The sequence below is a fragment of the Clavibacter zhangzhiyongii genome, assembly GCF_014775655.1.
GTDB lineage: Bacteria > Actinomycetota > Actinomycetes > Actinomycetales > Microbacteriaceae > Clavibacter > Clavibacter zhangzhiyongii.
Genome location: NZ_CP061274.1, coordinates 1292088 through 1349243 on the forward strand (window position 1 = coordinate 1292088; position 57156 = coordinate 1349243).

A 57156-nucleotide genomic window follows, 5' to 3' on the forward strand; every position below is an offset into this window, starting at 1 on the left:
GCTGTGCGACCCGTGGTACGAGCGCTCGGCCACCACGCCGTCGAGCCGGACGCGTGCGGGGTCGGCGGGCACGGCGCCGCGCGGCTCGACGGACACCCGCTCGCGCCGCACGTAGGCCCGCGACGAGGCGTCGAGCCCGGAGGCCCCGGCGTCGCGGAGGCGCGCGACGGTGGCGGCGCCGAGCGCGTTGATCGCGCCCACGAAGGTCGCCACGAACTCGGTGGCCGACCGGTCGTAGATGTCCTCGGGGGTGCCGACCTGCTCGATCCGCCCCGCGTCGAAGACGGCGATGCGGTCGCTCATGGTGAGCGCCTCCTCCTGGTCGTGCGTGACGTAGACCGTGGTGATCCCGAGCCGGGACTGCAGGCCCTTCAGCTGCTCGCGGAGCTGCACGCGGAGCTTCGCGTCGAGGTTCGAGAGCGGCTCGTCGAGCAGGAGGATCCGCGGCTCGAGCACCAGGGCCCGCGCGATGGCCACGCGCTGCTGCTGTCCGCCGGAGAGCTCGGCCACGTTCTTGTCGAGCTGCGCGTCGCTCAGCTCGACCTGCTCGGCCATGGCGCGCACGAGCCGGTCGGTCTCCGCCTTGCCGGCCTTCCGCACGGTGAGGCCGAAGGCGATGTTCTGCCGCACCGACATGCTCGGGAACAGCGCGTAGTTCTGGAAGACCATCCCCACGCGGCGCTTCTCGCTGGGCAGCCGCGTGGCGACCTGCCCGTCGATGACGATCTCGCCGCGGCTCGGCTCCACGAAGCCGGCGAGCGTGCGCAGGGCCGTGGTCTTGCCGCACCCGGACGGCCCGAGGAGGGTGAAGAACTCGCCCTCGTGGATCTCGAGGTCGAGCCCGGGGATCGCCACGTGGTCGCCGAAGCGGACCTCGACGTCGTCGAAGCGGATCATCAGGGCAGGTACTCCAGCTCGGTCTTCTCGACCCAGTCGGCGATGTGCTCGCGCACGAAGCCGTAGTCGACGTCCTGCTTCTCGAGCGACTCGATGAGCTCCGTGACGGCCGGAAGCGCCTTCTCGCGCGCGGTCGTGTTGACGGGGTAGCTCGAGAACGCCTCCGCGAACGCGCCCTGGACGTCGGCGCCGCCGAACCAGTCGATGAAGGCGCGGGCGCGCTCCTCCTTCTTCGTGCCGGCGATCTCGGCGATCTGCTCGGTCACGAACGGCACGCCGGCCTTCGCGGGCACGACCTCCGTGGTGGTGCCGTACTGCGCGTCACGCGCGGCGATGCCGCTCGACGGCAGGGTGCCGAAGGACACCTCGCCACGGGAGAGGCGGGCGTAGAGGTCCGTGCCCTCGACCGCGGGGGATCCGTTCGCGAAGTAGTCCTGGACGACCTTCCATCCCTTGTCGCTGATGCCGAGGTCGCCGTCCGGGTCCGCGTACGGGGCGAGGAGCCCCGCGAGGATGAGCTGCGGGGTCGCCTCGCCGAGGCGCGTGTTCACCTCGTACTTCCCCTCGTAGTCGGAGGAGTAGAGGTCGGTGGCGTCCTTCGGCACGTCGCCGCCCGAGGTCTGCTTCGCGTCGTGCACGGTGACGATGGCCTGCTCCACGAGCGGCCAGTACGCGCCGTCCTCCGGGTCGCCGGAGGCCTGGTCGACCTCGCCCGACCACGCGGGCGTGTACGCCGTGATGGCGTCCTCCGCCTTGAGGTTCTCGAAGTACATGTTGTTGAGGCCGAACACCACGTCGCCCACGGGGTTGTTCTTCTCCGCGACGATGCGGTTGGCGAGGTCGGCGCCGCCGAGGCCCACGATCTGGATGTCGAAGCCGGCCTTCGCCGCCTCGGCCGTGACCCAGTCGCCGCGGCCGTCGCCGTTGGAGTTCGTGTAGACGATCAGCGTGTCGCCCGTGGCGGGGGAGACCGCGGGGTCCGCGGTGCCGCTGTCGGCCGACGAGCCGCATCCGGAGAGGGCGAGCCCGGCCGCGACGACGGCGGCGAGGGAGGCGGTGAGACGGCGGGCGCGGTTCTTCATGGTGTCCTCTCGGAGGGAGCACGTCGGTGTGCTCGCGGCGGTCGCGCCGGACCGGCACGAAGTCCCCACCCTATGAGCGGGGTCCCCGGCCACCCGACCCGGCGGTCGCTGCTGGCTCGGTGTTCAGCATAGGGACACCCGCGACGTTTCCCCAGGTGAGGAGCAGACTGGTCCTCGGGCATGTCCGCGACCCGTCCTCGCGGGAATGCATAGCCCATGAATGGGATTCGCATCATCATGACCGGAAGCACCGACCCGAGCACGACGACACCCGACCAGGACCGCACCCGCTGGCAGGCCTTCTGGGTCTGCGTCGGCGTCGCGGCCCTCACGATCCTCGACCTCTCGAAGGTCAACGTGGGCCTGCCATCCATCGAGGAGTCGCTCGGGGCCGGATCCACCGACCTCCAGCTCATCGTCGCGGGCTACGCGCTCGCCTTCGGCCTCGCGCTCGTCCCGGCCGGCCGGCTGGGCGACATCCGCAGCCGTCGGCTCATGTTCGTCGTGGGCCTCAGCGCGTTCACGCTCGCGAGCCTGCTGTGCGCGCTCGCGCCGGACGTGCGGACGCTCGTGGTGGCGCGGATCCTGCAGGGCGTCGCCGCGGGCATCCAGATGCCGCAGGTGCTCGGCCTCATCCAGCAGCTCTTCCAGGGCGAAGAGCGGGCGCGCGCCTTCGGGCTGTTCGGCGCCGTGGTCGGCGTCTCCACCGCGTTCGGGCCGACCGTAGGCGGCCTGCTCATCCAGCTCGGCGGTCCGGAGGACGGCTGGCGCCTGCTGTTCTGGATGAACATCCCGCTGGGCATCGCCGCCATCGTCTTCGCGCTCCGGCTGCTGCCGAGGCGGCAGGCCCGGCCCGCGGGGCACGTGGGGCTTGATCCCGTCGGCATCGTGATCCTCGCCGTCGCCACGTTCTCGCTCATGCTGCCCTTCGTGCTCACCACGGGCGGGCCCGACGACGACCCGCGCCGCTGGCTCGCGCTCGCGGTCGCGGCGGTGGCCGCCGGCGTCTTCGTCTGGTGGGAGCGCCGGTACGAGGCGCAGGGGAAGTCGCCCGTCGTGCACTTCGCGCTGTTCAAGCTCGGGTCGTACCGCAACGGGATCCTCATCGCGACCGCCTACTTCGCCGCGATCCCCGCGGTCTTCCTGCTCACCACGCTGTACCTGCAGCAGGGGCTCGGCCTCGCGCCGGTGTTCGCCGGCATGGTCGGCATCCCGTTCGCCCTGTCGTCGGCCGTGACCGCGTGGATCGGCGGGCGGCTCGTGTCCCGCCTCGGCCGTCAGCTCGTGGTGATCGGGCTCGCCGTCGTCGTGGTCGGCATCACCCTCCTCCTGCTGGCCGCCGTCCTGACGCCGCGCGAGGTCACGCCCTGGGCCATGGCGGCGGCGATGCTCGTCGCGGGCGTCGGCGCGGGGTTCGTCATCTCGCCGAACCAGACGCTCACGCTCGCGGAGATCCCCGTGACCGAGGGCGGGGTCGCCGGGTCCATGGCCCAGGTCGGCCAGCGCGTCGGCACCGCGGTCGGCGTCGCGGCCGCCTCGGCGACCTTCTTCAGCACGCTCTACGCGGAGGCCGCGGGCGGCGCCGACGCGAGCCTCGCGGTGTACCACGACGGGTTCCGCAACGGCTTCCTCGTCACCATCTCGCTGGTGGCCGTGGCGCTCGCGCTCGGGCTCGTGGACCTCGGCCAGCGGCGTCGGCGCCAGCGCGCGGCGACGGCCTGACCCGCGGCGGCGCGCCCGCGCGGGAGCGTCCGGTGACCGTCAGCGCGCGACGACGGCCAGCACGGCCTCGTGCAGGTGGCCGTTGGTCGCGAGCGCGGAGCCGTGCCATGGCCCGGCCTCGCCGTCGACCGACGTGAAGCGCCCGCCGGCCTCCTCGATGACGGGGATCAGCGCGGCCATGTCGTAGGGCTTCAGGTCGTGCTCGCCCGCGATGTCGAGGAGGCCCTCGGCGAGCAGCATGTAGGCCCACATGTCGCCGAAGTCGCGCGAGCGCTTCACTCGGGCGGACAGGTCGAGCAGCTCCTCGAGGCGGTCGGCGTCCCGCCAGCGCTGCACGCCGGCGACGCTCATCGAGGCGTCCTCGAGCCGGGCGACGTCGGACACGCGGATCCGCCGCTCCTGGGAGGTCGTGGCCTGGCCGAGCGTGTCGTCGACGTAGGCGCCGAGGCCCGTCGCGCCCCACCAGCGGCGGCCGAGGGCGGGCGCGCTGACGACGCCGACCACGGGGACGCCGTCGATCGCGAGCGCGATGAGGGTGCCCCACACGGGGACCCCGCGGGCGTAGTTCGAGGTGCCGTCGATGGGGTCGACGATCCACTGCCTCGACGACGAGCCGCTCGTGCCGTACTCCTCGCCGAGGACGCTGTCGTGCGGACGGCTCTCGGCGATGCCCGCGCGGATCGCCCGCTCGACGGACATGTCGGCGTCGGTCACCCAGCTGGAGTCGGCCTTCGTCTCGACGGCGAGGTCGGCGGAGCGGAAGCGGTCGAGCGAGATCGCGTCGGCCATGTCGGCCAGCTCCCGGGCGAGCCGCAGGTCGGACGACAGGGAGTGCAGGGGTTCGGAGGCCACGGCGTCGAGCCTAGCGATCGGCCGGGTCGCCCTTCGCCGCGTCGGAGCGGTTGGACACCAGGTGCTGCAGCGAGTGGAGGCGCTCGCGCCCCGCGTCGCCGAGCTCGCCGGCCTCGACCCGGTCGACGATCTCCCAGTCGTGCGCCTCGGTGAGGGGGATCCCGCCCGGCGGCTCGCCCTCGGGCAGGTGCGCGTAGCTGGCGAACGAGCGCAGGATGTTGGCGGGGTCCACGTGGCCGAGGCCGAACGAGCGGACGCCCGGGGTGTCGATGATCCAGCCGTGCCCGCCGTCGACCGTCTCGACGCGCATCGAGACGGTCGAGCTGGAGGTGTGGCGGCCGCGACCCGTGACCTGGTTGACGACGCCCGTGGCGCGCTTCGCGTCCGGCACGAGCGCGTTCACGAGCGTGGACTTGCCGACGCCCGAGTGGCCCACGGCGACGGTCGTCCGGTCGGCCAGGAGCGCCCGCAGCTCGTCGAGCGGCACGTCGTCCGAGCGGCTGAGCACGATCGGCACGTCGAGCACGCGGAAGTGCGCGGCGAACGGCGCGGGGTCGGCGACGTCGGACTTCGTGATGCAGAGGATCGGCTGGATCCCGGCGTCGAAGGCGGCGACGAGGTAGCGGTCGACGAGGCGGGCGCGCGGCTCGGGCTCGGCGGCCGCGACCACGATGAGCATCTGGTCGGCGTTCGCCACGATGACGCGCTCGACGGCGTCGGAGTCGTCGGCGCTGCGGCGCAGCAGCGTGCGGCGGGGCGCGATGCGGACGATGCGCGACAGGCTGCCCTCGTCACCCGACGTGTCGCCCACGATGTCGACGCGGTCGTTGGTGACCACGGCCTTCTTGCCGAGCTCGCGGGCGCGCGTCGCGGTGAGCGTGTGCTCCTCCGGGGTGCCCTCGCCGACGAGCACGCCGAAGCGGCCGCGGTCGACGGTGAGGACGCGGCCCTCGACGGCGTCGGTGTGGCCCGGCCGCTGCTTGCTCCGCGGCTTGTTGCCCTTGGGGTTCGGCCGCACGCGCACCGAGGACTCGTCGTAGGCGTCCCAGACGCCGTCGTCCTGCTCCGGATCCGCGAGCCAGCTCACAGGAGCCCGCCGAGTCCGCCCGGCGCAGCGGGCCCCGCGATGCCGCCGAGGGCGAGCGGGTCGACGACGGCGCGCGGCGCCCGGCCGAGGAGGGCGCCGATCCAGAGCTCCGGGAACTCGGGCAGCGTCTTGGCGGTGGTGCCGATGTCGTCGATCTCGACGCCCGGGACGGCGAGGCCGATGATCGCTCCCGCGGTCGCCATGCGGTGGTCCTCGTACGCGCGCCACGGGCCGCCGTTCAGCGGGGCGGGTTCGATCGCGAGGCCGTCCTCGAGCTCGGTGACGGATCCGCCGAGCCCGGTGATCTCCGCCGCCAGGGCCGCCAGGCGGTCGGTCTCGTGCCCGCGCAGGTGGCCGATCCCCGTGATGCGACTCGGCCCGTCGGCGAGAGCCGCGAGGGCCACGAGCGCCGGGGCGAGCTCGCCGCCCGTGCTGAGGTCGAGGTCGACGCCCGGGATGCGCCCGCCCGCGGCGAGCCCCGGGCCGCCGTCGACGACGAGCGCGCCGCCCTCGCGCGTGACGGCGGCGCCGAACAGCGGCAGCAGGTGCGCGAGGTCGGCGCCGACCTGGGTCGTCTCCTCCGGCCAGCCGGGCACGGCCACGCGGCCGCCCGCGACGATCGCGGCGCAGAGGAAGGGCGCGGCGTTGGAGAGGTCGGGCTCGATGCGGACCTCGCGGCCGGCGATGGGCGAGGAGGGCACGACCCAGACGCCGGGCTCCGGGCTCTCGACCACGACGCCGCGCTCCGCGAGCGTGCGGATCGTCATCTCGATGTGCGGCATGCTCGGCAGCGTCCGGCCCGTGTGCCGGAGCCGCAGCCCCGCGGTGAACCGCGGCGCGGCGAGCAGGAGGCCGGAGACGAACTGGCTGGACGCCGACGCGTCGATGGCGATCTCGCCGCCCGGCACCTCGCCGGTGCCGTAGAGGCTGAAGGGGAGGGCGCGGCGGCCGTCGTCGTTGACGTCCACGCCCAGCGCGCGGAGCGCCTCGATCGTGCCCGACATCGGGCGCCGACGCGCGCTCGGGTCGCCGTCGAAGGAGACCGGCCCGAGGGCGAGCGCGGCCACGGGCGGCAGGAAGCGCATCACGGTGCCGGCCAGCCCGCACTCGACGGTGACCCCGCCCGCGAGCTCCGCCGGCGTGATCCGGAGGTCCGGCCCGAAGGCGCCGTCGCCGTCGACCTCCTCGATGACGGTGCCGAGCGACCGCAGCGCCTCGACCATGAGGCGGGTGTCGCGCGAGCGGAGCGGGGTGCGCAGCGTCGACGGGGAGTCGGCGAGGGCGGAGAGGACGAGCTCGCGGTTCGTCAGGCTCTTGGATCCCGGCAGCGGCACGGTCGCGTCGAGCGGCCCCTCGGCGACCGGCGCGGCCCACGGCCCGTCGTCGTCGGGCACCGGCGCATGGGTCCGGTCGTCGTCGTACGGGCTGAAGGTCGGACCGGAATACCTGAAGATCTCCATGGGTTCACCAGAGTACCGGGCACGCGTCCGGCAGGCCCGGGAACCGGGCCGGGAAGGACACCCGTGATCACGAGGACAGCACCGGCGGCCCCGTCCGTCGAGCTCGTGCGCGCCGTAGAATCTGCCTTGATGGCCAATTCGAGGAACACCAGTCACGACGCGCCGGCCGACACCACCGGGGGCGACGCCCAGCCCGCGTCGGCCGCGCCCGCGGAGCTCGTGGAGGCCGTCGTGCACTCCACGGAGGAGGCCGCGGACCAGCAGGAGGCCGAGCGGGCCGAGGTCGAGGAGCCGCGCGCGGCCCAGCCCGGCGACAACCGCGAGCTCTTCGAGGAGCAGGCGCTCCCGTTCATCGACCAGCTCTACGCCGCCGGCCTGCGCATGACGCGCAACCCCGCCGACGCGCAGGACCTGGTGCAGGAGACGTTCGTGAAGGCCTACACGGCCTTCCACCAGTTCAAGCAGGGCACGAACCTCAAGGCCTGGCTGTACCGGATCCTCACGAACACCTTCATCAACAACTACCGCAAGAAGCAGCGGGATCCGTACAACGGCACCATCGACGAGCTCGAGGACTGGCAGCTCGGCGGCGCCACGTCCGCCACCGCGACCACCACGCGCTCCGCCGAGGCGGAGGCCATCGACCACCTGCCGGACAGCACCGTCAAGGACGCGCTGCAGTCCATCCCGGAGGACTTCCGCATGGCGGTCTACTTCGCGGACGTCGAGGGCTTCTCCTACCAGGAGATCGCCGACATCATGAAGACCCCCGTGGGCACCGTCATGAGCCGCCTCCACCGCGGCCGCCGGATGCTGCGGGGCCTCCTTTCCGACTACGCGCGCGAGCGGGGCATCTCCACCGCGCACCTCACTGGAGCGACCAAATGAGCGACTGCGGCTGCGACAAGGCCAAGAAGGATCTCGAGGAGTACCTGCACCACGAGCTCGACAAGGCGGACGCCGCCGACATCCGCGAGCACATGGCGAACTGCCCCGACTGCGCGCGCGAGCACCGCGTCGGCGTGGTCCTCCGCGACACCGTGCGCCGCGCCTGCACGGAGGCGGCCCCCGAGGACCTGCGCGCGCAGGTGATGGACAAGCTCCGCGCCATCCAGGCGACCCACTGACCGGACGGGTCGCGCGCGGCCGGTAATCTCGGCGTGTGAGCAACGCGATCCAGTCCCTCGGGACGCCGTCCCCGTCCGACCTGACCGTCATCGTCGAGCTGCTGCGGCTGCTCGACTACGAGGTCGACGAGGAGCGCGTCGCCGCGCGCCTCTCCCGCATGACGTCCGCCGCGGGCCACGGCACGTGGGTCGTGCGCGACGACGCGGGCGAGATCGCCGGCCTCGCGGGCGGCCACCTCATGTGGGGCCTCGCCGACGACGAGCCGATCGCGCAGCTGATCATCCTGGTCGTCCGCGAGGGGCGGCAGGCGGGCGGGATCGGCTCCGACCTCATCCGCCACTACGAGGCGTGGGCGCGCGAGCACGGCGCCACGCGGTTCCTGGCGACCTCCGCCGCCGCGCGCGACAACGTCACGCGCTTCTACGCGCGCCGCGGCTACCACGCGTCCGGCATCCGCTACTCGAAGCTGGGCTGATCCCCGCGGGCGGCGCGTCCGCACGGCCCGCCGCACGACGAGAGGCCCGATCCCCTGGGGGACCGGGCCTCTCGTCGTGCCGGGCGGCGCGCGCCCTACCGGGTCACTCCGCGGTCGCGCGCGCGATCAGGTCGGCCTGCTCGGTCGCGTGCCGCTTGCTGGACCCCGCGGCGGGCGACGCGGCGGCCGGCCGGGAGACGACGCGCACGGGGCGGTCGGGCAGGACCCGGCCGAGCTCCACGTGCACGAACGGCCAGGCGCCCTGGTTCTCCGGCTCGTCCTGGACCCACACGACCTCGGCATCCGGGTAGGACGCGACCACGCGGCGCACCTGCTCCTCGGGGAACGGGTAGAACTGCTCGAGGCGGACGAGCGCGACGGAGGCGTCCTGGCGCTTCTCCAGCTCGCCGAGCAGGTCGTAGTGCACCTTGCCCGAGTGCAGGAGCACGCGACGCACCGCGCTGCGGTCCTGGATGCGCACGTCGTCGATGACCGGCTCGAACCGGCCCGAGGTGAACGCCTGCACGTCGCTCGTCGCGCCGCGCAGCCGCAGCATCGCCTTCGGCGTGAAGACCACGAGCGGGCGGCGGGGCCGCGAGTACGCCTGGCGGCGCAGCAGGTGGAAGTACGACGCGGGCGTGGAGGGCCGCGCGACCGTCATGTTCTGCTCCGCGCACAGCTGCAGGAAGCGCTCGATGCGGGCCGACGAGTGGTCGGGACCCTGGCCCTCGTAGCCGTGCGGCAGCAGCAGCACGACGCTCGAGCGCTGGCCCCACTTCTGCTCGGCCGAGGAGATGAACTCGTCGATGATGGTCTGCGCGCCGTTGGCGAAGTCGCCGAACTGGGCCTCCCACAGCACGAGCGCGTCGGGCCGCTCGACGGAGTAGCCGTACTCGAAGCCCATCGCCGCGTACTCGCTGAGCAGCGTGTCGTAGATCCAGAACCGGGCCTGGCGGTCGCTCAGGTTCGCGAGGGGCAGCCACTCCTGGCCGTTGTCGCGGTCGTGCAGCACGGCGTGGCGCTGCACGAAGGTGCCGCGGCGCGAGTCCTGCCCGGCGAGGCGGACGGGCGTGTTCTCCAGCAGCAGCGAGCCGATGGCGAGGAGCTCGCCGAAGGCCCAGTCGATGGATCCGCTCCGGCTCATCTCCAGCCGCTTGCGCATGAGCGCCTGCAGCTTCGGATGCACGGAGAAGCCCTGCGGCGGGTTGTCATGCGCGTCGCCGATGGCGTGGACGACCGACTCGGACACGCCCGTGGTCTCGGGCTCGCCGTGGCCGTCGTCCTGCTGCGAGTCGGGGCGCTCGAGGTCGGAGACCGCTCCCGCGTCGTCGGTCTGGATGGGGATGGAGGAGGTCTGCGCGGCGTGCGTCTCCGCGAAGGCGCGCTCCAGGCGGTCCTGGAAGTCCTTCTGCGCGCCGTCGTACTCCTCCTGCGTGATGTCGCCGCGTCCGACGAGCGCCTCCGTGTACAGCTTCCGCACCGAGCGCTTGGCCTCGATGAGGTTGTACATGAGGGGCTGCGTCATCGACGGGTCGTCGCCCTCGTTGTGGCCGCGACGGCGGTAGCAGACGAGGTCGATGACGACGTCCTTCTTGAACTCCTGGCGGAACTCGAACGCGAGGTGCGCGACGCGGGCCACGGCCTCGGGGTCGTCGCCGTTCACGTGGAAGATCGGCGCCTGGATGCTCTTCGCGACGTCGGTGGAGTACACCGAGGAGCGGGACTCCGACGGCGGCGTCGTGAAGCCGACCTGGTTGTTGATGACGATGTGCACCGTGCCGCCCGTGCGGTACGCGCGCAGCTGCGAGAGCTGGAGCGTCTCGAAGACCACGCCCTGGCCGGCCATCGACGCGTCGCCGTGCACGAGGATCGGCAGGACCGAGAACGAGCCGATGGGCTTGCGGTCCTGCTTGGCGCGGACGATGCCCTCGAGCACGCCGTTGACGGCCTCGAGGTGCGACGGGTTCGCCGCGAGGTAGACCGGCATCTCCTCGCCGTGGACGCCCCGGAAGGTGCCCTCGGTGCCGAGGTGGTACTTGACGTCGCCGGACCCCTGCACGGTGCGCGGGTCCTGCGTGCCCTCGAACTCGCGGAAGATCTGGCCGTAGCTCTTGCCGGCGATGTTCGTGAGGACGTTGAGGCGTCCGCGGTGGGCCATGCCGATCGCGACCTCGTCGAGGCCGTGGTCGGCCGCGCCCTGGAGCAGCGTGTCGAGCAGCGAGATGGTGGACTCGCCGCCCTCGAGGCTGAAGCGCTTCTGCCCGACGTACTTGGTCTGCAGGAACGTCTCGAACGCCTCCGACTCGTTGAGCTTGGAGAGGATGCGCATCTGCTCGTCGTGCGTGGGCTTCGCGTAGGGCTGCTCGACCTTGCCCTGGATCCAGCGACGCTCGTCCGGCTGCTGGATGTGCATGTACTCGATGCCGATCGTGCGGCAGTACGAGTCGCGGAGGATCCCGAGCACGTCGCGCAGGAGCGCCTGGCGCCGCCCGCCGAAGCCGTCGGTGACGAACTCGCGGTCGAGGTCCCAGAACGTGAGCCCGTGGTTCGTGATCTCGAGGTCGGGGTGCGTGCGCTGCTGGTACTCGAGCGGGTCGATGTCGGCCATGAGGTGTCCGCGGACCCGGTACGCGTTGATGAGCTCCTGCACGCGGCTGGTCTTGGAGACCCGCTCGGAGAGGTCGACGTTGATGTCGGTGGCCCACTGGATGGGGTCGTACGGGATGCGGAGCGCCGCGAAGATGTCCTCGTAGAAGCCGTGCTGGCCGATGAGGCGCTCGTGCACGATCTTGAGGAACTCGCCGGAGCCGGCGCCCTGGATCACGCGGTGGTCGTACGTGCTCGTGAGCGTGATGGTCTTGCCGATGCCGAGCTCCACCAGCGTCTTGGGGGAGGAGCCCTGGAACTCGGCCGGGTACTCGAGGGCGCCGGCGCCGATGATGGCGCCCTGGCCCTTCATGAGGCGCGGCACGGAGTGCACGGTGCCGATGCCGCCCGGGTTCGTGAGCGAGATCGTGGTGCCGGCGAAGTCGCCCGCCGCGAGCTTGTTGGAGCGCGCCTTCTTCACCAGGTCCTCGTACGCGGAGAGGAACTCGCCGAAGGTCATGCCCTCGGCCTCCTTGATGCTCGGCACCAGGAGGGCGCGCGTGCCGTCCGGCTTCGGCATGTCGATCGCGATGCCGAGGTTGATGTGCGCGGGGGAGACGACGCTCGGCTTGCCGTCGACCTCGTCGTAGTGCACGTTCTGGCTCGGGAACTCCTTGAGCGCCTGGATGAGCGCCCAGCCGATGAGGTGGGTGAAGGAGACCTTGCCGCCGCGGGCGCGCTTGAGGTGGTTGTTGATGACGATGCGGTTGTCGATCATCAGCTTCGCCGGGATCGTCCGCACGCTCGTCGCGGTGGGGATGGAGAGCGAGGCGTCCATGTTGGTCGCGAGGCTCTTGGCCATGCCGCGGAGCGGGGAGACCTCGTCCTCGCCGACCGGCGTGGGCTCGGCGCCCTTCTTGGCCGGCGCCTTCGCCGGGGCCTGCGCGGGGATGGGCTGCTGCTTCGGCGCGATGCTCGTGGTGCGCGCCGCGGGCTGCGCCCCGGACGCGGGCTGCTGCGCCTGCGCGTCGGGCTGGCCGGGGGCGGCGGGGGACGGCGTCGCGGCCGGGCTCCCCGTGTTGGTCGCGGCGGGGGCGGACGTCTCGTCCGACTCCGGGATCTGCGGCTCGGCGGTGCGGTCGCCCGTGGCGGGCGTCGACTCGCGGCCCTCGATCACGGTCGCGTGGTAGTTCTCGAGGATCGGCCACCAGCTGCGGTCGACCGCGTCCTTGTCGACCACGTACCTCTCGTACATCTCGTCGACGAGCCACTCGTTGGCTCCGAAGTCGCCCGTGGAACCGTCATCGGTCCCCGTACCAGTCACCTGGCTCGACACAGTTGATCGCCCGCTCTCTTGCTGTTGGTCGTCTGCCTCGCGCGGCCCGTTCGCGTTCCGCGCGTCCACGATCCCCCAGCCTAAACCTTCCCCCGGTCGGGCTGGCGGGAGCGGCGCGTCGATGACGCGCCGGGCGCGGCGGCACGCGCGATGCGCGCGGGGGCGGCGGCCTGGCGCGCGCCGGGACGGCGGGGCTACCGTCGGGGCATGAGGTTCACCGGAGAGGCTCCCGCCCACGACCTGACCTACTCGGACGTGTTCCTGAGCCCCGGGAGGTCCGACGTCGCCAGCCGGATGGACGTCGACCTGGCGCCGGGCGACGGCACGCCCTGCACCATCCCGGTAGTGGCGAGCAACATGGGCTCGGTCACCGGACCCCGGCTCGCGGCCGTGCTCGCGCGGCGGGGCGGGATCGGGATCCTCCCGCAGGACCTCCGCCCGCAGGAGCTCGACGCCGCGATCCACCGGGTCAAGGACCAGCCCGTCGCCTACGACTCGCCGCTCGAGCTGTCGCCGGACGCCACGGCAGGCGAGGCGCGCGAGCTGCTCCCGCCGATCGCCGGGCACGGCATCGTGCTGCGCGACGCGGACGGGGAGATGGTCGGCTGCCTCGAGGGCACCCAGCTCGCCGGCGTCCCCGACGGCACCCGGCTCGGGGACCTGCCGCACGGCGCGCTGGCCTCGCTCGACGCCGACGACGTGCCCACGGGCCGCGCGGCCTTCGAGCTGATGCACGCGGCGGGCATCGACTTCGCGCCCGTCCTCGCGCACGGCCGGCTCGTCGGCACCCTCAGCCGCCGCAGCGCCCTGCGCTCCACCGTCTACGCGCCCGCCGCCGACGCGCACGGCCGGCTGGCGGTCGGCGCGGCGGTCGGCGTCAACGGGGATCCGGTCGGACGGGCCCGCGCGCTGCTCGCCGCGGGCGTCGACGTGCTCGTGCTCGACACGGCGCACGGGCACCAGGAGGCGATGCTCCGGGCCATCCGCGACGTCCGGGCGCTCGACCCGCGCGTGCCGCTGGTGGCGGGCAACGTCGTGACCGCGGAGGGCGCGCGTGACCTCGTCGAGGCGGGCGCCGACATCGTCAAGGTCGGCGTGGGACCCGGCGCCATGTGCACCACGCGCATGATGACCGCCGTCGGCCGCCCGCAGTTCTCCGCCGTGCTCGACACGGCCGCCGCCGCGCGGGAGGCGGGCGCGCTCGTCTGGGCCGACGGGGGAGTGCGGTACCCGCGCGACGTGGCGCTCGCGCTGGCCGCGGGGGCGGCGAGCGTGATGATCGGCTCGTGGTTCGCGGGCACGGTCGAGTCGCCCGGCCGGCTGCTCGTCGACGACGACGGCGGCATGGCGAAGGAGAGCTGGGGCATGGCGTCCACGCGCGCCGTGCAGGAGCGCTTCGGGCGGCGCGAGGCGTTCGAGCTGGCCCGGCGCACGCTCTTCGCGGAGGGGATATCGACCAGCCGCATCCGCATCGACCCGCTGCGCCCCGGCCTCGAGGACCTGCTCGACACCATCACGTCCGGCGTCCGCAGCGCGTTCACCTACGCGGGGGCGCGCACGCGGGCCGAGTTCGCGGACCGGGCGGCGGTCGGGATCCAGTCCGCCGCGGGCTACGAGGAGGGCAAGCCCCTGCCGGTCGGCTGGTGAGCCCCGGTATGCTCGACGGACGATGGACGACCCCCCTCCTGCTCATAGACCCCCGCCCCGCGCCGCCCTCGACCTGAAGCCGGCCGTGCGCCCGGCGCCCGGGAGCCGCTCCGGTGAGTGAATGGCTCCTCCTCGCCGTCGGCCTCCTCCTGACCCTCGGCACCGGCCTCTTCGTGGCCAGCGAGTTCGCGCTCGTCAACCTCGACCGCTCCGACCTCGAGAAGCGCCAGGAGCGCGGCGAGAAGCGGCTCGGCCCCTCCATCCGCGCCCTGCGCATCACCTCGACCCACCTCTCGAGCGCCCAGCTCGGGATCACGCTGACGACCCTGCTCACCGGATACACGATGGAGCCGGCGCTCAGCCGCCTCCTCGCCGGGCCCCTCACCTCCGCCGGACTCGCGGAGTCGCTCGTCTCCCCGGTCGCGACCGTGGTGGCGCTCGTCGTCGCGACGCTCCTGTCGATGATCATCGGCGAGCTCGTGCCGAAGAACTTCGCGCTGGCCCTGCCGCGCGAGACGGCGAAGCTCGTGATCCCGTTCCAGTCGCTGTTCACGACCGTGTTCAAGCCCGCTGTGCTGCTGCTCAACAACAGCGCGAACGGCATCCTCCGCCTCGTCGGCATCGAGCCGAAGGAGGAGCTGTCGGGTGCCCGCAGCGCCGAGGAGCTGTCCTCGCTCGTGCGGCGGTCCGCCCTCGCGGGCCTCCTCGAGGACGACACGGCGATGCTCCTCAGCCGCACGCTGCGCTTCGCCGACCTCACGGCGTCCGACGTCATGACCCCGAGGCTCCGCGTGAAGTCCGTGGAGCGCACCGACAGCGCGCAGACCGTGATCGAGCTCGCCATGACCACGGGCTACTCCCGCTTCCCGGTCACGGACGACGGCGTCGACGACGTCATCGGCCTGGTGCACGTGAAGCAGGCCGTCGCCGTGCCGCGCGAGAAGCGCGCGCAGGTGCCGGTCACCGCCCTGCAGTCGGAGGCGATCCGCGTCCCCGAGACGATGAAGCTCGACGACCTGCTCGGCGAGCTGCGCGGCCGCGGCTTCCAGATGGCCGTCGTGGTCGACGAGTACGGCGGCACCGCCGGCGTCGCGACCCTCGAGGACCTGGTCGAGGAGCTGGTCGGCGAGCTCGCCGACGAGCACGACCGCACGCGCGCGGGCGTCGTCCGCTCGCGCGACTCCCTCACCTTCCCCGGGATGCTGCGGCCCGACGAGCTCCTCGAGCGCACGGGTCTCCGCATCCCCGAGGAGGGCCCCTACGAGACGGCAGCCGGCTTCGTCATGAGCGAGCTCGGCCGCCTGCCCGTCGTGGGCGACGAGCTGGAGCTCGAGACGGGGACGCTGCGGGTCGAGCGGCTGGACGGCCGGCGCATCGACCGGATCCGCTTCACCCCCGTCCCCGAGCCCGTCGCCACCGCGGTGGGCACCACGCGCGCCGAGCGCCAGGCCGAGCGCCAGGCCGACCGCGAGGCCGGGCGCCAGGCCGGACGCCAGGCGGACGCGGAACGCGCCGCGAGCAGGAAGGAGCCGTCCCATGGGTGAGTACGCCGGGGGGATCATCGCGCTCGTCGTGCTGCTCGCCGTCAACGCCTTCTTCGTCGGCGCCGAGTTCGCGGTCATCTCCGCGAAGCGGTCGCAGATCGAGCCGCGCGCCGAGGAGGGCAGCCGCGCCGCGCGCGTCACGCTCTACGCCATGGAGCACGCCACGCTCATGCTCGCGACCACGCAGCTCGGCATCACCGTGTGCTCGCTGCTGATCCTCAACGTGTCCGAGCCGGCGATCCACCACCTGCTGGAGATCCCGCTCGCCGGGACCGGGCTGCCGGAGGAGGCGATCTCCACCATCGCCTTCGTCATCGCGCTGCTCATCGTCTCGTTCCTGCACGTGGTGCTCGGCGAGATGGTGCCGAAGAACATCTCGTTCTCGGTGCCGGACCGGGCGGCGCTGCTGCTCGCGCCGCCGCTCGTGGGCATCGCCCGCCTGGTCAAGCCGCTCATCGTGGCGCTCAACGCCGTCTCGAACGCCGTGCTGCGCGCGTTCAAGGTGGAGCCGAAGGACGAGGCCGCGAGCGCGTTCACGCTCGACGAGGTGCAGGGCATCGTCGACCAGTCCACCCGCGAGGGGGTGCTGGAGGACCGGACGGGCGCGCTCACCGCGGCGTTCGAGTTCACGGGCAAGAAGGTGCAGGACATCGCGATCCCCCTGGGCGCGCTGGTCAGCCTCCCCGAGACCGCGTCGCCGTCGGAGGTCGAGCGCGCCGTCGCCCGCCACGGCTTCTCGCGCTACGTGATCGTCGACGAGCAGGGCGAGCCGTCGGGCTACCTCCACCTCAAGGACGTCATCGACCTCGACGAGGCCGACGAGTTCGTGCGCCCCGTGCCGGCCAAGCGGATCCGGCAGCTCGTCTCGGTGTTCGAGGGCACCGAGCTCGAGGACGCGCTCGCCATGATGCGCCGCTCGGGCGCCCACCTCGCCCGCGCCTTCCGCGAGGACGGGGAGACGACGGGCGTGCTCTTCCTCGAGGACATCATCGAGGAGCTCGTCGGCGAGGTGCAGGACGCCACCCGGCGGATCTGACCCGCGTGCACGACGACGGCCCGGCTCCCCGAGGGGATGCCGGGCCGTCGTCGTGCGGGGCGGGTCAGGCCGCCCAGCGCGCCCGGTCGTACTGCTTGGGCCAGTAGTCGATCTCGACGCCCAGCTCGTGCGCGGCGCGGAGCGCGAAGTGCGGGTCGCGCAGCATCTCGCGGCCGAGCATCACGGCGTCCGCGCGGCCCTCGGCGACGACCGCCTCGGCCTGCGCGGGCTCGGTGATGAGGCCCACGGCGTTGAGCGCCACCTTCGCGTGCTCCTTCACGTACTCGGCGAAGGGCACCTGGTATCCGGGGGCGACGGGGATCGTGACGCCCGTCGTGTTGCCGCCCGTGGAGATGTCGAAGAAGTCGGCGCCGTGCTCGGCGGCCCAGCCGGCGACGGTCGCGGTCTGCGCCTCGTCCCAGCCGGCGTCGCCCGCCCAGTCGGTCGCGGAGAAGCGCACGAGGAGCGGCACGTCGGGGACCTCGGCGCGCACGGCGTCGATCACCTGGAGCAGCAGGCGCGCCCGGTTCTCGAGGCTGCCGCCGAACTCGTCGTGGCGGTGGTTGCTCAGGGGCGAGAGGAACTGGTGGAGGAGGTAGCCGTGCGCCGCGTGGAGCTCGAGCACGTCGAAGCCCGCGTCGACCGAGCGCCGGGCGGCGGCGGCGAAGTCGTCAACGACCTTCCGGATCCCGTCGGCGTCGAGCGCGAGCGGCGTGCCGTAGCCGGGGAACGGCTCGGCGGACGGCGCGACCGTCTCCCAGCCGCCCTCCGCGGCGGGCACGGTGCCACGGCCGGAGAACGAGTACGTGGACGCCTTGCGGCCGGCGTGCGCGAGCTGGATCGCGGCGACCGCGCCCATCTCGTGGATGAAGTCGACGATCGGCTTCCACGCGTCGCGCTGCGCGTCGTCCCAGATGCCGGTGTCCTCGGGCGTGATGCGCGCCTCGGGGCTGACGCCCGTGGCCTCCGCCATGACGAGGCCCGCGCCGCCTCGGGCGAACGAGCCGAGGTGCGCGAGGTGCCAGGCGCCCGGCACGCCGTCGCGTGCGTCGATGCTGTACTGGCACATCGGGGCGACCCAGATGCGGTTGCGGGCGGTGACGCCGCGGACGGTGATCGGCTCGAAGAGCGGGGACGTAGTCATGGGGATCCTTCCAGGCGGGCGGCGGCGCGGATCCTCGAGGGAGGCGCGGCGCGCGGGGACGGGCGGAGGGCGACGGCGGCCTCATGGTCCCAAGGCCCGGCGCGGTCGCCGCATTCCCGCGCGCCTATCGTGAGGGCATGAGCGACGCGCGCGACGACCAGGTGCCCGACGGCTGGATCCGGCAGGACGAGGAGCGGACGCGGGCGGCCGTCCGGCTCCCGCGGGACGACGACGACAAGTACACGCGCGGCGTGCTCGGGGTCCGCACGGGCTCGGACCGCTACCCGGGGGCGGCCGTGCTCGGCGTGGAGGCCGCGGCGCGCACGGGCGTCGGCATGATCCGCTACCTCGGTCCCGCGGGCGCCTCCGCGTCGGTGCTCGCCCGGCGCCCCGAGGTCGTGACGGCCGACGGCCGCGTGCAGGCGTGGCTGGTGGGATCCGGCATGGACGCCGCGCACCGCGACGCCGCCACGACGGACGCCGTCGCCGACGCGCTCGGGCAGGGCCTCCCGTCGGTCGTCGACGCGGGCGCGCTCGACCTCGTGGGCCGGGCGACCGGCCCCGTCGTCGTCACGCCGCACTTCCGGGAGCTGTCGCGGCTGCTCGCCGGCGTCGGCGTGGACGCGTCGGCGGAGGACATCGCGGCGGACGCCCCGGGCTGGGCGGAGCGCGCGGCGGGGGAGCTCGGCGCGTGCGTGCTGCTGAAGGGCGCGACCACCTACGTCGTCGGCGGGTCGGCGCGCATCGCGGTGCGGGCCGGGACGCCGTGGCTCGCGACCGCGGGCTCCGGGGACGTGCTGGGCGGCGTGCTCGGCGCGCTGCTGGCGGGGGCGTCCGTGCGCATCGCCGACGCGCGGGATCCGCTGGCCGAGGTCGCCGCCGTGGCCGCGGCCGCCGCGTGGCTGCACGGCCGGGCGGGGGACCGCGCGTCCGGCGGCGGACCGATCACGGCCCTCGACGTCGCCGAGGCGATGCCGAGGGCCGTCCGGGACCTCGTGGCGGGATCCGCTTCCTAGGCCTTCGGCGCGACGTCGAGCGAGAACTCGACGGAGCCGTGGTCCTCGACCGTGACGAAGCCGAGGCTCGGGGCCTCGACCCCGAAGTCCTGGAAGGTGATCGGGATCGAGCCCACGATCTGCCCCGCGCCCGGCGTGAAGGAGGCCTGCATCTGCGCGGTCACGCTCTTCGTGACGCCGTGCAGCGTGAGGTCGCCGGTCACGTCGTAGGTCGCCGGCACGCCCGCCTCGACGCCGTCCGTGCGGATCGGCTGCGTGAGGGTGAAGGTGGCGGTGGGGAACCGCTCGGTCTCCATCGCCTCGCCCTGGAAGTACGCGTCGCGCGGCGGCTGGTCGGTCGCCATCTTCGTCACGTCGACGGTCATGCTGCCGGCGGTCACCTGCGAGCCGTCCACCGTGATGTCGCCCGTGACGGCGTCGGTGCGGCCGTTCACGGTGACGGGCGTGCCGTTCAGCACCTCGTCGACGCGGTAGCCGGCGTAGGAGGATCCGCCGACGGCCCACGCGCCCGACAGGTCGCCGAGCGCGCCCGGGGCGGCCGGGGCGGCGGCCGCGAGGGACGGCGCCGCGTCGGGCGTGCCCGCGAGCTGCTTGTAGAGCGGACCGCCGAACGCCGCGAAGGCGCCCACGAGCACGATGACGCCGCCCGCCGCCCCGATGATGATCTTCGTCTTCTTGTCCATGGCCGTGCTCCTCCGGTGCGATGCGGGCCGGCGCTGTCGGGCCGGCCCGTCCTTTGAACTTTCAAGTACCGGACGAGGATCGCGGGACGGGCGTCCGGCCGTCGCCGGGCGTCCACAGGGGAGGGCGCGCGGTCGGTAGCCTGGGCGCACAGCCGGCCGCCGGCCGGGCGCCCGCCCGGATCCCGCCGCCCGTCGAACCCGGGGGTCCCCATGCTCGTCGCCTTCTCCGTCGCACCCAGCGGGGGCGACGCGCCCGACGCCTCCGTGCACGACGCCGTGGCCGCCGCGGTCGAGGTCGTCCGCGCCTCCGGGCTGCCGAACCGCACGGACGCCATGTTCACCACGATCGAGGGCGACTGGGACGCGTGCTTCGACGTCGTCCGCCGCGCGACGGAGGCGGTCGCGCCGTTCGGCACGCGCGTGTCGCTCGTGCTCAAGGCCGACATCCGCCCCGGCTACGAGGGCGAGCTGACGGGGAAGCTGGAGCGGCTCGAGCAGGCGCTGGAGGCCCGCGGCACCGACGCCTGACCCGGGGAGCGATGCCCGGACGGCCTCGGCGCCGCCGTTAGGCTCGACGGGTGATTCCCCCCTCCTCCGAGCGGGCGACCCTGTCGCCGGCCCGCGTCCGCGTCGCCCTGCTCGCCCTCGCGATGGGCGGGTTCGCCATCGGCACCACCGAGTTCGTCGCGATGGGCCTGCTGCCGCAGCTCGCCGCCGACCTGCTCCCCGAGGTGGCCGCGCGCTCCACGGAGGCGGCGAACGCGCAGGCCGGCACGCTCATCAGCGCGTACGCCCTCGGCGTCGTGGTCGGCGCCCCGACCATCGCGGCGGCGTCCGCCCGGGCGCCTCGCCGCAAGCTCCTGCTGTGGCTGCTGCTGGCCTTCACCCTCGGCACCGTGCTCAGCGCGATCCTCCCGAGCTTCGGCCTCGTCGTGTTCGCGCGCTTCCTCGCGGGCCTGCCGCACGGCGCGTACTTCGGCATCGCATCGCTCGTCGCCGCGCAGCTGATGGGGGAGGGCAAGCGCGCCCGCGGCGTCGCGTTCGTGCTCGCGGGGCTCACCATCGCCAACGTGATCGGCGTCCCGATCGTCACCTGGATCGGCCAGAACGCCGGCTGGCGCGTCGCGTACCTCGTGGTCGCCGCGATCTTCGCCGCCACCTTCCTCGCCGTCTTCCTCGCCGTCCCCGCCCAGGCGGGCAACCCCGAGGCCACGCTCCGCCGGGAGCTGCGCGCCTTCACGCGCCTCCAGGTGTGGCTCGCGCTGCTCATCGGGGCGATCGGCTTCGGCGGGTTCTTCGCGGTGTACACCTACGTCGCCCCCATGGTCACCGACGTGACCGGGCTGCCCGAGTGGTCGGTGCCCCTCGCGCTCGTGGTGGTAGGCCTCGGCATGACGACGGGCAACCTCGTCGGCGGCTGGTGGGCGGACCGCGACGTGCGCACCTCGCTGCTGTCGCTGTTCGGCCTGCTGATCGTGTCGCTCGTGGGCCTCGTGCTCACGGCCGCGAACCCGGTGGGGCTCTTCGCGTTCCTCTTCCTCATCGGCGGGTCGGCCGCGGCGCTGTCGCCGGGGATCCAGATCCGCCTCATGGACGTCGCGCACGACTCGCAGTCCATCGCCGCGGCGCTCAACCACTCGGCGCTCAACACGGGCAACGCGGTGGGGGCGGCGCTCGGCGGCGTGACCGTCGCGGCGGGCCTCGGCTACACGTCGCCGGCGCTCGTGGGCGTGGGGCTCAGCATCGCGGGCCTGGTGATCGCGCTCGCGAGCTTCGGCCTCGACCGGCACCGCCGCGCATCCCGCCGGGCGGTGGACGGCGCCCGGCCCACCACCCAGCCCATCGGCATCGGCGGCTGAGCCGGGTCGGCGGCTCGGGCCGCCGGACCTCGGGCGGCCGGGCTACTCGCCCTGGAGCAGGATGCCGTCCTGGATCGCGCGCTTCCGCAGCGCCACCTTCGTGCCCACGTCGAAGCCCGCGACGCGGTACTTCTCGCGGATCCGCTTGAGGTACGACTTCGCCGTCTCCTCGGAGATGCCGAGGCTGTATGCCACCGACTTCACGGGCTCGCCGCCGCCGTACAGCGCCATCACGCGGCGCTCCTGCGCGCTGAGCTTCGGCACCCCGCCGACGTCCGTGCTGTTGATGGCGAGGTCGAGCTCGCTGGAGATGTACGACTGGCCGTCGGCCGCGAGGCGGATGGCGTCGACGATCATGCTGGCGTCCTCGCTCTTCACGAGGTAGCCGAGCGCGCCGGAGGCGAGGGCCTCGCGCACGACGTTGGGCTCCGAGTACGTGCTCATCAGGACCGTCTTGACGCCCGTGGTCTTCAGCGTCGCGAGCTTGAGCGAGATCGGCAGGTTGTCCTTCAGGTCGAGGTCGAGCAGGACGACGTCGACGGGGAAGCGCGGGTGCGTCAGCAGGTCCGGCCACGTGGACACGGCGGCGACCATCTCGATGTCGGACGCGGCGTTGCGGATCCACTCGGTCAGGGCCCCGAGCAGCATCTTGTGGTCGTCCACGATGGCGAGGGTGATCGGTCGGTTCTCAGCTGACACGTGCTCTCCGGTTCTCATGCGGGCCCTCACCGGTCGGCGGGGTTGTCCACGACGCAGTCGATCGTGATCAGGAGGCTCGCACCGCGGGTGCTCTCGGTGTGCGCGCCGACCTTGTCGATAGCATCCCACGTCGAGGGATCCAGTCGGGTGCGGGGCAGGCCCGTCGTCGTGATGGCGATGGGCACGATCACCCGGCGGAGCGGCACGGGCTGGTCGCCCGCCGGCCGTCCCCGCTGGGGTCCGAGGGTGAGCTGCACCGAGACGCCGGGCGCGCCGTTGCGCCGCTCGGTCGAGGTCAGCAGGAGCCACACGGCGGAGAGCAGGCCGTCGCGCTGGCGGCGGTCCAGCAGGCCCGCGAGCGCGTTCGGGTCGCTGAGCGTCACGTCGGGGCCGAGGAACTCCGACTCCGTCACGGCGTGGTGCAGCCAGGTCTCGCGGCGGCCCTCGATGAGGTGCAGCCGCAGCTCGGTCGCGAGCGACGCCGCGGTCGACGCGGCCGCGGGCGACAGGGGCAGCGGTTCCCGCCCGTTCGCGACGTCGTCGAGCAGCTGCTCGGCCGCGAGGTCGAGCCGCGCGAGCTCCTCGGACGCGAGCATCCCCACGGCGTAGCGCGGCGCGGAGACGGTGCTCTGCACGAGGACGCGGTCGAGCTCCATCTCGGTCACGCGACGGAACCCGCGCACGACGGCGACGCCGAAGGCGGCGGGCACGACGGCGCGGGCGATGGCGGAGATCTCCGGGGCGAGGTCCCCGGGGCGCACGGGATCCGCGAAGAGGAACACGGCGAGGAGCACCGCGCCGAGCGCCGCGTCGACCGCGAGCACCTCCCGGGCGGGGCGGTACGTGACGGTGGTGAGGAGGGCGGCGCCCGCGGCGACCCCGGCGGTGGCGTGCTGCATCGCGTCGCCGAGGGGCCAGACCGCCACGAGGTCGAGGGCCACGACGATGCCGAGGCCGCCGACGAAGACCGCCATGAGCGGCCCGGGCATGCGGTCGCGGAGGGCGCGGACGGCCACCACGGCGGTCACGAGGAGGGCGACGAGCAGGATCCAGGCGGTCGCGGTGAGCCCGGGCGACGGCATGATGCGGTAGTCGAGGGCGAAGCGGACGAGGCCGTATCCCATGGCGATGGCGCACACGACGGCGGATCCCGCGCCGAGGTAGCCGAGGCCGATGGAGGTCGGCTGCGCGGGCGTCCCCGCGGGCAGGCGGATGCGGCGGCTGGTGCGCGGCGGGGCGACCTCGGGGCGGCTCACTTCGGCACCTCGAGCACGACGGTGGTGCCCGACCCGGGCGAGGAGAACAGGCGCGCGTTGCCGCCGACGTCCGCGAGGCGCGCGACGACCGACTCCTTGAAGCCGAGCTTGGCCTGGTCGACATGCGCGAGGTCGAAGCCGACGCCCGCGTCGGTGACCATCGCGCGCACCGTCGTGTCGTCGTCGGTGATGGTGACGTGCGCCTCGGTCACGCCCGCGTGTCGGCGCACGTTCTCCAGGCACTCGGCGAGGGAGAGGAGGAACGCGTCGAGGATGTCGCTCGGCAGCAGCACCTGGCCCGTGCCGTGCCAGCTGACCTCGAGGCCCATCCGGCCGAACCGCTGCTTGACCGACTCGAGCGTGTTGCCGAGGACCGACTGCTCCACGGGCTCCAGCGTGTAGCCGCCGGACGCCTGGGGCGTCGGGTTGGCGCCGAGCCGCAGCTGGCGGAGGAGGCGGGCGTCGTCGCCCGCCTGCTGGCGCATGGCCTGCGGGGTGACGCCGACCCCGGAGTGGGCGAGGAGGGTGAGGGTGGCGAGCACGGTGTCGTGCAGGAGGCGCGCGCCCTGCCGGCGCTGGGCCTCGAGCTCGCTCGCCATGCGCTCGGCGCGATGGGCGCGGCCGATGTCGGTGATGCGGCGGCCGACCCGCCGCACCGCCACGCTGAGCCAGGTGCCGAGGATCACGGCCAGCAGCCAGCCGAACACGTGCACGAGGACGACGTAGGGGAAGGCCGGGGTGCCCCACGACGCGCCGACGGCGACGACGCTCGTGAGCGCGAACGCGGCCGCGACGATCCGGACCCGGTGCGGCCGGACCGTCTCCAGCAGCGAGAGGGAGCCGACGGCCCCGGCGGAGACGTGGGTGAGCGCGGTGAGCGACGACGCGCTGCGGCCGCCCAGCTGCGGCACGACCATGGCGGCGAGGCCCGCGACGAGCACCACGAGCATCCAGGGCACGCGCGCCTCCGTCCCGAGGCGCCACTGCGCGACCGCGACCACGGCCAGCAGCGCGACGGTGGACGCCGCGAACGGCAGCGGGATCTCGCCGGGCAGCACGACGCAGGCTGCGGCGACCGCGGTGAAGCTCAGGCCGTAGACGCGGGCCGTCCGCTGCAGCAGGCGCTCGCGCTCGCGCTTCATGCGATCCATCGGGTCCCCGCTCGGAGTGCGCCGACGCCGGTGGCGAGCGCTGGGTGTGCCTCCGATCCTAGGCGGGTCGTTCCCGCGCGATGCACGTCGAGGCGTCGGCACGGGCGGATTCTCCACATGCCATAGGATCCGGCCGCGCGGCGTCGACCGGGCCCGCTACTCGGGGGCGATCCAGCCGTGGCGGATCGCGTGACGGCGCAGGAGCAGCTTCGTCCCGAGATCGGTCCCCGCGTGCAGGTACTTGCGGCGGCCGCGCTTGATGTAGGACTTCACGGTCTCCTCGGTCGTGCTCATCGCCTCGGCCACGTCGCGGATCGACCGGCCGCCGGCGTACAGCACGAGGGCGCGCTGCTCCTGCTGGCCGAGCCGCGGGTCCTCCTCGGCCTGGAAGTCCTGCATGGCCTGCTGCACGAGCGCGGTCTGCCGGGGCGTGCCGTCGGCCGCCGCGTGGATGGTCGCGATCAGCTCCTCCGACGACTCGGCCTTGGGCACCACGGCGGAGGCGCCCGCGCGCATGGCGCCGTGGATGGTCGACGGGTCCGCGTGGGTGCTCAGCAGCACCGACGTGAGGCCGGCGCCCGCGAGGGTCCGGATCTTCTGCGCCACGGGCACGTCGTCCCGGAGCGCGAGGTCGAGCACCACGACGTCGAACGCGTCGGGGAAGCGGTCGTCGCGGATCAGCCCGTTCCAGGTCGGCGAGGTCGCCACGACCTCGACTCCCGTGCGCGGGCGGGACAGCCGGGCGCTCAGTCCGTCGAGCAGGAGGACGTGGTCGTCGACGAGGGCGACCCGGACCCGATGGCCCTGACCCATCGCATGCGGCGGCCTGCGGCTCATCGGTGCTCCCCTCGTACGCCGGTGCCCGGAGGCGGCGGCGTGCTCCCAGGGGAAGCATAGGAACGCATGATGACGCGGGGCGATGCCGCACGCCGAACTCACCCCCGGACTGGGGCGCTCCTCCTACGCGTCGACGTCGAGCAGCCGGGCGAGCTCGCGGCCCATGGCCTCGCCCTCGATGAGGAACCCGTCGTGCCCGTAGTCGGAGGAGATGACGACGACCTCGCCGCCGTCGATCGAGCCCGGGACGTGCTGCGCGATGAGCCGCTGGTCGGCGACGGGGAACAGCCGGTCGCTGTCGATGCCGACCACGAGGGTGGCCGCCCGCACCCGGCCGAGCGCCGCCTCGACGCCGCCGCGGTCGCGACCCACGTCGTGGGAGCTCATGGAGTCGATGAGCCGGATGTAGCTCGTCGCGTCGAAGCGCCGGGTGAACTTGTTGCCGTGGAAGTCGAGGTAGGACTCCACCGCGTACCTGCCCTCGTCGCCCATCGGGCTGATGCCGCTCTGCCACGCGCGCGCGAAGCGCTGGTTGAGCTCGTCGGGGCTGCGGTAGTTGAGGAGCGCCATGCGGCGCGCGAGCGCGAGGCCGCGGTGGGGGCCGTCGCCGTCGGCCGCGTCGAAGTAGTCGCCGTCGCGGTACGCCGGGTCCATGCGGATGGCTTCGGCCTGCACGGAGTTGAGGGCGATCTGGTCCGCGCTGGAGATGGCGGGCGCGGCGAGGACGGCGAGCCGGCGCATCCGGTCGGGGTGGCCGACGCCCCACTCGAGCGCCTGCATGCCGCCCATCGACCCGCCGACGACGGCCGCCCACTCGTCGATGCCGAGCGCGTCGGCGAGGGCGACCTGCACGGCGACCTGGTCGCGGATGGTGATGTACGGGAAGCGAGCCGCCCACTCGGCGCCGTCGGGCGCGAGCGACGCGGGGCCGGTGGTGCCCTGGCAGCCGCCGAGCATGTTCGGGGCCACCACGTACCAGCGGTCGGTGTCGATCGCGAGGCCGGGGCCGACGATGCCCGACCACCAGCCGCCCGTGGGCTGGCCGGGGCCTGCGGGGCCGCGCAGGTGGCTGTCGCCGGTGAGCGCGTGCAGCACGAGCACGACGTTGCGGCCGTCCGCGTCGCGCTCGCCGAAGGTCTCGTAGGCCACCCGCACCGACGGGATGCGCCCGCCCGCCTCGAGGTCGATCCCGCCCACCGACGCGAAGAGCCGGTCGGCGACGGGGTCGCCCTCGCGCCACGCGCCGGACGCGGGCGGGCGGCCGATCAGGGAGCGGATCTGCGCGTCCGTCACGAGGCTCGACGGGACGGTGTCCTCGGGTGTCTGCCAGTCCATCCCGCTCAGTGAAGCACCCGCGACGGACGCGCGTCCGAGTGTTACGCCCCGAGCGGCCCGACGCCCTGCAGCGACGAGTCGTCCGCGGCGTCCTTGACCGCGCGCGCGGCCCGCAGGCCCGCGGAGAGGTCCTCGATGATGTCGTCGATGCTCTCGAGGCCCACCGACAGGCGCACGAGCCCGGGCGTGACGCCCGCCGTGAGCTGCTGCTCCGGCGTGAGCTGCGCGTGCGTGGTCGACGCCGGGTGGATCACGAGGCTCCGCACGTCGCCGATGTTGGCCAGGTGGCTGAACAGCTGCAGCGAGTCGACGAGCGCGCGCCCGGCGTCCACCCCGCCCTTCAGCTCGAAGGAGAGCACGGCGCCGACGCCGCGCGGCGCGTAGCGGTTCGCCGCCGCGTACCAGGGGCTCGACGGCAGGCCCGCGTAGTAGACGTTCGCGATGTCGTCGTGGGAGTCGAGCCACTCGGCGACAGCCTGCGCGTTCTGCACGTGCCGCTCGATGCGGAGGCTCAGCGTCTCGATGCCCTGGATGAGCTGCCAGGCGCTCGCCGGCGCGATGGACGCCCCCAGGTCGCGCAGCAGCTGCACGCGCGCCTTGATGACGTACGCGATCCCGTCGCCCAGCGCCTCCGTGTAGGTGACGCCGTGGTACGACGCGTCGGGCGTCGTGAGCCCGGGGAACCGCTCCGCGTGCTCCGACCACGGGAAGCGGCCGCCGTCGACGACCAGGCCGCCGATCACCGTGCCGTGGCCGCCGAGGAACTTGGTGGCGGAGTGCACCACGATGTCGGCGCCGTGCTCGAACGGGCGGATGAGGTACGGCGTCGCGATCGTGTTGTCGACGATGAGCGGGACCCCGGCCGCGTGGGCCTTGTCGGCGACGGCGCGGATGTCGAGGATGTTGATCCGCGGGTTGCCGATGGTCTCCGCGAAGAAGAGCTTGGTGTTCGGCCGGACCGCGCGGGCCCAGGCCTCGGGGTCGTCCTGGTCCTCGACGAACGTCGTCTCGATGCCGAGCTTCGCGAGCGTGTACTTGAAGAGGTTGTAGGTGCCGCCGTAGATCGACGAGCTCGAGACGATGTGGTCGCCCGCCTGCGCGATGTTGAGCACCGCGAACGTCGACGCCGACTGACCGGACGCCACGAGGAGCGCCGCCGTGCCGCCCTCGAGGGCCGCGACCCGCTCCTCCACCACCGCCTGCGTGGGGTTCTGGATGCGCGTGTAGATGTTGCCGAACTCCGCCAGCGCGAAGAGGTCCTGCGCGTGCGCCGAGTCCTTGAAGACGTAGGAGGTGGTCTGGTAGATCGGCGTCGCGCGCGCGTTCGTGACGGGATCCGGCGCGGCTCCCGCGTGGATCTGCTGCGTCTCGAAGCGCCAGCCGGCTGCCCGGTCCTCGTCGTGGTCGCTCATCGTCGTCCCTCCCTCGTGCGTCGGTGCCGCCCGTCCGGGCGCATCTCGACAGTAGGAAGCGCCGCCTCCACCGGTCAACGCGGCCCGACGCGGGACGTAACCGGGCCGCATCGAGGGCGTGCGACGGACCGGGGCCGCGCGAGGCGGCCACCTGCTCGCGCGTTCCCTACGCTGGGGTCATGTCCACAGCGAAGAGGGTCGTCGTCACGGGTGCGAGCTCGGGGATCGGGGCCGCCACCGTCCGCATGTTCCGGAGCCGGGGGTGGGACGTCGTCGGCGTCGCCCGCCGGGAGGACCGCCTGCGGGCGCTCGCCGAGGAGACCGGCGCGTCCTACGCCGTCGCCGACCTCACGGTGCAGGCCGACGTCGACGCCCTCCGCGACCACCTCCGGGAGACCGGCGACGTGCACGCGCTCGTCAACAACGCCGGGGGAGCGGTCGGCACCGACTCCGTCGAGGGCGGGTCCGCCGCCGACTGGGCCTGGATGTACGAGATCAACGTGCTCGCCGTGCAGCGCGTGACGAGCGCCCTGCTGCCCCTGCTGCGCGCCGGCGTGCCCGCGGGCGGTAGCGCCGACGTCGTGACCGTCAGCTCCATCGCCGCGCATGTGCCCTACGAGGGCGGCGGCGGGTACAACGCGGCGAAGGCCGCCGTCCACGCGATGCTCGGCGTGCTGCGCCTGGAGCTCGCGGGGGAGCCGATCCGCGTGATCGAGATCGCGCCGGGCCAGGTGCGCACCGAGGAGTTCTCGCTCGTGCGCTTCGGCGGCGACCGGGCCAAGGCGGACGCGGTCTACGAGGGCGTGCCGGGACCCCTCACCGCGGAGGACGTGGCCGAGGCGATCGTGCACGCGGTGGAGCTGCCGCCGCACGTGAACGTCGACCTGCTGAGCCTCAAGCCCGTGGCGCAGGCCGCGCCGCACAAGCTGGTGCGTCGGCCGCTCGCGGTGCGCGAGGAGCTCACCGACCGCGGATGAGCGCCCCCGCGGGCGTCGGGTGCCCGTTGCCGCGCCCGGCGGACCGCGTCAGGCGGCGGGGGCGGCCGGGACGGCGGGGATCTCCGGCAGCGGCCCCGTGAGGAAGCCCTGCACGACCGGGCCGTGCAGCGCGACGACCGTCTCGCGCGACATGCTCGCGATGGGCTCCATCCGCCAGATGTAGCGCGTGATGGCGATGCCGCCGAGGGCCGCGCCGACGAGCGAGTTGCGGATGTCGGCCTCCGCGGCGGGGGTGCCCTCCGGCAGCGCGCCCATCCAGTGCTGCGGGGCCGCCTCGGCGAAGCGCTTGTAGGCGGTGCTGTCGTGGTCCGAGGTGACGGTGACCCAGCGCATGATCGTCGAGCCCACCGGGTGCTCCCACGTGTGCAGGGCCGCGTCGACCAGCGCGGCGCCGCGCTCCTCCACGGGCAGCTCGCGCATGCGGACGTAGGGGGCGAGGAGGTCCTCGGAGGGCCGGAGCGCCTCCTCGAGCAGGGCCTCGAGGGAGCCGAAGTAGTAGCGGACGAGGCTCGGGTCGACGCTGGCGGCCGCGGCGATGCGTCGGGCGCTCACGCGGTCGGCGCCCGACTCGATGAACAGCATCCGGGCCGCGTCGATGATGCTGGCGCGGGCGTCGCCCGTGGTGCGGGGGCCGCGGCGGCGGGGTCCGGGGTCGTCCCCTCCACGGGTGGATGCATCGAGCTCGTGCGCCAGTACGGCCATGGGGCGTCCCTCTCGTGTCATGAGCGACCACCGTAACCGCGGGCCGTCGGCCGGATGCCCCGGATGGGGGAATTGTGAACAACCCGTCGGCCGCCATGTAGTTTCGTCGAGGCATGTCCGTGCCGCTCCCGTGCTGCAGAAAGCCTCCGCGTGCCCCTGGTCCTCCCTCTCCCGTTCGAGATCGTCTCCCTGACGGTGCTCGTCCTCGTCCTCGTCGCCGACCTGCTGATCGTCTACCGCCGTCCGCACGTCCCCTCCACGAAGGAGTCCGCCCTCTGGGTCGCGTTCTACGTGGGGCTCGCGCTGGTGTTCGCGGTCATCATGCTCGTCGTCGCGGGGCCCGAGCACGCGGGCCAGTTCGTGGCCGGCTGGCTCACCGAGTACAGCCTCAGCATCGACAACCTGTTCGTCTTCGTGATCATCATGAGCCGGTTCAGCGTGCCCCGGAAGTACCAGCAGGAGGTGCTCATGGTGGGCATCATCATCGCGCTCGTGCTCCGCGGCGTGTTCATCCTGCTGGGCGCCGAGCTCATCGAGAGCTACAGCTGGATCTTCTACATCTTCGGCGCGTTCCTGCTCTACACGGCCATCAAGCAGGCCCTGGGGGACGAGGACGAGGAGAGCGAGGACTCGCTCTTCATCCGGTTCCTGCGCCGCCGGCTGAAGATCGCGCCGGACTTCGACGGCTCGAAGGTGCGCACGGTGATCGACGGCCGCAAGGTGCTGACGCCCATGGTCATCGTGTTCGTCTCGATCGGCACCACGGACCTGATCTTCGCCCTCGACTCGATCCCGGCCATCTTCGGCATCACCGAGTCGCCGTTCATCGTCTTCACCGCGAACATCTTCGCCCTCATGGGCCTCCGCCAGCTCTACTTCCTGCTCGGCGGCCTGCTCGACCGGCTCGTGTACCTCAAGTACGGGATCGCGTTCATCCTCTTCTTCATCGGCGTGAAGCTCGTGCTGCACGCGATGCACGAGAACACGCTGCCGTTCGTCAACGGCGGCGAGGGCATCGAGTGGGCGCCCGAGATCCCGACGGTCGTGAGCCTCGTGGTGATCCTCGCGTCGATGATCGTCGCGACCGTCGCGAGCCTCATCAAGATGAAGGTCGACGGCGTCCCGATCACGGGCCCCGACGCCGCGCCCGCCCCGGTCGAGAGTGACGACGACCGGGCCGGACGGTGACCGAGGCGCGCACGATCTCGCTCGGCGGACGCCGCATCGACGTCTCCTGGGCCGCCCGCACCGACGTGGGCAGCGTGCGCGCCGTCAACGAGGACGGGCTCCTCGCGGATCCGCCCGTCTGGCTCGTCGCGGACGGCATGGGCGGCCATGCCTTCGGCGACCGCGCGAGCGCGACGCTCGTGGAGACGTTCGGCGGGCTGTCGGGCGACGCGCCCGTCACGCGCGACCTGATCGTCGAGGCCGTGGACGCGTCCAACGACGCCATCGGCGACCTCATCTCCGGCGACGACCCGCCCGGCACGGTCGCCGGGACGACGCTCGCGGGCGTCGCGCTCGTGCGCGCCGACGACGGCGCACCGCTCTGGATGGTCTTCAACGTGGGCGACTCGCGCGTCTACGCCTGGACCGACGGACGCCTCCAGCAGGTGACCGTCGACCACTCGGCCGTTCAGGAGCTCGTCGACCAGGGCCGCATGACGCGCGCGGAGGCCGAGCGGAGCCCCGTGCGGAACCTCATCACCCGCGCGGTCGGCTCCCACGACGAGGTCGAGGCGGACGAGTGGCTGCTCCCGATCGCCGACCACCAGGTGTTCCTGCTGTGCTCGGACGGGCTCACCAAGGAGCTCGACGACTCCGCCATCTCCGCCGTCCTGCAGCTGGCGCACGTCGACGGCGGGGGCGTGGACCGCGCCGCGGACGCGCTGGTCGCGCAGGCGCTGGCCTCCGGCGGACGCGACAACGTGACCGTCGTGGTCATCGAGGCGACGGCGGCGGACGCGGCTCATGACGAGCCGATGGACGACGGGTCCGCGGGCGCGCCCATCGCCTGAGGAATAGCCGCGGGCACCCGGCGTTAGACTCCCATGATGCGCGAGGGCACCCTCGCGCCCCTGCCATGAGGAGAGCCGCGTGCGGACTGCGAAGACCCTGGCCGAGAAGGTGTGGGCCGACCACCTGGTCGCCGAGGGGGAGGACGGGACCCCCGACCTCCTCTACATCGACCTCCACCTCGTCCACGAGGTGACCAGCCCGCAGGCGTTCGACGGCCTCCGGCTCGCCGGCCGTCCCGTGCGGCGCCCCGACCTCACCATCGCCACCGAGGACCACAACACGCCGACCATCGGCATCGACCGGCCCATCGCCGACCTGACGAGCCGGACGCAGATCCACACGCTGCGCAAGAACGCCGAGGAGTTCGGGATCCGGCTGCACTCGCTCGGCGACATCGAGCAGGGCATCGTCCACGTCGTGGGTCCGCAGCTCGGCCTCACGATGCCGGGCATCACGGTCGTCTGCGGCGACTCGCACACCTCCACGCACGGCGCGTTCGGCGCCATGGCCTTCGGCATCGGCACGAGCGAGGTCGAGCACGTGATGGCCACGCAGACCCTGCCGCTCCAGCCGTTCAAGACCATGGCGGTCACGGTCGAGGGCACGCTGCGTCCGGGCGTCACGGCGAAGGACATCATCCTCGCGGTCATCGCGCAGATCGGCACGGGCGGCGGGCAGGGCTACGTGCTCGAGTACCGCGGCAGCGCCATCCGCTCGCTCTCCATGGAGGGCCGCATGACCATCTGCAACATGTCGATCGAGGCGGGCGCCCGCGCCGGCATGGTCGCCCCCGACCAGACCACGTACGACTACCTCAAGGGCCGCCCGCACGCGCCGACCGGCGCCGACTGGGACGAGGCCGTCGCGTACTGGGAGACCCTCGCCACCGACGACGACGCGGTCTTCGACGCCGAGGTCTTCCTCGACGCCGACACCCTGGAGCCCTTCGTCACGTGGGGCACCAACCCCGGCCAGGGCGTCTCGCTGAGCGAGCCCGTGCCGGATCCCGCCGCCGTCGCCGACCCGAATGAGCGCGCCGCCGCCGAGCGCGCCCTCGCCTACATGGACCTCGCCCCGGGCACGCCCATGAAGGAGATCGCGGTCGACACCGTGTTCATCGGCTCCTGCACGAACAGCCGCGTGGAGGACCTGCGCGCCGCCGCCGAGATCGTGCGCGGCCGCACCAAGGCCGAGGGCGTCCGCGTCATGGTCGTCCCGGGCAGCGCCCGCGTGCGGCTCGAGGCGGAGGCGGAGGGCATCGACAAGGTCTTCACCGACTTCGGCGCCGAGTGGCGCTTCGCCGGCTGCTCCATGTGCCTCGGCATGAACCCCGACCAGCTCGCGCCGGGGGAGCGCTGCGCCTCCACCAGCAACCGCAACTTCGAAGGCCGGCAGGGCAAGGGCGGGCGCACGCACCTCGTGTCGCCGCTCGTCGCCGCGGCCACGGCCATCCGCGGGACGCTCTCGAGCCCGTGGGACCTGCAGGAGCAGGGCGTGGTCGACGCCGCGTCGATCCGCCAGGCCGCCGCCGTCGGACAGGGGGTCTGAGCCGTGGAGCCCATCAGCCGCGTGACCGGCACCGCCGTGCCCCTCCGGCAGTCGAACGTCGACACCGACCAGATCATCCCCGCGCAGTTCCTCAAGCGCGTCACCAAGACCGGGTTCGAGGACGCGCTGTTCTTCCAGTGGCGCCAGGACCCCGACTTCTTCATCAACCAGCCGGTCTACGAGGGCGCGACCGTGCTCGTGGCCGGCCCGGACTTCGGCACGGGCTCGTCCCGCGAGCACGCCGTGTGGGCGTTGCGCGACTACGGCTTCCGGGCCGTGCTCAGCCCGAGGTTCGGCGACATCTTCCGCGGCAACTCGGGGAAGCAGGGCCTCCTCACGGGACTCGTGAGCGAGGACGACGTCGAGAGGCTGTGGGCCGCGATGGACGCGGAGCCCGGACTCGACCTCACCGTCGACCTCGTCGAGCGGGTCGCCACGGCACCCGGCCTGACGGTCCCCTTCGAGATCGACGAATACACTCGGTGGCGGCTCCTCGAGGGGCTCGACGACATCGCCCTCACCCTCCGGGATGAGGAAGCCATCACCACCTTCGAACACGATCGGGCCTCATGGCGCCCGCGCACCTTGCCGGCCCGGCCGGCAGCTCTGGAGAACTGAATGAACTCACTAGTCAGCGACGCCAAGAAGGCGGGAGAGCGGGTGGGTCTCCTGTCCGACTCCATCGTCATCAACGGCGGCATCCCGCTGCGCGGCCGCATCGAGGTCCGCGGGGCCAAGAACCTGGCCACCAAGGCCATGGTCGCGTCCCTCCTCGGCGAGACGCCCAGCCTCCTGCGCTCGGTGCCCGACATCAGCGACGTGCGCGTCGTCTCCGGTCTCCTCGAGGTGCACGGCGTCACGCTCCGCAAGGGCGAGCAGGAGGGCGACCTCATCCTCGACCCGAAGGACGTCGAGAGCGCCCACATGGCGGACATCGACGCCCACGCGGGCAGCTCGCGCATCCCGATCCTCTTCTGCGGCCCGCTGCTGCACCGGCTGGGCGAGGCGTTCATCCCCGACCTCGGCGGCTGCCGCATCGGCGACCGCCCCATCGACTTCCACCTCGATGCGCTGCGCGCGTTCGGCGCCGTCGTCGAGAAGCTCCCGAGCGGCATCCGCCTGACTGCGCCGAACGGCCTGAAGGGCGCGAACGTCGAGCTGCCCTACCCGAGCGTCGGCGCGACCGAGCAGGTGCTGCTCACGGGCGTCCGCGCGAAGGGCATCACGGAGCTCAAGAACGCGGCCATCGAGCCCGAGATCATGGACCTCATCGCGATCCTGCAGAAGATGGGCGCGATCATCTCCGTCGAGCCCAACCGCGTGATCCTCATCGAGGGCGTCGACCGCCTCGAGGGCTACACGCACCGCGCGCTCTTCGACCGCAACGAGGCCGCGAGCTGGGCCTCCGCCGCGCTCGCGACCGGCGGCGACATCTTCGTCGGCGGCGTGCGCCAGGCCGAGATGATGACCTTCCTCAACGTGTTCCGGAAGGTCGGCGGCGCGTTCGACATCGAGGAGGACGGCATCCGGTTCTACCACCCGGGCGGCGACCTCAAGCCCGTGGTCATCGAGACCGACGTGCACCCCGGCTTCATGACGGACTGGCAGCAGCCGCTCGTGGTGGCGCTGACGCAGGCGCCCGGCGTCTCGATCATCCACGAGACCGTGTACGAGAACCGCTTCGGCTTCACGGACGCGCTCAACGAGATGGGCGCCGACATCGTCGTGCACAAGGAGGGCCTCGAGGGCCACGAGCGCCGCGTGGCGCGTCGCGACTTCGAGCAGGCCGCGGTCATCACCGGGCCGACGCACCTGCACGGCGCGGACATCACCGTGCCCGACCTCCGCGGCGGGTTCAGCCACCTCATCGCCGCGCTCACGGCCGAGGGCCGGTCCACCGTCAGCAACGTCGGGATCATCTCCCGCGGCTACGAGGACTTCATCGGGAAGCTGCGCCAGCTCGGCGCGGACTTCTCCTACGAGGGATAGCCTCGCCGGCGGCGCCCGCGCCGCCTGAGCCGATCGGGCGCGTCCACGAGGACGCGCCCGGTCCTCCGCCGGGCGGATCCGGCGGGCGACCGACGACGACCGCGACCCGACCGGAGGATCCATGGCGAACGAGAAGGCCCGACCGTCGATCTTCTGGGTGCTGGCCGCGCTCGTGCTGCCGGTGCTGAACACGGCCGTCCGGTTCGAGATCCGCTACCCGGAGCGCCTGCCCCGCACCGGCTCCTACGTGCTCGCCCCCAACCACCACAGCGAGATCGACCCCGTCGTCATGGGCGCGGTGGCCTGGAAGCTGGGGCGGCTGCCCCGCTTCCTCGCGAAGGCCTCGCTCTTCGACGTGCCCGTGGTGGGCTGGTTCCTCCGCCGCTCCGGGCAGATCCCCGTGCAGCGCGACGGCGGCGTCCGCGGCGGGGAGGCGCTCACCGCGGCGTCCGACCTCGCGCGCGACGGCCGCATCGTCGTCGTCTACCCCGAGGGCACGCTCACGCGCGACCCCGACCTCTGGCCCATGCGCGGGAAGACCGGCGCCGTGCGGCTCGCCCTGCAGGCCGGCATCCCCGTGATCCCCGCCGCGCACTGGGGCACCCAGAAGCTGATGGGCCGCTACTCGAAGCGCGTGCGCCTGTTCCCGCGGACCACCATCCACGTGGCCGTCGGGGAGCCCGTCGACCTCTCCCGCTTCCGCGACCGGAGCCTCGACTCCGCGACCCTCACCGAGGCGACCGCCGTCGTCATGGCCGCCATCACGGAGCTCGTGGAGGAGCTGCGCGGCGAGACCGCCCCGACCGAGCGCTGGGATCCCCGCTCGAAGAACCAGAAGGAGACCGGCCGATTTGAGTGACGCGACCGCGAGCCCCGCATCCGACCCCCGCCCCGCGATTACCGGCGACGCCGACACCGGGGAGCGGCGCCGCATCGTCGTCCTCGGCGCGGGCAGCTGGGGCACCACCTTCGCCAAGGTCATGGCCGACGGCGGCAACGACGTCGTCATGTGGGCCAGGCGACCCGAGCTCGCCCGGGAGATCATCGAGGCCAAGCGCAACAGCGACTACCTGCCGGGCGTGAACCTGCCCCGGCGGCTGACCGCCGACCCGTCGCTCGAGCGCGTGCTCGCGGGCGCCACCGACGTGTTCGTCGGCGTGCCCAGCCAGACGCTCCGGGCGAACCTCGAGGCCGCCCGCGACCTCATCCCGTCCGACGCCGTGGTGGTGAGCCTCATGAAGGGCGTGGAGAAGGGCACGGGCCTGCGGATGAGCGAGGTGATCCAGGAGGTACTCGGCATCGCCCCGGAGCGCATCGCCGTCGCGTCGGGGCCGAACCTCGCGCTCGAGATCGCCCGCGAGCAGCCGACCGCCGTCGTCGTCTCGTCGTCCGACCAGGCCACCGCCGAGCGCGTGGCGAAGATCGCCCGCAGCCCGTACTTCCGCTCGTTCGTGAACACCGACGTCATCGGCACCGAGTTCGGCGGCGTGCTCAAGAACCTCATCGCCGTCGCGGTCGGGATCGTCGACGGCGTCGGGTACGGCGAGAACACGAAGGCGTCGATCATCACCCGCGGCCTCGCCGAGATGACGGCGTTCTCCGTCGCGTACGGCGCTCGCGCCGAGACGCTCGCGGGCCTGGCGGGCCTCGGCGACCTCATCGCCACGTGCGAGTCGTCGCTGTCCCGCAACAACACGGCCGGGCGCCTGCTCGGCCAGGGCTACAGCTTCACCGACGTGGTCACGAGCATGCAGCAGACCGCCGAGGGGCTCTCCTCGGTGGCGCCCGTGCTCGAGCTCGCCCGCCAGCGCGGCGTGCTGATGCCCATCGTGGAGCAGGTGTCGCAGGTGCTCGCGGGCACGCTGTCACCGCGGGACATCGCCCCGCACCTCACGACCGACGACGACACTCCGCAGGGGGAATGACCATGAGCGCACCCGTCCGGGTGGTCCTGCTGTTCGGCGGGACCTCCAGCGAGCACTCCATCAGCTGCGCCACGGCGAGCGGCGTGCTCGGCGCGATCGACCGCGAGCGGTTCGAGGTGATCCCCGTGGGCATCACCCGCACGGGCGCCTTCACGCTGCAGGCGGACGACGCCTCCGCGTTCGCCCTCGACGCCGACGCCATGCCCGAGGTCGTCGACGACGGCACGCGCGTGCGCTGGCCGGACGACGCCTCCAGCCGCGAGCTGCGCGTGCGCGACGCCGACGGCACCGAGCGCTCGCTCGGCCGCGTCGACCTCGTCTTCCCGATCCTGCACGGCACGCAGGGCGAGGACGGCACGGTGCAGGGGATGCTCGAGCTCGCCGGTCTGCCCTACGTCGGCTCGGGCGTGCTCGCCTCGGCGCTCGGCATGGACAAGCACTACGCGAAGACCGTGCTCCAGGCGGCCGGGCTCGCGGTCGCGCCGTGGATCACGGTCACGCGCCGCGAGTGGGCCGCCGATCCCGCGGGGGTCCGGTCGCGGGCCGCCGAGCTCGCCCTGCCGGCGTTCGTGAAGCCCGCGCGGGCGGGATCCAGCGTGGGCGTCAGCCGCGTGGCCGAGGCCGCCGAGCTCGACGCCGCGCTCGAGGTCGCGTTCCGCGAGGACGACCGCGTGCTCGTCGAGGCCGGGCTGGTCGGCCGCGAGGTCGAGTGCGCCATCCTCGACGGCGGTCCGGGCGAGGACCCGCGCGCCTCCGTCGCCGGCGAGATCGTCGTCTCGGGCCGCGCGTTCTACGACTTCGACGCGAAGTACCGCGGGGCGGAGGGCATCGACCTCGTGTGCCCCGCCGACGTGACCGACGCGGAGCTCGCCGAGATGCAGGAGCTGTCGATCCGGGCGTTCCGGGCCGTCGACGGGCGCGGGCTCGCGCGCGTGGACTTCTTCCTCACGGCGGACGGCTTCGTGCTCAACGAGATCAACACCATGCCGGGCTTCACGCCCATCTCGATGTTCCCCGCGTGCTGGGAGGCCTCCGGCATCGCGTACCCCGACCTCATCTCCCGGCTGCTCGACGTGGCGCTCGCATGGGAGGCGGATGCGGCCCGCGCCTGACGGCGGACGCGTGCCGCGCGGCGGCGATCCGGTCGGCAGCCCCGCCGCCGGTCGTCGTGCGGTGATGCGCCTAGGCTCGGACGCATGCTCGTAGGACGCTCCGTCGCCCGACCGCGCGTCCACCCCGACGCCCGACCCGGCGGGCTCCTCCTCCCGGGAGGACGTGCGCGTGGCGGCGTCGCGACGGGCGCCCGGCTGACCCCGCGCGACCGCCCCACGGTGTCCGTCGTGATCCCCGTCCGCGACGACGCCGGGCACCTCGACGCCTGCCTGCGCGCCCTGGCACGGCAGACCGTGGCGCCCGACGAGGTGCTCGTGGTCGACAACGCGTCGTCCGACGCCAGCGCCGACGTCGCGCGGGCGGCGGGCGCGCGCGTGATCCACGAGCCCGTCGTCGGGATCCCCGCGGCCGCGTCCGCCGGGTACGACGCCGCGCGCTCCGAGGTCATCGCCCGCCTCGACGCCGACTGCGTGCCGCCCGCCGACTGGATCGAGCGGCTCGGCGACGTGCTCGCGGCCCGCCCCGACGTCGCCGCCGTGACGGGCGCCGCGCGCTTCCTCGACGGACCCCGCGCGCTCCGCGGGGTCGCCGCGGTGGCGTACCTCGGCGCCTACTTCGCCTCGGTCACGCTCGCGCTCGGGCACCCGCCGCTGTTCGGGTCGAACTTCGCCCTCCGCCGCACGGCGTGGCAGGACGTGCGGTCGGAGGTGCACCGCGAGGGCACCCACCTGCACGACGACATCGACCTCTCGGTGCACCTCGGGCCCGAGCGGCGCATCGTGATCGACCCGCGCCTCGGCATGGGCATCAGCATGCGGCCGCTGACCCGGCCCTCGACGCTGCCGCTGCGGATGAGCCGCGGCATCACGTCGCTGACGCTGCACTGGCCGCGCGAGACGCCGTGGCGGCGCTGGTCGCGGACGGCGCAGCGGGCGATCGACGCGCGCCGCGCATCGCGGGCGACGCCGGCCGGTCGGGACGCGGACGCCGCGCGGGCGCTCAGCTCCCGGGAGGCGGCGCGTCGCCCAGGTCCTGCGCGCTGACGCACTCCGCGGTCTGCGGGATCACGGACACCACGCCGCTGAGGTCGGTGAGCGCGGTGTAGCTCGCCTGGGTCGAGTCGATGACGACCTCGACGGCGGGCGTGCGGCCATAGGTCGTGTAGCGGATGTCGGGCGCGCGCGAGTCGTCCTCCACCCAGTCGACGTCGTCGTAGCTGATGCACGCGTCGGTCGTGGGCCCGGGGGTCGCCACGCCGCAGCGGAGGATGACGGTGCTCTGCGGGTCGCCCCACGCGCCCGTCCCCTGGGCGTCGGTCTCGCGCAGCGGCGCGGTGCCGAGCTGGGCGGGGAGGTGGACGACCACGTCGGCGCACAGCGGATCCGTCGCGGCCGGGGCGGCCTCGAGCGAGACCGTGGGCGCGCAGCCGGCGAGGACGAGGGCGATGCCGCACGCGGCGGCTGCGGCGGCGGCGGTGCGCAGGGCGCGGGCGGGGCGGCGGGGAGTCATCGCGGTCAGGCTACCGTGGCAGACGTGACGACTCCTGGGATGCCCTCGGCCGCGGATCCGACCGACGGGGGCGCCGACGACGCCACGCTCGGCAGCGCGGGGGAGCTCGCGACGCTCGCGCGGATCCTGCCGCACCTGCCGTCCGCCGACGGCGCCGACGTGGGACCCGGCGACGACTGCGCGGTCGTGCGGGCGCCCGACGGCCGGTTCGTCATCACCACCGACATGATGATCGAGGGGCCCGACTTCCGCCTCGCCTGGTCGACCCCGCACGACCTGGGGCGCCGCGCGGCGACCTCCAACCTCGCCGACGTGGCGGCGATGGGCGCGCGGCCCACCGCCCTCCTCGTGGCCATCGCGGCACCCGCGGGCACGCGCGTCGCCGACCTGGAGGCCCTCGCGGACGGGCTGCGCGAGGGCTGCGCCCTGCAGGCGCCCGGGTGCGGCGTCGTGGGCGGCGACCTGTCCGTCTCCGACGCGCTGGCGATCACCGTCACGGCGACGGGGGACCTCGAGGGCCGCGATCCGGTCCTCCGCTCCGGCGCCCGGCCCGGCGACGTGATCGCGGTGGCCGGCACCCTCGGGATGGCCGCGGCGGGCGTGCGGCTCCTCTTCGACCACGCGCGGAGCGCCGCGGCGGGCGGGGAGCCCATGCCCGACGCCGCCCGCGCGCGCGTCCTGCGCGCCGCCCACCCCGCCGCGGTCGAGGCGCAGCTGTCGCCCGTCGCACCGCTCACCGCCGGCGTGGCCGCGGCCCGCGCGGGCGCCACGGCGATGCTCGACGTGTCCGACGGCCTGCTGCTCGACCTCGGCCGCATGGCGCGGGCGAGCGGCGCGGCGATCGACCTGCGCTCCGCCGCCCTGGCCGACGACGCGCGCCGGGTGGCCGGTGCGCACCCGTCGCTGCCGCCGGCCGCCCTCGACCTCGTGCTCACCGGGGGCGAGGACCACGCGCTCGTCGCCGCGTTCCCCGCCGGGACGGACCTGCCGGCGCCGTTCCGCACGATCGGCGTCGTCGGGGGAGCGGGCCCAGGCGGTCCGGCCGTCACCGTGGACGGCGCGCCGTACGCCGGGCCGCGCACGCCGCTCGGCGGCTGGGACCCGTACGCCGACTGGGACGGCGCGCGCTAGGCGTCGGAGCGCTCGGCGTCGTCGTCCGCGTCGGCCGGGGCCTCGTCGGCCGAGGCCTCCTCGGCGACCGCCCACCACACGACGGTGTCGCCGTACGCCTTCCGCCGGTCGGGAGCGAGCCCCGCGGGCCAGGAGGGCTCCGCGGATCGCGCGCTGCGCTCGACCATCACGACGGCGCCGTCGACGAGGCGCGGCGCGAGCAGGGCCAGCTCGTCCGCGAGCTCCGCGTCGCCCACCTCGTAGGGCGGGTCGAGGAAGGCGACGTCGTAGGAGCCGCGGTCGCCCGCGAGGAAGGCGTGCACGCTCTGGGCGGCCACGCGGATCCGCGGTGCGCGTCCCCGCGGGGCCGCCCGCTCCACGATCTGCGCGTTCGAGCGGCAGACGGCGGCGGCCGGCGCCGCGCGCTCCACGAGCACGACCTCGCCCGCGCCGCGGCTGGCGGCCTCGAGGCCGAGGGCGCCGGATCCCGCGTACAGGTCGAGCACGCGCGCCCCGTCGAGCGCGTCCCGGGCCTCGAGCCCGGAGAAGAGCGCCTCGCGCACGCGGTCGCTCGTGGGGCGGGTTCCCGTCTTCGGCACACGGAGGACGAGGGAGCCGGCGAAGCCCGCGACGATGCGGGTCACGACCGGCTCCTCGCGGGTCGCGGGCCGGCGGCGTACGGGGCGGGGTGCACGGGCGACCACGCTACCCGCCCTGTCCGCCGCCGACCGCGTGCCGGACGCCCTCGGATCCCTGACGTATGCTCCAGACACGCCCACGACGCTGGAGGATCTGCGTGACGAGCCCCGAGTCCGAGTCCGTTCCCCTGCACGCCGGATCGGGCCCGCACCCCGCCCGGATCCGCGCCGCCGCGCGCCCGGCGTCGCACGCCCCCGGGATGCCGCTCGAGGAGGTGCGCCGGCTCGCCGACCTCATCCTCGGCAACATCGACGCGGTCATGTCCGGCAAGCAGGACGCCACGCGCATGGCGCTCACCGTCTTCCTCTCCGGCGGGCACCTCCTCATCGAGGACGTGCCGGGCGTCGGGAAGACCATGCTCGCGAAGGCGCTCGCCCGCAGCGTCGACTGCACGGTCAACCGGATCCAGTTCACGCCCGACCTCCTGCCCTCCGACGTCACGGGCGTCTCCGTCTACAGCCAGGCCGACCACCGCTTCGAGTTCCAGCCGGGCGCCGTGTTCGCGAACATCGTCATCGGCGACGAGATCAACCGCGCGAGCCCGAAGACGCAGTCGGCGCTCCTGGAGTGCATGGAGGAGGGGCAGGTCACGGTCGACGGCGTCACCCACGGGCTCCAGCAGCCGTTCACGGTGGTCGCCACGCAGAACCCGGTCGAGATGGAGGGCACCTACGCGCTCCCCGAGGCCCAGCGCGACCGCTTCATGGCGCGGATCTCCATGGGCTACCCCGACGCCTCCGCCGAGCTCGCGATGCTGCGCTCCCGCGACACCGTCAGCCCGCTCGACGAGCTGCGGCCCGTGGTCGACGCCGACGAGCTCGACGCGATGATGCACGCGGCCCGCGGCGTGTACGTGTCCGACCCCGTCGCGCGCTACACCGTGGCGATCGTGCAGGCCACGCGCGGCCACGAGGACATCCGGCTCGGCGCGAGCCCGCGCGCCACCCTCCAGCTCATCCGCGCCGCGAAGACGCGCGCGGCGCTCGAGGGGCGCGACTTCGTGCTCCCCGACGACGTCGACGCCCTCGCGGCCCCCGTGCTCGCGCACCGGCTCGTGGCCACCGGCCGCGCCCTCGGCCAGCGCGGCCGCGGGCAGGCGGCGGTCGTCGAGATCCTCGAGCGCATCGTCGCCTCCACCGCCGTGCCGCTGAGCGCTGCGGGGCGGACGCGCTGAACCCGTGCCGCCCCTCGCGCGCCTGATGCGCCGGATCGGCATCGAGGCCGTCCCGCATCCGACCCTCCGCGGCATCGCCCTGCTCGCCGCCGGCGTCGCCGCCTTCGCGGGCGCGTTCATCGCGGGACGGCGCGAGTTCGTCCTCATCGGCGTCGCGCTCCTCGCGCTGCCGCTGCTGGCGGCCGCGTGGCTCGTCATCGCGCGGGTGCGCCTGCACGTCGAGCGGACGTTCACGTCGGCCGTCGTCGAGTCCGGCACGCCCACCACGGTCACCGTGTCGGTCGCGAACGCGGGCGGCATGCCGACCCCGCGCTCCTGGGTGCTCGACCTGGTGCCGGGCGCCGACGGCGTGACGCCGCCCGCCGAGCTGCCGCCGCTCCGGGGCACGGCGCGCGGAAGCCGCCGTCCGGGCGCCCGGCCCGTGCTCCGCTACGACCTCACGCCCGAGCGGCGCGGCATCCACGAGGTGGGGCCCCTGGCCGTCGAGGAGCACGACCCCTTCCGCCTGATGGGGCTGCGCCACGTCGCGGGCGCCACCTCGCGCCTCGTCGTCACCCCGCGGATCGCCGACCTCGAGGCGGAGCCCGGCGGCCAGGTGTCGTCGGAGGGCGAGTCCGAGCGCGTGCAGCGCCGCGCCGACGGCGGCGAGGACGACCTCGGCACGCGCGAGTACCGGGCCGGCGATCCGCTGCGCCGCGTGCACTGGCGCGCGACCGCCCGGCACGGCGAGCTGATGGTGCGGCAGGAGGAGCAGCGGTCGAGCCCGCGGTCGATCGTGCTCCTCGACACGCGCAGCGCCGGCTTCCCGCTGCACGCGGACGACGACGGCGACGGCGACCGCGCCTTCGAGCGCGCGGTGGCCTTCGCGGCCTCGGTCGGCGTGCACCTGCAGCGCGGCGGATACGCGGTGCAGCTCGTGGAGACCACCGGCGGATCCGCCCCGGGCGCCTCCTCATCGGCCCGCGCGGGCGACGCCGGCGCGGAGGACGAGCTGCTGCGGCACCTCGCCGAGGTGCGCCCCGCCGCCGTCGACCCCGAGCGCGACGGCGTGCAGGAGGCCCTCGCCGACCTCCGCCGCAGCCGCCGCGCCGTCCCGATCCACGCCGTCCTCGGCCACCTCGACGAGCCCGAGGCGCACCGGCTCGCGGGCTTCGGCGCCGCCTGCCGTCCCGCCGTCGCGTTCCTCGCCCACGCCGGGCGGGTGGACGGGCACGACGACCGCGAGGCCGTCCGGATCCTCCGCGAGGCCGGCTGGCGCACCGTCGTCCTCGACGAGGGCACCCGCCCCGCCGACGCCTGGCGCGCGGCCCGCACCGAGGAGATGGCGCGATGACCGACCTCGACGCCGTGGGACTCGGCGGCCGCGAGCACTGGACCGTCGAGCCGCGCCCGCTCCCGGGCGAGCGCGCGGGACGCCCCGCGAGCCCCGGCACCGGCACCGGCACCGGCACCGGCACCGGAGGCGACGGGCGCGGACGCCCCCGTCGCGCCCTCGGCGCCGGACGCGCCGCCGCCCGCTGGCCCGTCACCGCCGCCCTCGGGGTCGCGCTCCTGGCGGGCGCCGCGAGCCTCCACCTCCTCATCGAGCCCGGCGCCTGGTTCGTCCTCTGCGTCGTGGTCGTCGCGGCCGTGCTCGGCTCCGCGGCGCTCCTCCGCGCGGCCGGCGTGCCGCGCATCCTGGCCTCCGCCGGCGGGCTCGTCGTGCTCGTGCTCCTCGTGACGCTCGTCTTCGCGGGGCGCACCGCGCTGCTCGGCCTGATCCCCACGCCCGAGACCGTGCGCACCCTGCTCGCGGTGGGGCAGCAGGCGGGGGAGGAGATCTACCGCCGGTCGGCGCCCGTGCCGCCGCTCGCGTCCATCGTCTTCGTCGTCGTCGCGTCCGTCGGCGCCCTCGCGGTCGTGCTCGACGTGCTCGCGCACGCCCTCCGCATGCCCGCCGTCACCGGGCTGCCGCTGCTGATCCTCGTCTCCGTGCCGGGCGCCGTGCTCGTGGGCGAGTTCTCGGTCGCGTCCTTCGCCGTCACGGCGCTCGCGTGGTTCGCCGTGCTCGCGGCCGACGCCCGGGAGACCGACCGCGACGGCGGCTGGAGCGCATCGGGCCTGCTCGGCGGCGCGCCGCGGGTGCCCGGGCGATCCGCGCCCGCGCGCCCCGCCGGATCCGCCCGCACAGCGCTCGCGTCCGCGGGTGCCCTCGCGGGCGGCGCGGTCGTGCTCAGCCTGGTCGTGCCGGCGATCGTCCCGGGGCTCACGGAGGCCACCTTCCCGGAGGCGTCCGGCTCCGGATCGGGCGGATCACGCGTCGTCAACCCGATCCTCGACCTCGGCGACGACCTGCGCCGCCCCGTCGACGTCGAGGCGCTCCGCTACAGCACGGCCTCGCTCGAGCCCCTCTACTTCAAGGTCACGACCCTCTCCCGCTTCGAGGGGGACGAGTGGGCGCCCTCGCCGCTGCTCCCGCCGGACGGGAACACGGTCGACGCCATCGGGCCCGACCTCGCTGCCGGGTCCGACGTGCCCGTCGACGAGGTCGACACCCGCGTGCAGGTCGAGGGCTCCTCCAGCGCCTGGCTCCCCGTGCCCTACGCGCCCCGCAGCGTCGACGGGCTCGAGGGCGCGTGGCGCTGGTCGGAGCAGGGCCTCGCGATCCGCTCCTCCGACTCCGACAGCCGCGACCAGAGCTACACCGTGCGCTCCGAGCTGCCGCGCCCCACCCGCGAGCAGCTCGAGGCCGTGGCGCCCGCGCGCGACGACGACCTCGAGCCGTTCCTGCAGGTGCCCGCCGGCACGCCCGCGATCGTCGGCACCACCACCGCCGAGGTGCTCGCGGGCATCGACTCCCCGTACGAGCGGGCCCTCGCGCTCCAGCGGTACTTCACGGACGGCGCCTTCCGCTACTCCGAGGACGCACCCGTGCAGCAGGGCTACGACGGCAGCGGCGTCGACGTCGTGGGGGAGTTCCTCCGGGTGCGCTCGGGCTATTGCGTGCACTTCGCGTCGGCGATGGCGATCATGGCGCGCGAGGCGGGCATCCCGTCCCGCGTCGCCGTGGGGTACCTGCCGGGCGACCAGGTGGGGCGCGACGGCGACCTCGTCGAGTACCGGGTCGGATCCCACGACCTGCACTCCTGGCCCGAGCTGCACTTCGCGGGCATCGGCTGGATCGCGTTCGAGCCCACCCCGGGCCGCGGCCAGGCCGCGCCCTACGCGCAGCCGTCCGCCGCGCCGACGGCCGCGCCGACCCCGTCCGCCGCGCCCACGCCATCCGCCGCGCCGACCCCGTCGTCGACGCCCGCGCCCACGACCTCGGCGGCGCCCGGGGCGAGCGGCGCGTCCGGCGCGCGGATCCCGTGGGCCGCGCTCGGCACCGCCGCCCTCGTCCTCCTCGTGCTCGCCCTCCTCGCGATCCCCGCGCTCGTCCGCCGCATCCGGCGCACGGGCCGGCTGCGCGCCCTCGAGGCGGGCGACGCCCCGGTGGGGACCGCCTGGCGCGAGGCGGAGGACCAGGCGGTCGACCTGGGCATCCCCGTCCCCGACACCGAGTCCCCGCGCGAGCTCGGCCGGCGCCTCACCGGCGACGACGACGCGCTCGCCGACCCGGTGGCGCTGCTGGTCGGCGCGCGGGAGCGGGAGCGGTTCTCCCGCGGCGATGCGCCGGTCGACGAGGCGGCCGGGGCCGCGCAGGCGGTCGCCCTCGTGGCGCTGGGCGACGCGCTCCGGGCGCGCGCGGGCCGGGCCGACCGGATCCTCGCGACCGTCGCGCCGCGCTCGCTCGTCCGCCGCCGCCCCCGGGACGACGACGCGTCGGGCGAGCCGCGCGGACCGGGCGCCGGGCAGGCCGCGTCGGACGCGCCTCGTACACTCGGAGGATGACGGGATCCGACGCCGCGCTCGCGGGCGTCGTGGGCGGCCGCACCGCCGGCGTGCTGCAGAAGGCCTTCGGCCTGCGCACCGTCGCCGACCTCCTCGAGCACCTGCCGCGCCGGTACGCGCGCCGCGGCGAGCTCACCGCCCTCGCCGAGCTCCCGGTGGACCAGCAGGCCACCATCGTCGCCGAGGTGCGCGAGGTCCGGGAGCGCCCCATGCGGGCGCGGCGGGGCAGCATCCTCGAGGTGCGGATCACCGACGGCCGCGGCTTCCTCACCCTCACCTTCTTCAACCAGGCGTGGCGCGCCAAGGACCTCGTGCCGGGCGTCCGCGGCATCTTCGCGGGCAAGGTCAGCGACTACCGCGGCGCCCTCCAGCTCGCCCACCCCGACTACGAGCTCTTCGACGCGCACGAGGGCCCCGAGCTCTCGGGCGGCGAGCCCGACGCCGCCGCGCGCCGCTGGGCCGAGATGCCCATCCCCATCTACCCCGCGACCGCGTCGATGGCGAGCTGGCAGGTCGCGAAGTCCGTGGCCCTCGCGCTCGACGCGGTCGACGACCTCGAGGATCCCGTCCCCGCCGACGTCCGCGCCGAGCGCGGCCTCCTCCCGTACCGCGAGGCGCTCGAGGGCGTGCACCGGCCCGAGAAGGACGTGGACTGGCGGCGCGGCCGCGACGCCCTCCGCTTCCAGGAGGCGTTCGTGCTGCAGACCGCGCTGCTGCAGCGGCGGCAGGCGGCGCGCGCCCTGCCGGCCACCCCGCGGATCCCGACCCCCGGCGGCCACCTCGACCGCCTCGACGCGCAGCTGCCCTTCGAGCTGACGGGCGACCAGCGGCTCGTCGGCGAGGAGATCGCGACCGACATGGCGCGCACCTGGCCCATGAACCGGCTCGTGCAGGGCGAGGTCGGCTCGGGCAAGACGCTCGTCGCGCTCCGGGCGATGCTCGCGGTCGCCGACACCGGCGGCCAGTCGGCGCTCCTCGCACCCACCGAGGTGCTCGCGAGCCAGCACCTCCGGTCGCTCACCGCGTCCCTCGGGCCGGACCTCGCGGCGGAGCTCATGCCCACGCTCCTCACCGGCCAGCTGTCGACCGCCGAGCGGAAGCGCGCGCTGCTGCGCATCGTGAGCGGCCAGGCGCGCATCGTCGTCGGCACGCACGCGCTCCTCGGCGACCGCGTCGAGTTCCTCGACCTCGGCCTCGTCGTCGTCGACGAGCAGCACCGGTTCGGGGTCGACCAGCGCGAGGCGCTGCGGCGGAAGGGCGGCACCCCGCCGCACGTCCTCGTGCTCACGGCCACGCCCATCCCACGCACGGTCGCGATGACGGTGTTCGGCGACCTCGACGTGTCGACCATCGCCGAGCTCCCGAGCGGGCGCCAGCCCATCGAGTCCTTCGTCGTCCCGCTGCACGAGCACCCGGGCTGGATCGAGCGGGTCTGGGAGCGGACGGCCGAGGAGATCCAGAAGGGGCGGCAGGCGTTCGTGGTGTGCCCGGCCATCGACCCGCAGGATCCGGACGCGGAGGACGAGGACGCCGCCGAGGGCGCCGACGACGCGCCGTCCCGCCCGGCGCTCGCGACCGTCACCGAGGTCGACGCGCTGCTCGCCGCCCACCCGCGCCTCGGATCCGTCCGCCGCGCCGTGCTGCACGGCCGCATGACGGGCGAGGAGAAGGACCGCGTGATGCGCGCGTTCTCCGCGGGCGACATCGACCTCATCGTCGCCACCACCGTCATCGAGGTCGGCGTCGACGTGCCGAACGCCTCGACCATGGTGATCCTCGACGCCGACCGCTTCGGCGTCTCCCAGCTGCACCAGCTCCGCGGTCGCGTCGGTCGCGGCGGCGTGCCCGGCCTCTGCCTCATGGTCACGCACGCCGAGCCCGAGACGGTCGCCCGCGAGCGCGTCGACGCGGTCGCCGCGACCCTCGACGGGTTCGAGCTGGCCCGGGTCGACCTCGAGCTCCGCCGCGAGGGGAACGTGCTCGGCACGAACCAGTCCGGGGGGCGCTCCTCGCTCCGGCTGCTGCGGGTGGCGCAGGACGGCGACCTCATCGAGTCCGCGCGGGAGCACGCCCACGACGTGCTCGAGGCGTCGCCCGAGCTCGAGGGGCACCCCGCGCTCGCCCGCGCGCTCGCCCGCCGGCTCGACGACGAGGAGCGCGCCTTCCTCGACAAGAACTGAGGCGGCGCCCGCCGTAGGCTGGCCGGATGCAGCGGATCGCCGTCGTCCCCGGATCGTTCGACCCCGTCACGCTCGGCCACCTCGACGTGATCCGCCGGGCCGCCCGGCTGTACGACGAGCTCGTCGTCCTGGTCGTGCACAACCCCGGCAAGACCCCCATGCTCCCGCTCGAGGAGCGCGTCGCCCTCATCGAGCGCGTCATCCGCGACGCCGGGCTCCCCGCGTCGGTGCGCGTCGACTCCTGGGGCGCGGGCCTGCTCGTCGACTACTGCCGGCAGGCGGGCGCGTCCGTGCTCGTCAAGGGCGTGCGATCCCAGCTCGACGTCGCGTACGAGACGCCCATGGCGCTCGTGAACCGCGACCTCGCCGACGTCGAGACCGTGATGCTGCTGCCGGATCCGGCGCACGCGCACGTCTCCAGCTCGCTGGTCCGCCAGGTCGAGGCGCTCGGCGGCGACGTCGCGCCCTACGTGCCTCCCGCCGTGGCTGAGGCGCTGGCCGTCCGGCGGGCCCGCTGACGACCTGTACCGTGTACGGGTGTCCCGGTTCCAGAAGACCCCATTCACGGTCAACGTCCACGACATCGTGCACCGCCCCGGCGAGATGCGCGAGCTCGACCTGACCATCACCCTCCCGGAGCGCATGGGCGAGGGCCTCATCAGCGTCCCCGAGGGCCGCGAGATGCTCGTGAGCGTCCGGCTGGAGTCCCTGCACGATGGGATCCTGGTCACCGGCGACGTCGACACGGTGGCCGACGGGCAGTCCGCGCGCACCCTCGCCGACATGCAGCAGCGTGTCCAGGTCGATTTCGCGGAGATGTTCGCGTACTCTCTTGATGAAGCTTTCGACTACCAGGTCCAGGACGAGCACGTGGACCTGGAGCCGGTCATCCGGGATGCGGTGGTCCTTTCACTTCCGTTCCAGCCCGAACTGCCGGGCGAGGACCTCGATCTCGATCTGGGTCCCGGCATCAGCCTGGTCCTGGCGGACTCCGATCCGGAGCCCGTGATCGATCAGCGCTGGGCGGCCCTGTCCGGCTTCCGAGCTTCCGAAGACAGCGGTGCGGCGCGTGAAGACGCCGACACCGAAACGCAGAGAGATGAGAGTTAGCCATGGCTGTACCCAAGAGGAAGATGTCCCGATCCAACACGCGTGCGCGTCGCTCGCAGTGGAAGGCCGAGGCTCCCACGCTCGTCAAGACCATCGAGAACGGCAAGGTCGTCTACTCCATGCCCCACCGCGCGCGCGTGGTCGAGGACGCCGCCGGCACGCCCCTGTACATGGAGTACAAGGGCCGCAAGGTCGCCGACGTCTAGTCGCGACCCGCACGGTACGTCGGACATGACCGACACCCCGGGATCCCGCGTCCACGGCGACCGCGACGCGCTCCGGCGCCTCCTCGCCGTGGACGTGAGCCCCGAGCTCCTCGAGCTCGCGCTCACCCACCGCTCGTACGCGTACGAGCACGGCGGCCTCCCGCACAACGAGCGCCTCGAGTTCCTCGGCGACTCCATCCTCGGACAGGCCGTCACGGTCATGCTCTACCTCGAGAACCCCGACCTCGACGAGGGCGAGCTCGCCAAGCGGCGCGCCAGCCTCGTCTCGAGCGTCGCCCTCGCGGAGGTCGCCACGCGCATCGGCCTGGGCGAGCACCTGCTGCTCGGCCGCGGCGAGGAGCTCACGGGCGGCCGCGCCAAGTCGTCCATCCTCGCGGACACGGTCGAGGCCATCATCGGCGCCTGCTACCTGGACGCCGGGGGAGAGGCCGCCACCGGCCTCGTGCTCCGCCTCATCGCGCCGCTCCTCGAGGACCCCGCGCGCTTCGGCGCCGCCATGGACCCGAAGACCGCGCTCCAGGAGAGCGCCGCGCGCCAGGGTCTGCCCGCGCCCGTCTACGTCGTGAGCGACAGCGGCCCCGACCACAGCAAGCGCTTCCACGCAGTCGTCACGGTGGGCGACGCCGTGCGCACCACGGGCGAGGGATCCAGCAAGAAGCAGGCCGAGATGACGGCCGCGCTCGAGGCGTGGACCCGCCTCGAGGCGCGCACCACGGCCTGACCCGCGGTGCCCGAGCTCCCCGAGGTCGAGGTCGTCCGTGCCGGGCTGGAGCCGGCCGTGACCGGCGCCCGGATCACCGGCGTCGAGATCCTCGACCAGCGCTCGCTCAAGCGGCACGACCCGCTCGAGGGTGCGTTCGTGGACCTGCTGGTCGGCCGCGTGATCACCTCCGCCGTCCGCCGCGGCAAGTTCCTGTGGCTGCCGCTCGCGCCGGACGCGGGCCGCGACGCCACCGGGCCGCGCGCCCTCGTCACGCACCTCGGCATGAGCGGGCAGGTGCTCCTCCGCGAGCCCGGCTCCGACCCGGACGGGCTGCTGCGGATCCGCATGGGCATCGAGCACCCCGCGCACGGCGAGCTCGTGGTCGCCTTCGTCGACCAGCGGATCTTCGGGTCGATGGCCGTCGACCGCCTCGTCGCCACGCCCGACGGGCACGCGGCGGGTCGCGGATCCGACGCGGCCCTCGTGCCGACGCAGGTGGCCCACATCGCGCGCGACCCGCTCGACCCGGCCTTCGACGACGAGCTGCTCCTCGACCGCCTCGCGAGGCGTCGCACGGGCGTCAAGCGCGCCCTGCTCGACCAGACCCTCGTGAGCGGCATCGGCAACATCTACGCGGACGAGGCGCTGTGGGCCGCGCGCATCCACTACGCGCACCCCACGGATGGGCTCGGCCGGGGACGCGCGCTGCGGCTCCTCGCCGAGGTGCGGCACGTGCTCGCCCGCGCGCTGGCCGAGGGCGGCACGAGCTTCGACGCGCAGTACGTGAACGTCAACGGCGCCTCCGGCTACTTCTCGCACTCGCTGAACGCCTACGGCCGGCAGGGGAAGCCGTGCCCGCGCTGCGGGAACGCGATCGTGCGCGAGGCCTTCATGAACCGGTCGAGCCACTACTGCCCGCACTGCCAGGTGCTGCCGGATCCGGACGCGGCCGCCGCCTGACCGGCACCGTCGCGCGCGGCTCCCGGGCGGGCGCGCGCCGTCCGGTACCGTGATCCAGACCATGAGGCGAGGAGGGCGGCGGGCGTGCACCTGAAGAGCCTGACCCTCAAGGGGTTCAAGTCGTTCGCGCAGCCCACCACGTTCCAGTTCGAGACGGGCGTCACCTGCGTCGTCGGGCCGAACGGATCCGGCAAGTCCAACGTCGTCGACGCCCTCGCCTGGGTCATGGGCGAGCAGGGCGCCAAGACCCTCCGCGGCGGGAAGATGGAGGACGTCATCTTCGCCGGCACCTCCACCCGCGGGCCGCTCGGCCGCGCGGAGGTCACGCTCACGATCGACAACGCCGACGGCGCGCTGCCCATCGACTACACCGAGGTGGCGATCCGCCGCACGCTGTTCCGCAACGGCGGCAGCGAGTACGCGATCAACGGCACGTCCTGCCGGCTGCTCGACGTGCAGGAGCTCCTCAGCGACTCCGGGCTCGGGCGGGAGATGCACGTCATCGTCGGCCAGGGCCGGCTCGACAACGTGCTGCGCGCGACCCCCGAGGAGCGGCGCGGCTTCATCGAGGAGGCCGCGGGGATCCTCAAGCACCGCCGCCGCAAGGAGCGCACCCTCCGCAAGCTCGAGGGCATGCAGGCGAACCTCACGCGGCTGAACGACCTGGCGGGGGAGATCCGCCGCCAGCTGAAGCCGCTCGGGCGGCAGGCGGAGGTCGCGCGGCAGGCGCAGACGGTGGCCGCGGTCGTGCGCGACGCCCGCGCGCGGCTCGTGGCCGACGAGGTCGTGACCCTCCGGCGCGCGCTCGCGGAGCACACGCGCACCGAGGAGGAGCGCACGACCGAGCGGATGGTGCTGCAGGAGAAGCTCGACCGCGCCGTGCTCCGGTCGGAGCGGATCGTCGAGGAGCAGGAAGGCGACGAGGTCGACGGCGCGCGCCGCACGGCGTTCGCCCTCGAGCAGGTGCAGGAGCGCCTGCGCAACCTGCTCTCGCTCGCGCAGCAGCGGCTCGCGCTCCTCGGATCCGCGGACGACGCCCCCGAGGTCGCCGGCGGCACGACGCCGGCGCAGGTGCAGGAGTCCCGCGACGAGGCCGAGCGCCTGGTCGGGCTGATCGGCGAGGCCGAGGCCGGTTGGGCATCCGCCCGCCAGGCGACCGCCGCGGCCCGGCAGGCGCTCGACGCGCTCGACGAGGAGATCCAGGCGCAGAGCGCGCTCGTCTCGCGGCACGACCTGGAGATCGCGGGGCTCACCGGTCGCGCGGAGACGGCGGGCTCCCGGCTCGCGGCCGTGCGCGGCGAGGTCCTCCGGCAGCAGAACGCGCTCGACGCGGCGCGCGCCCGGCTGACCGCCGCGGAGGCGGAGCGGGAGCGCGGCGAGGCGGAGGGCGAGGCCGACGAGCAGGGCGGATCCGAGCTGACGCGCGCCTACGAGGACGCCCAGGCCGACGTCGCATCGGAGGAGTCCGCGATCGAGGCCGTGCGCGAGGAGCTGCACGCGAAGGAGCGGGAGCGCGACGCGCTGGCCGCGCGCGAGCAGGCCCTCGCGAGCGCGCTCGACCAGCGCGACGGATCCAGCGACCTCGTCGCCGCCGGCCTCCCCGGCATCCGGGGCCTCCTCGCCGAGCACGTGCACGTGCGGGCGGGCTTCGAGGCGGCCGTCGCCGCGGCCCTGGGCACGCTCGCCGACGCGGTGCTCGCCGACACCCACGAGGACGCCGTGGCGGCGCTCCGCCGCGCGGTCGACGACGACCTCGGCCGCGTCGAGGTCGTCGTGGCGGGATCCGGCGGGACGGCGGACGCTCCGCCCGCCGCCGCCACCGACGACGCGGTCCCGGCCGCCTCCGTGGTCGACGCGCCCGACGGCGTGCGGCGGATCCTCGCCGGCGTCGTCATCGTCGACGACCTCGCGCAGGCGGTCGCGCTCCTCGACGGGCCGGACGCGCCGGCCACCGCCATCACGCGCGCGGGCGAGGTCGTCCAGGCGCACGTGCTGCGCGGCGGATCCGGCGCCACCCGCTCCAAGCTCGAGCTCGTCGCCGCGCGCGAGGCCGCCGCCGCGACGCTCACGGGCGTGCGTGCCCGCATCGACGACCTCCGGGTGGACCTCGCCGCGGGCCGCGAGCGCCTCCGCGCCGCCCGGGAGCGCGCGTCCGCCGCCCTCGGCGGCCTGCGCGAGGCCGATGCGCGGCTCGCCGCCCACGCCGAGCGTCTCAGCCGCTCGCGCGCGCAGGCCGAGTCCGCCGCGGCCGAGCTCGCCCGCGTGCAGCGCGGCCTCGACCTCGCGAGCGCCTCCGTCGAGGAGGCCGTCGCCGCCTCCGATGACGCGCGCCGCGCGCTCGACGAGGCGCGCTCCCGCCCGCGGCCCGTCCTCGACGCGAGCGGCCGCAACGCCCTCGTCGCCGAGTGGGAGGCCGCGCGCGAGGCCGAGATCGAGGCGCGCCTGCAGGTCGAGACCGCGCGGGAGCGGGTGCGGGCGGAGCAGGAGCGCACGGTCGCGCTCGAGCGCCGCCTCGCCGCGCAGCGCGCCGCCGCGGAGGAGGCCGCGCGCCGCCAGGTGATCCGCCGCCGGCAGATCGCGCGCGCCGCGTCCGTCGCCGACGCGCTGCCGGCCGTGGTCCGCGCCGCCGACCGCAGCACCGCCGAGGCCCGCCTGGTGCTCGCGCGCGCGGAGGAGTCCCGCGCCGGCCGCAACGCCGAGCTCGCCGCCCTCCGCCGCGAGGAGGCCGACCTGCGCCAGCGCCTGCACGGGATCACGGAGGACGTCCACGGCCTCGAGCTCCAGATCTACGAGAAGCGCCTGCAGGTCTCGCAGCTGCTCGAGCGCGCCGCGAGCGAGCTGGGCCTGGGGGAGGAGGTGCTCGTCGCCGAGTACGGCCCCGACGTGCCCGTGCCGGAGGAGGCGCCGCTCCCGCCGCGGCAGCGCGCGCGGCCGGCGCAGGATCCCGATGCCGACGACACCGATGACGTTCCTGGCGGTTCGACCGTCGGCGCCGAGGACACCGCGACGACCGACGACGACGACGAGGACGACGACCCCGCGGACGCCGCCCCCACCCGCCCCTTCGACCGCGAGGAGCAGCGCGCCCGCCTGCAGTCCGCCGAGCGGAAGCTCGCGCAGCTCGGCAGGGTCAACCCGCTCGCGCTCGAGGAGTTCGCCGCGCTCGAGCAGCGGCACCTCTTCCTCACCGAGCAGCTCGCCGACCTCACCGCGACGCGCGCCGACCTCCTCACGATCATCGACGACATCGACCGCACCATGCAGGGCGTGTTCGCCGCCGCGTTCGAGGACACCCGGGCGGCCTTCGACCGCGTCTTCCCGATCCTCTTCCCGGGCGGCACGGGAAGCATCCACCTCACGGATCCCGAGCAGCTGCTCACCACGGGCATCGAGGTGAGCGTGCGGCCCGCCGGCAAGCGGATCGAGCGCCTCTCGCTGCTCTCGGGCGGCGAGCGCTCGCTCGCGGCCGTCGCCCTGCTCATCGCGATCTTCACCGCCCGGCCGAGCCCGTTCTACATCATGGACGAGGTGGAGGCGGCCCTCGACGACGCCAACCTCGGGCGCCTGCTCACGATCCTCGAGCAGCTCCGCGACACCTCGCAGCTCATCGTGATCACCCACCAGAAGCGCACCATGGAGATCGCCGACGCGCTCTACGGCGTCTCGATGCGGCAGGACGGCGTGAGCGCGGTGGTCGGCCAGCGCGTGAGCCGCGAGCCGCGCGCGGCGTCCCCCGCCCCCGGCGCGGCCGACGCCACGGCCGACGCCGCCCCGGCCGCCGATCCGGAGGAGCGGGCCGCCTCCTGACGCGCGGCTACGCTGGGCACATGGCACGCACCCCCTGGTCCCTCTCCGGCGCGCTGCGCGGCATGTTCGCGAAGCCCACGATCGACGAGACCACGTGGGACGACCTCGAGACCGCCCTCATCACCGCGGACTTCGGGCCCGACGTCACCGAGGCGACCATCGACGACCTCCGCGAGAAGGTCGACCGCTACCGCACGACCGACCCCCGCGACCTCCAGCGCATGCTCCGAGAGAGCATCGAGGAGCGCCTCGCCAAGCACGACCCCACGCTCAAGCTCAGCGCCCGCCCCGCGGTGATCCTCGTGGTCGGCGTCAACGGCGTCGGCAAGACCACCACCATCGGCAAGTTCGCGAAGTTCCTCCGCAACTACGGCCGCACCGTCGTCGTCGGCGCGGCCGACACCTTCCGCGCCGCCGCCGTCGACCAGCTCGCCACCTGGGCCGACCGCGCGGGCGCCGACATCGTCCGCCCGCAGCAGCCCGGCCAGGACCCCGCGAGCGTCGCCTTCCAGACCGTCGAGCACGCGATGCGCACCGGCACCGAGATGGTGATCATCGACACGGCCGGCCGCCTGCACACCAAGGGCGGGCTCATGGACGAGCTGTCGAAGATCCGCCGCGTGGTCGAGAAGCAGTCGCCCATCGCCGAGGTCCTGCTCGTGCTCGACGCGACGACCGGCCAGAACGGCCTCGCGCAGGCGCAGGCGTTCATCGAGCACGGCGGCGTCACGGGCCTCGTCATCACGAAGCTCGACGGATCCGCCAAGGGCGGCTTCATCCTCAACGTGCAGGAGCGCACGGGCATCCCCATCAAGCTCATCGGCCAGGGCGAGGGCATCGGCGACCTCACGGGCTTCACGCCCCACGTCTTCGCGCAGAACCTGGTCGGCTGACCCGGATCCCCCCGGGCGCTGGGTCCCCTCGGGCCCCACGTGTTCGCGCGGGACCTGGTCGGCTGACCCGCCCCGCAGGCGTCCCCTGGCCTGACCCCGCCCCGACGCCGGTTAAGCTGGACCCACCATGGCTACCTTCGGAACACTCTCGGACCGCCTCGCCGAGACCTTCAAGAACCTGCGCGGCAAGGGCAAGCTCAGCGCCGCGGACGTCGACGGCACCGTCCGCGAGATCCGCCGCGCGCTGCTCGAGGCCGACGTCGCGCTCGAGGTCGTCAAGGCCTTCACCGCGTCCGTCCGCGAGCGCGCCCTCGGCGGCGAGGTCAGCCAGGCGCTGAACCCCGCCCAGCAGGTCGTGCAGATCGTCAACGAGGAG

At 74.0% G+C, this 57156-nt stretch carries 50 protein-coding genes (2 of these 50 running past the window's edge); 33 read left to right on the forward strand and 17 right to left on the reverse strand.

Annotation, left to right across the window (positions count from 1 at the left end; translation table 11 throughout):
• On the reverse strand, positions 1-897 hold the 5' portion of the coding sequence (locus tag H9X71_RS06225; RefSeq protein ID WP_191148805.1) for an ABC transporter ATP-binding protein. The gene continues 132 nt to the left of window position 1, outside the view; the window shows 897 of its 1029 coding nt (coding positions 1-897); the start codon lies at positions 895-897; the stop codon falls past the left edge of the window.
• Complete coding sequence (locus H9X71_RS06230; protein ID WP_191148806.1) at positions 897-1979, reverse strand: extracellular solute-binding protein; 1083 nt, start codon at positions 1977-1979, stop codon at positions 897-899. The genes H9X71_RS06225 and H9X71_RS06230 overlap by 1 nt, the downstream gene beginning before the upstream one ends.
• A 237-nt stretch (positions 1980-2216) precedes the next feature.
• Between H9X71_RS06230 and H9X71_RS06235 the strand changes: the two genes are divergently transcribed.
• Positions 2217-3701: an MFS transporter gene (locus H9X71_RS06235; RefSeq protein WP_191148807.1), complete on the forward strand. Its 1485-nt coding sequence runs from the start codon at positions 2217-2219 to the stop codon at positions 3699-3701.
• Between the two features lie 39 nt (positions 3702-3740).
• On the opposite strand, the gene H9X71_RS06240 is transcribed toward H9X71_RS06235, so the two are convergent.
• From H9X71_RS06240 to aroA, 3 genes are read right to left on the reverse strand one after another with little or no spacing between them, the layout of a single operon-like run.
• Positions 3741-4553, reverse strand: a complete 813-nt coding sequence (locus H9X71_RS06240) for an inositol monophosphatase family protein (RefSeq protein WP_191148808.1) — start codon at positions 4551-4553, stop codon at positions 3741-3743.
• A 10-nt stretch (positions 4554-4563) separates the two neighbouring features.
• Positions 4564-5640, reverse strand: a complete 1077-nt coding sequence (gene rsgA, locus H9X71_RS06245; protein WP_191148809.1) for a ribosome small subunit-dependent GTPase A — start codon at positions 5638-5640, stop codon at positions 4564-4566.
• Positions 5637-7100: a 3-phosphoshikimate 1-carboxyvinyltransferase gene (gene aroA / locus H9X71_RS06250; protein ID WP_191148810.1), complete on the reverse strand. Its 1464-nt coding sequence runs from the start codon at positions 7098-7100 to the stop codon at positions 5637-5639. The genes rsgA and aroA overlap by 4 nt, the downstream gene beginning before the upstream one ends.
• Before the next feature lie 129 nt (positions 7101-7229).
• Between aroA and H9X71_RS06255 the strand changes: the two genes are divergently transcribed.
• The 3 genes from H9X71_RS06255 to H9X71_RS06265 are packed head-to-tail and all read left to right on the forward strand — an operon-like array spanning position 7230 to position 8703.
• Positions 7230-7988, forward strand: a complete 759-nt coding sequence (locus tag H9X71_RS06255) for a sigma-70 family RNA polymerase sigma factor (RefSeq protein ID WP_213016984.1) — start codon at positions 7230-7232, stop codon at positions 7986-7988.
• Positions 7985-8227, forward strand: a complete 243-nt coding sequence (gene rsrA, locus H9X71_RS06260) for a mycothiol system anti-sigma-R factor (protein ID WP_191148811.1) — start codon at positions 7985-7987, stop codon at positions 8225-8227. The genes H9X71_RS06255 and rsrA overlap by 4 nt, the downstream gene beginning before the upstream one ends.
• Positions 8228-8262: 35 nt before the next feature.
• The gene (locus H9X71_RS06265) at positions 8263-8703 is read left to right on the forward strand and encodes a GNAT family N-acetyltransferase (protein ID WP_191148812.1); all 441 of its coding nucleotides are present in this window, start codon (positions 8263-8265) and stop codon (positions 8701-8703) included.
• A gap of 103 nt (positions 8704-8806) precedes the next feature.
• Here the strand turns inward: H9X71_RS06265 and H9X71_RS06270 are convergent, their stop codons facing one another.
• On the reverse strand, positions 8807-12625 hold the full coding sequence (locus H9X71_RS06270; protein WP_191148813.1) for a multifunctional oxoglutarate decarboxylase/oxoglutarate dehydrogenase thiamine pyrophosphate-binding subunit/dihydrolipoyllysine-residue succinyltransferase subunit: 3819 nt from the start codon (positions 12623-12625) through the stop codon (positions 8807-8809).
• A 207-nt stretch (positions 12626-12832) separates the two neighbouring features.
• On the opposite strand from H9X71_RS06270, the gene guaB1 reads away from it, so the two are divergent.
• The 3 genes from guaB1 to H9X71_RS06285 all read left to right on the forward strand — a co-directional run bounded on the left by guaB1 (position 12833) and on the right by H9X71_RS06285 (position 16852).
• Positions 12833-14272, forward strand: coding sequence for a GMP reductase (gene guaB1 / locus H9X71_RS06275; protein WP_191148814.1), 1440 nt, complete (start codon positions 12833-12835; stop codon positions 14270-14272).
• Positions 14273-14385: 113 nt separating this feature from the next.
• Positions 14386-15816: a hemolysin family protein gene (locus H9X71_RS06280; protein ID WP_191148815.1), complete on the forward strand. Its 1431-nt coding sequence runs from the start codon at positions 14386-14388 to the stop codon at positions 15814-15816.
• Positions 15809-16852, forward strand: a complete 1044-nt coding sequence (locus tag H9X71_RS06285) for a hemolysin family protein (protein ID WP_191148816.1) — start codon at positions 15809-15811, stop codon at positions 16850-16852. The genes H9X71_RS06280 and H9X71_RS06285 overlap by 8 nt, the downstream gene beginning before the upstream one ends.
• Before the next feature lie 64 nt (positions 16853-16916).
• On the opposite strand, the gene H9X71_RS06290 is transcribed toward H9X71_RS06285, so the two are convergent.
• Entirely contained in the window at positions 16917-17996 is a 1080-nt protein-coding gene (locus H9X71_RS06290; protein WP_191148817.1) for an NADH:flavin oxidoreductase/NADH oxidase, read from the reverse strand.
• Between the two features lie 137 nt (positions 17997-18133).
• Here H9X71_RS06290 and H9X71_RS06295 point away from each other — a divergent pair, with 137 nt between their 5' ends.
• Complete coding sequence (locus H9X71_RS06295; protein ID WP_425321411.1) at positions 18134-19012, forward strand: ADP-dependent NAD(P)H-hydrate dehydratase; 879 nt, start codon at positions 18134-18136, stop codon at positions 19010-19012.
• Here the strand turns inward: H9X71_RS06295 and H9X71_RS06300 are convergent.
• A complete protein-coding gene (locus H9X71_RS06300) occupies positions 19009-19695 on the reverse strand; it encodes a YceI family protein (RefSeq protein WP_191148819.1) in 687 nt (228 codons plus the stop codon). The genes H9X71_RS06295 and H9X71_RS06300 overlap by 4 nt on opposite strands.
• 210 nt (positions 19696-19905) lie before the next feature.
• On the opposite strand from H9X71_RS06300, the gene H9X71_RS06305 reads away from it, so the two are divergent.
• The gene (locus tag H9X71_RS06305) at positions 19906-20223 is read left to right on the forward strand and encodes a thiamine-binding protein (RefSeq protein ID WP_191148820.1); all 318 of its coding nucleotides are present in this window, start codon (positions 19906-19908) and stop codon (positions 20221-20223) included.
• A 50-nt stretch (positions 20224-20273) separates the two neighbouring features.
• Positions 20274-21554 (forward strand): MFS transporter, encoded by a 1281-nt coding sequence (locus H9X71_RS06310; RefSeq protein ID WP_191148821.1) that lies wholly within the window; start codon positions 20274-20276, stop codon positions 21552-21554.
• A 42-nt stretch (positions 21555-21596) separates the two neighbouring features.
• Here H9X71_RS06310 and H9X71_RS06315 read toward each other — a convergent pair whose 3' ends face one another.
• The 6 genes from H9X71_RS06315 to H9X71_RS06340 all read right to left on the reverse strand — a co-directional run bounded on the left by H9X71_RS06315 (position 21597) and on the right by H9X71_RS06340 (position 28244).
• Positions 21597-22271, reverse strand: a complete 675-nt coding sequence (locus H9X71_RS06315; RefSeq protein ID WP_213017035.1) for a response regulator — start codon at positions 22269-22271, stop codon at positions 21597-21599.
• An 8-nt stretch (positions 22272-22279) separates the two neighbouring features.
• Positions 22280-23509 carry a hypothetical protein gene (locus H9X71_RS06320; RefSeq protein WP_191148823.1) on the reverse strand — a complete coding sequence of 410 codons (1230 nt, stop codon included), beginning with the start codon at positions 23507-23509 and terminating at the stop codon, positions 22280-22282.
• The gene (locus H9X71_RS06325; RefSeq protein WP_191148824.1) at positions 23506-24660 is read right to left on the reverse strand and encodes a sensor histidine kinase; all 1155 of its coding nucleotides are present in this window, start codon (positions 24658-24660) and stop codon (positions 23506-23508) included. Before H9X71_RS06325 ends, H9X71_RS06320 begins: the two co-directional genes overlap by 4 nt.
• Before the next feature lie 156 nt (positions 24661-24816).
• Entirely contained in the window at positions 24817-25497 is a 681-nt protein-coding gene (locus tag H9X71_RS06330; protein WP_191148825.1) for a response regulator transcription factor, read from the reverse strand.
• A 123-nt stretch (positions 25498-25620) separates the two neighbouring features.
• Entirely contained in the window at positions 25621-26832 is a 1212-nt protein-coding gene (gene metX, locus H9X71_RS06335; protein WP_191148826.1) for a homoserine O-acetyltransferase MetX, read from the reverse strand.
• A gap of 41 nt (positions 26833-26873) precedes the next feature.
• Positions 26874-28244, reverse strand: coding sequence for a bifunctional o-acetylhomoserine/o-acetylserine sulfhydrylase (locus H9X71_RS06340; RefSeq protein WP_191148827.1), 1371 nt, complete (start codon positions 28242-28244; stop codon positions 26874-26876).
• 179 nt (positions 28245-28423) lie between these two features.
• On the opposite strand from H9X71_RS06340, the gene H9X71_RS06345 reads away from it, so the two are divergent.
• Positions 28424-29221 (forward strand): SDR family NAD(P)-dependent oxidoreductase, encoded by a 798-nt coding sequence (locus tag H9X71_RS06345; RefSeq protein WP_191148828.1) that lies wholly within the window; start codon positions 28424-28426, stop codon positions 29219-29221.
• Positions 29222-29269: 48 nt separating this feature from the next.
• Here H9X71_RS06345 and H9X71_RS06350 read toward each other — a convergent pair whose 3' ends face one another.
• Positions 29270-29944: a TetR/AcrR family transcriptional regulator gene (locus tag H9X71_RS06350; RefSeq protein ID WP_191148829.1), complete on the reverse strand. Its 675-nt coding sequence runs from the start codon at positions 29942-29944 to the stop codon at positions 29270-29272.
• A 150-nt stretch (positions 29945-30094) separates the two neighbouring features.
• Here H9X71_RS06350 and H9X71_RS06355 point away from each other — a divergent pair, with 150 nt between their 5' ends.
• From H9X71_RS06355 to H9X71_RS06395, 9 genes are all read left to right on the forward strand, one after another.
• The gene (locus tag H9X71_RS06355) at positions 30095-31132 is read left to right on the forward strand and encodes a TerC family protein (protein ID WP_191148830.1); all 1038 of its coding nucleotides are present in this window, start codon (positions 30095-30097) and stop codon (positions 31130-31132) included.
• Entirely contained in the window at positions 31129-31962 is an 834-nt protein-coding gene (locus tag H9X71_RS06360; RefSeq protein ID WP_191148831.1) for a PP2C family protein-serine/threonine phosphatase, read from the forward strand. Before H9X71_RS06355 ends, H9X71_RS06360 begins: the two co-directional genes overlap by 4 nt.
• Before the next feature lie 79 nt (positions 31963-32041).
• Positions 32042-33511 carry a 3-isopropylmalate dehydratase large subunit gene (gene leuC / locus H9X71_RS06365; protein ID WP_191148832.1) on the forward strand — a complete coding sequence of 490 codons (1470 nt, stop codon included), beginning with the start codon at positions 32042-32044 and terminating at the stop codon, positions 33509-33511.
• Positions 33512-33514: 3 nt separating this feature from the next.
• Complete coding sequence (leuD, locus tag H9X71_RS06370; RefSeq protein WP_191148833.1) at positions 33515-34129, forward strand: 3-isopropylmalate dehydratase small subunit; 615 nt, start codon at positions 33515-33517, stop codon at positions 34127-34129.
• Entirely contained in the window at positions 34130-35500 is a 1371-nt protein-coding gene (murA, locus tag H9X71_RS06375; protein ID WP_191148834.1) for a UDP-N-acetylglucosamine 1-carboxyvinyltransferase, read from the forward strand.
• Between the two features lie 121 nt (positions 35501-35621).
• The gene (locus tag H9X71_RS06380; RefSeq protein WP_191148835.1) at positions 35622-36359 is read left to right on the forward strand and encodes a lysophospholipid acyltransferase family protein; all 738 of its coding nucleotides are present in this window, start codon (positions 35622-35624) and stop codon (positions 36357-36359) included.
• Positions 36352-37425 (forward strand): NAD(P)H-dependent glycerol-3-phosphate dehydrogenase, encoded by a 1074-nt coding sequence (locus H9X71_RS06385; protein WP_213003961.1) that lies wholly within the window; start codon positions 36352-36354, stop codon positions 37423-37425. Before H9X71_RS06380 ends, H9X71_RS06385 begins: the two co-directional genes overlap by 8 nt.
• 2 nt (positions 37426-37427) lie before the next feature.
• A complete protein-coding gene (locus tag H9X71_RS06390; RefSeq protein ID WP_191148836.1) occupies positions 37428-38537 on the forward strand; it encodes a D-alanine--D-alanine ligase family protein in 1110 nt (369 codons plus the stop codon).
• Positions 38538-38621: 84 nt separating this feature from the next.
• Positions 38622-39581 (forward strand): glycosyltransferase family 2 protein, encoded by a 960-nt coding sequence (locus tag H9X71_RS06395; protein ID WP_191148837.1) that lies wholly within the window; start codon positions 38622-38624, stop codon positions 39579-39581.
• On the opposite strand, the gene H9X71_RS06400 is transcribed toward H9X71_RS06395, so the two are convergent.
• On the reverse strand, positions 39538-40047 hold the full coding sequence (locus tag H9X71_RS06400; protein ID WP_191148838.1) for a DUF3515 domain-containing protein: 510 nt from the start codon (positions 40045-40047) through the stop codon (positions 39538-39540). The genes H9X71_RS06395 and H9X71_RS06400 overlap by 44 nt on opposite strands.
• A 24-nt stretch (positions 40048-40071) precedes the next feature.
• Between H9X71_RS06400 and H9X71_RS06405 the strand changes: the two genes are divergently transcribed.
• The gene (locus H9X71_RS06405) at positions 40072-41178 is read left to right on the forward strand and encodes a thiamine-phosphate kinase (RefSeq protein ID WP_191148839.1); all 1107 of its coding nucleotides are present in this window, start codon (positions 40072-40074) and stop codon (positions 41176-41178) included.
• On the opposite strand, the gene rsmD is transcribed toward H9X71_RS06405, so the two are convergent.
• Positions 41175-41801: a 16S rRNA (guanine(966)-N(2))-methyltransferase RsmD gene (gene rsmD / locus H9X71_RS06410; RefSeq protein WP_191148840.1), complete on the reverse strand. Its 627-nt coding sequence runs from the start codon at positions 41799-41801 to the stop codon at positions 41175-41177. The two genes, H9X71_RS06405 and rsmD, sit on opposite strands and share 4 nt — an antisense overlap.
• Before the next feature lie 254 nt (positions 41802-42055).
• Between rsmD and H9X71_RS06415 the strand changes: the two genes are divergently transcribed.
• From H9X71_RS06415 to ffh, 12 genes are all read left to right on the forward strand, one after another.
• Positions 42056-43030 carry an AAA family ATPase gene (locus H9X71_RS06415; protein ID WP_191149109.1) on the forward strand — a complete coding sequence of 325 codons (975 nt, stop codon included), beginning with the start codon at positions 42056-42058 and terminating at the stop codon, positions 43028-43030.
• Between the two features lie 4 nt (positions 43031-43034).
• The gene (locus H9X71_RS06420; protein WP_244961850.1) at positions 43035-44363 is read left to right on the forward strand and encodes a DUF58 domain-containing protein; all 1329 of its coding nucleotides are present in this window, start codon (positions 43035-43037) and stop codon (positions 44361-44363) included.
• A complete protein-coding gene (locus H9X71_RS06425) occupies positions 44360-46900 on the forward strand; it encodes a transglutaminase TgpA family protein (RefSeq protein ID WP_191148841.1) in 2541 nt (846 codons plus the stop codon). Before H9X71_RS06420 ends, H9X71_RS06425 begins: the two co-directional genes overlap by 4 nt.
• Positions 46897-49080, forward strand: a complete 2184-nt coding sequence (locus H9X71_RS06430; RefSeq protein ID WP_191148842.1) for an ATP-dependent DNA helicase RecG — start codon at positions 46897-46899, stop codon at positions 49078-49080. Before H9X71_RS06425 ends, H9X71_RS06430 begins: the two co-directional genes overlap by 4 nt.
• 26 nt (positions 49081-49106) lie before the next feature.
• The gene (gene coaD, locus H9X71_RS06435) at positions 49107-49598 is read left to right on the forward strand and encodes a pantetheine-phosphate adenylyltransferase (RefSeq protein WP_191148843.1); all 492 of its coding nucleotides are present in this window, start codon (positions 49107-49109) and stop codon (positions 49596-49598) included.
• Positions 49599-49617: 19 nt separating this feature from the next.
• Positions 49618-50190, forward strand: coding sequence for a YceD family protein (locus H9X71_RS06440; protein ID WP_191148844.1), 573 nt, complete (start codon positions 49618-49620; stop codon positions 50188-50190).
• Positions 50191-50192: 2 nt separating this feature from the next.
• On the forward strand, positions 50193-50396 hold the full coding sequence (gene rpmF, locus H9X71_RS06445) for a 50S ribosomal protein L32 (protein ID WP_012038043.1): 204 nt from the start codon (positions 50193-50195) through the stop codon (positions 50394-50396).
• 25 nt (positions 50397-50421) lie between these two features.
• Positions 50422-51138 carry a ribonuclease III gene (rnc, locus tag H9X71_RS06450; protein WP_191148845.1) on the forward strand — a complete coding sequence of 239 codons (717 nt, stop codon included), beginning with the start codon at positions 50422-50424 and terminating at the stop codon, positions 51136-51138.
• 6 nt (positions 51139-51144) lie between these two features.
• Positions 51145-52080 carry a bifunctional DNA-formamidopyrimidine glycosylase/DNA-(apurinic or apyrimidinic site) lyase gene (mutM, locus tag H9X71_RS06455; RefSeq protein ID WP_191148846.1) on the forward strand — a complete coding sequence of 312 codons (936 nt, stop codon included), beginning with the start codon at positions 51145-51147 and terminating at the stop codon, positions 52078-52080.
• 84 nt (positions 52081-52164) lie between these two features.
• Positions 52165-55887, forward strand: a complete 3723-nt coding sequence (gene smc, locus H9X71_RS06460) for a chromosome segregation protein SMC (protein ID WP_191148847.1) — start codon at positions 52165-52167, stop codon at positions 55885-55887.
• 20 nt (positions 55888-55907) lie between these two features.
• Positions 55908-56780 (forward strand): signal recognition particle-docking protein FtsY, encoded by an 873-nt coding sequence (ftsY, locus tag H9X71_RS06465; RefSeq protein ID WP_191148848.1) that lies wholly within the window; start codon positions 55908-55910, stop codon positions 56778-56780.
• A gap of 127 nt (positions 56781-56907) precedes the next feature.
• Positions 56908-57156 carry the beginning of a signal recognition particle protein gene (gene ffh / locus H9X71_RS06470; protein WP_191148849.1) on the forward strand. It continues 1323 nt past the right edge of the window, so 249 of the gene's 1572 nt are visible here — the first part of the coding sequence; its start codon is at positions 56908-56910; the stop codon falls past the right edge of the window.

What these genes read in the sequence shown, in the direction of transcription:
- guaB1 (WP_191148814.1), top strand. Translation starts at nt 12,833, where the DNA reads ATGAGGTTCACCGGAGAGGCTCCCGCCCACGACCTGACCTACTCGGAC.
- H9X71_RS06255 (WP_213016984.1), top strand. Translation starts at nt 7,230, where the DNA reads ATGGCCAATTCGAGGAACACCAGTCACGACGCGCCGGCCGACACCACC.
- ftsY (WP_191148848.1), top strand. Translation starts at nt 55,908, where the DNA reads ATGGCACGCACCCCCTGGTCCCTCTCCGGCGCGCTGCGCGGCATGTTC.
- H9X71_RS06330 (WP_191148825.1), bottom strand. Translation starts at nt 25,497, where the DNA reads ATGAGCCGCAGGCCGCCGCATGCGATGGGTCAGGGCCATCGGGTCCGG.
- H9X71_RS06340 (WP_191148827.1), bottom strand. Translation starts at nt 28,244, where the DNA reads ATGAGCGACCACGACGAGGACCGGGCAGCCGGCTGGCGCTTCGAGACG.
- H9X71_RS06285 (WP_191148816.1), top strand. Translation starts at nt 15,809, where the DNA reads ATGGGTGAGTACGCCGGGGGGATCATCGCGCTCGTCGTGCTGCTCGCC.
- H9X71_RS06400 (WP_191148838.1), bottom strand. Translation starts at nt 40,047, where the DNA reads ATGACTCCCCGCCGCCCCGCCCGCGCCCTGCGCACCGCCGCCGCCGCA.
- H9X71_RS06235 (WP_191148807.1), top strand. Translation starts at nt 2,217, where the DNA reads ATGACCGGAAGCACCGACCCGAGCACGACGACACCCGACCAGGACCGC.
- H9X71_RS06345 (WP_191148828.1), top strand. Translation starts at nt 28,424, where the DNA reads ATGTCCACAGCGAAGAGGGTCGTCGTCACGGGTGCGAGCTCGGGGATC.
- rnc (WP_191148845.1), top strand. Translation starts at nt 50,422, where the DNA reads ATGACCGACACCCCGGGATCCCGCGTCCACGGCGACCGCGACGCGCTC.
- H9X71_RS06430 (WP_191148842.1), top strand. Translation starts at nt 46,897, where the DNA reads ATGACGGGATCCGACGCCGCGCTCGCGGGCGTCGTGGGCGGCCGCACC.
- H9X71_RS06295 (WP_425321411.1), top strand. Translation starts at nt 18,134, where the DNA reads ATGAGCGACGCGCGCGACGACCAGGTGCCCGACGGCTGGATCCGGCAG.
- H9X71_RS06395 (WP_191148837.1), top strand. Translation starts at nt 38,622, where the DNA reads ATGCTCGTAGGACGCTCCGTCGCCCGACCGCGCGTCCACCCCGACGCC.
- H9X71_RS06325 (WP_191148824.1), bottom strand. Translation starts at nt 24,660, where the DNA reads ATGGATCGCATGAAGCGCGAGCGCGAGCGCCTGCTGCAGCGGACGGCC.
- H9X71_RS06350 (WP_191148829.1), bottom strand. Translation starts at nt 29,944, where the DNA reads ATGGCCGTACTGGCGCACGAGCTCGATGCATCCACCCGTGGAGGGGAC.
- H9X71_RS06415 (WP_191149109.1), top strand. Translation starts at nt 42,056, where the DNA reads ATGCCGCTCGAGGAGGTGCGCCGGCTCGCCGACCTCATCCTCGGCAAC.
- coaD (WP_191148843.1), top strand. Translation starts at nt 49,107, where the DNA reads ATGCAGCGGATCGCCGTCGTCCCCGGATCGTTCGACCCCGTCACGCTC.
- H9X71_RS06380 (WP_191148835.1), top strand. Translation starts at nt 35,622, where the DNA reads ATGGCGAACGAGAAGGCCCGACCGTCGATCTTCTGGGTGCTGGCCGCG.
- rpmF (WP_012038043.1), top strand. Translation starts at nt 50,193, where the DNA reads ATGGCTGTACCCAAGAGGAAGATGTCCCGATCCAACACGCGTGCGCGT.
- murA (WP_191148834.1), top strand. Translation starts at nt 34,130, where the DNA reads ATGAACTCACTAGTCAGCGACGCCAAGAAGGCGGGAGAGCGGGTGGGT.
- H9X71_RS06305 (WP_191148820.1), top strand. Translation starts at nt 19,906, where the DNA reads ATGCTCGTCGCCTTCTCCGTCGCACCCAGCGGGGGCGACGCGCCCGAC.
- metX (WP_191148826.1), bottom strand. Translation starts at nt 26,832, where the DNA reads ATGGACTGGCAGACACCCGAGGACACCGTCCCGTCGAGCCTCGTGACG.
- H9X71_RS06300 (WP_191148819.1), bottom strand. Translation starts at nt 19,695, where the DNA reads ATGGACAAGAAGACGAAGATCATCATCGGGGCGGCGGGCGGCGTCATC.
- rsrA (WP_191148811.1), top strand. Translation starts at nt 7,985, where the DNA reads ATGAGCGACTGCGGCTGCGACAAGGCCAAGAAGGATCTCGAGGAGTAC.
- H9X71_RS06290 (WP_191148817.1), bottom strand. Translation starts at nt 17,996, where the DNA reads ATGACTACGTCCCCGCTCTTCGAGCCGATCACCGTCCGCGGCGTCACC.
- H9X71_RS06230 (WP_191148806.1), bottom strand. Translation starts at nt 1,979, where the DNA reads ATGAAGAACCGCGCCCGCCGTCTCACCGCCTCCCTCGCCGCCGTCGTC.
- H9X71_RS06425 (WP_191148841.1), top strand. Translation starts at nt 44,360, where the DNA reads ATGACCGACCTCGACGCCGTGGGACTCGGCGGCCGCGAGCACTGGACC.
- H9X71_RS06390 (WP_191148836.1), top strand. Translation starts at nt 37,428, where the DNA reads ATGAGCGCACCCGTCCGGGTGGTCCTGCTGTTCGGCGGGACCTCCAGC.
- H9X71_RS06315 (WP_213017035.1), bottom strand. Translation starts at nt 22,271, where the DNA reads ATGAGAACCGGAGAGCACGTGTCAGCTGAGAACCGACCGATCACCCTC.
- aroA (WP_191148810.1), bottom strand. Translation starts at nt 7,100, where the DNA reads ATGGAGATCTTCAGGTATTCCGGTCCGACCTTCAGCCCGTACGACGAC.